At 69.5% G+C, this 55824-nt stretch carries 56 protein-coding genes and 4 pseudogenes (1 of these 60 only partly in view); 28 read left to right on the forward strand and 32 right to left on the reverse strand.

Annotated elements, in window-relative coordinates; translation table 11 throughout:
* Nucleotides 1-177: pseudogene (locus tag M2302_RS25160) on the reverse strand (IS701 family transposase); the annotation flags it as partial.
* Nucleotides 178-914: 737 nt separating this feature from the next.
* Here M2302_RS25160 and M2302_RS25165 point away from each other — a divergent pair.
* Nucleotides 915-1136 carry a hypothetical protein gene (locus M2302_RS25165; RefSeq protein ID WP_280840318.1) on the forward strand — a complete coding sequence of 74 codons (222 nt, stop codon included), beginning with the start codon at nt 915-917 and terminating at the stop codon, nt 1134-1136.
* 302 nt (nt 1137-1438) lie between these two features.
* On the opposite strand, the gene M2302_RS25170 is transcribed toward M2302_RS25165, so the two are convergent.
* A complete protein-coding gene (locus tag M2302_RS25170; RefSeq protein WP_280840319.1) occupies nt 1439-1702 on the reverse strand; it encodes a hypothetical protein in 264 nt (87 codons plus the stop codon).
* Nucleotides 1703-2229: 527 nt separating this feature from the next.
* Between M2302_RS25170 and M2302_RS25175 the strand changes: the two genes are divergently transcribed.
* Together M2302_RS25175 and M2302_RS25180 are read left to right on the forward strand one after the other, a co-directional pair.
* A complete protein-coding gene (locus tag M2302_RS25175; RefSeq protein ID WP_280840320.1) occupies nt 2230-2619 on the forward strand; it encodes a hypothetical protein in 390 nt (129 codons plus the stop codon).
* Nucleotides 2620-2842: 223 nt separating this feature from the next.
* On the forward strand, nt 2843-3235 hold the full coding sequence (locus tag M2302_RS25180) for a hypothetical protein (protein WP_280840321.1): 393 nt from the start codon (nt 2843-2845) through the stop codon (nt 3233-3235).
* A gap of 1106 nt (nt 3236-4341) precedes the next feature.
* Here M2302_RS25180 and M2302_RS25185 read toward each other — a convergent pair.
* Nucleotides 4342-4647: a hypothetical protein gene (locus M2302_RS25185; protein WP_280840322.1), complete on the reverse strand. Its 306-nt coding sequence runs from the start codon at nt 4645-4647 to the stop codon at nt 4342-4344.
* 176 nt (nt 4648-4823) lie between these two features.
* On the opposite strand from M2302_RS25185, the gene M2302_RS25190 reads away from it, so the two are divergent.
* Nucleotides 4824-5219, forward strand: a complete 396-nt coding sequence (locus M2302_RS25190; protein ID WP_280840323.1) for a hypothetical protein — start codon at nt 4824-4826, stop codon at nt 5217-5219.
* Nucleotides 5220-6038: 819 nt separating this feature from the next.
* Here the strand turns inward: M2302_RS25190 and M2302_RS25195 are convergent.
* Nucleotides 6039-6836 (reverse strand): hypothetical protein, encoded by a 798-nt coding sequence (locus M2302_RS25195; protein ID WP_280840324.1) that lies wholly within the window; start codon nt 6834-6836, stop codon nt 6039-6041.
* 144 nt (nt 6837-6980) lie between these two features.
* Between M2302_RS25195 and M2302_RS25200 the strand changes: the two genes are divergently transcribed.
* Both M2302_RS25200 and M2302_RS25205 read left to right on the forward strand, forming a co-directional pair.
* Nucleotides 6981-7343 carry a hypothetical protein gene (locus M2302_RS25200; protein ID WP_280840325.1) on the forward strand — a complete coding sequence of 121 codons (363 nt, stop codon included), beginning with the start codon at nt 6981-6983 and terminating at the stop codon, nt 7341-7343.
* A 231-nt stretch (nt 7344-7574) separates the two neighbouring features.
* Entirely contained in the window at nt 7575-8015 is a 441-nt protein-coding gene (locus M2302_RS25205; RefSeq protein ID WP_280840383.1) for a VOC family protein, read from the forward strand.
* Nucleotides 8016-8166: 151 nt separating this feature from the next.
* Here M2302_RS25205 and M2302_RS25210 read toward each other — a convergent pair whose 3' ends face one another.
* Nucleotides 8167-9333 (reverse strand): hypothetical protein, encoded by a 1167-nt coding sequence (locus M2302_RS25210; RefSeq protein ID WP_280840326.1) that lies wholly within the window; start codon nt 9331-9333, stop codon nt 8167-8169.
* Between the two features lie 146 nt (nt 9334-9479).
* Between M2302_RS25210 and M2302_RS25215 the strand changes: the two genes are divergently transcribed.
* A complete protein-coding gene (locus M2302_RS25215; RefSeq protein ID WP_280840327.1) occupies nt 9480-9686 on the forward strand; it encodes a hypothetical protein in 207 nt (68 codons plus the stop codon).
* 34 nt (nt 9687-9720) lie between these two features.
* Here the strand turns inward: M2302_RS25215 and M2302_RS25220 are convergent, their stop codons facing one another.
* Entirely contained in the window at nt 9721-10269 is a 549-nt protein-coding gene (locus M2302_RS25220; protein WP_280840328.1) for a GNAT family protein, read from the reverse strand.
* A gap of 136 nt (nt 10270-10405) precedes the next feature.
* Nucleotides 10406-11026 (reverse strand): pyridoxamine 5'-phosphate oxidase family protein, encoded by a 621-nt coding sequence (locus M2302_RS25225; protein WP_280840329.1) that lies wholly within the window; start codon nt 11024-11026, stop codon nt 10406-10408.
* A gap of 158 nt (nt 11027-11184) precedes the next feature.
* Between M2302_RS25225 and M2302_RS25230 the strand changes: the two genes are divergently transcribed.
* The 3 genes from M2302_RS25230 to M2302_RS25240 are packed head-to-tail and all read left to right on the forward strand — an operon-like array spanning nt 11185 to nt 13368.
* Nucleotides 11185-11691, forward strand: coding sequence for a DUF2231 domain-containing protein (locus M2302_RS25230; RefSeq protein WP_210776454.1), 507 nt, complete (start codon nt 11185-11187; stop codon nt 11689-11691).
* On the forward strand, nt 11688-12236 hold the full coding sequence (locus M2302_RS25235; RefSeq protein ID WP_280840330.1) for an Hsp20/alpha crystallin family protein: 549 nt from the start codon (nt 11688-11690) through the stop codon (nt 12234-12236). Before M2302_RS25230 ends, M2302_RS25235 begins: the two co-directional genes overlap by 4 nt.
* Nucleotides 12237-12243: 7 nt before the next feature.
* Nucleotides 12244-13368 carry a glycosyltransferase family 9 protein gene (locus M2302_RS25240; RefSeq protein ID WP_280840331.1) on the forward strand — a complete coding sequence of 375 codons (1125 nt, stop codon included), beginning with the start codon at nt 12244-12246 and terminating at the stop codon, nt 13366-13368.
* A 19-nt stretch (nt 13369-13387) separates the two neighbouring features.
* Here M2302_RS25240 and M2302_RS25245 read toward each other — a convergent pair whose 3' ends face one another.
* Nucleotides 13388-14266 carry a glycosyltransferase gene (locus tag M2302_RS25245; protein WP_280840332.1) on the reverse strand — a complete coding sequence of 293 codons (879 nt, stop codon included), beginning with the start codon at nt 14264-14266 and terminating at the stop codon, nt 13388-13390.
* On the reverse strand, nt 14263-16185 hold the full coding sequence (rfaE2, locus tag M2302_RS25250; protein ID WP_280840333.1) for a D-glycero-beta-D-manno-heptose 1-phosphate adenylyltransferase: 1923 nt from the start codon (nt 16183-16185) through the stop codon (nt 14263-14265). Before rfaE2 ends, M2302_RS25245 begins: the two co-directional genes overlap by 4 nt.
* A gap of 117 nt (nt 16186-16302) precedes the next feature.
* On the opposite strand from rfaE2, the gene M2302_RS25255 reads away from it, so the two are divergent.
* Nucleotides 16303-16848: a type 1 glutamine amidotransferase domain-containing protein gene (locus tag M2302_RS25255; RefSeq protein ID WP_280840334.1), complete on the forward strand. Its 546-nt coding sequence runs from the start codon at nt 16303-16305 to the stop codon at nt 16846-16848.
* 135 nt (nt 16849-16983) lie between these two features.
* Nucleotides 16984-18660, forward strand: coding sequence for an MDR family MFS transporter (locus M2302_RS25260; RefSeq protein ID WP_280840335.1), 1677 nt, complete (start codon nt 16984-16986; stop codon nt 18658-18660).
* Between the two features lie 9 nt (nt 18661-18669).
* Here M2302_RS25260 and M2302_RS25265 read toward each other — a convergent pair whose 3' ends face one another.
* Nucleotides 18670-19560 (reverse strand): LysR family transcriptional regulator, encoded by an 891-nt coding sequence (locus tag M2302_RS25265; RefSeq protein ID WP_280840336.1) that lies wholly within the window; start codon nt 19558-19560, stop codon nt 18670-18672.
* 83 nt (nt 19561-19643) lie between these two features.
* Between M2302_RS25265 and M2302_RS25270 the strand changes: the two genes are divergently transcribed.
* Nucleotides 19644-20525 carry an EamA family transporter gene (locus M2302_RS25270; protein WP_280840337.1) on the forward strand — a complete coding sequence of 294 codons (882 nt, stop codon included), beginning with the start codon at nt 19644-19646 and terminating at the stop codon, nt 20523-20525.
* On the opposite strand, the gene M2302_RS25275 is transcribed toward M2302_RS25270, so the two are convergent.
* A complete protein-coding gene (locus tag M2302_RS25275) occupies nt 20518-21009 on the reverse strand; it encodes an NUDIX domain-containing protein (protein WP_280840338.1) in 492 nt (163 codons plus the stop codon). The two genes, M2302_RS25270 and M2302_RS25275, sit on opposite strands and share 8 nt — an antisense overlap.
* 100 nt (nt 21010-21109) lie before the next feature.
* On the opposite strand from M2302_RS25275, the gene M2302_RS25280 reads away from it, so the two are divergent.
* Both M2302_RS25280 and M2302_RS25285 read left to right on the forward strand, forming a co-directional pair.
* Entirely contained in the window at nt 21110-22744 is a 1635-nt protein-coding gene (locus tag M2302_RS25280) for a fatty acid--CoA ligase (protein ID WP_280840384.1), read from the forward strand.
* 269 nt (nt 22745-23013) lie between these two features.
* Nucleotides 23014-23424: a DUF1801 domain-containing protein gene (locus M2302_RS25285; protein ID WP_280840339.1), complete on the forward strand. Its 411-nt coding sequence runs from the start codon at nt 23014-23016 to the stop codon at nt 23422-23424.
* A gap of 3 nt (nt 23425-23427) precedes the next feature.
* On the opposite strand, the gene M2302_RS25290 is transcribed toward M2302_RS25285, so the two are convergent.
* Nucleotides 23428-24441, reverse strand: a complete 1014-nt coding sequence (locus M2302_RS25290; RefSeq protein ID WP_280840340.1) for an NADPH:quinone reductase — start codon at nt 24439-24441, stop codon at nt 23428-23430.
* Nucleotides 24442-24674: 233 nt separating this feature from the next.
* Between M2302_RS25290 and M2302_RS25295 the strand changes: the two genes are divergently transcribed.
* Complete coding sequence (locus M2302_RS25295; protein WP_280840341.1) at nt 24675-24848, forward strand: hypothetical protein; 174 nt, start codon at nt 24675-24677, stop codon at nt 24846-24848.
* Nucleotides 24849-24877: 29 nt separating this feature from the next.
* Here the strand turns inward: M2302_RS25295 and M2302_RS25300 are convergent, their stop codons facing one another.
* The 3 genes from M2302_RS25300 to M2302_RS25310 form a co-directional block, all read right to left on the reverse strand.
* Entirely contained in the window at nt 24878-25528 is a 651-nt protein-coding gene (locus M2302_RS25300) for an HAD family phosphatase (RefSeq protein ID WP_280840385.1), read from the reverse strand.
* Nucleotides 25529-25570: 42 nt separating this feature from the next.
* Nucleotides 25571-26395, reverse strand: a complete 825-nt coding sequence (locus M2302_RS25305) for a hypothetical protein (RefSeq protein WP_280840386.1) — start codon at nt 26393-26395, stop codon at nt 25571-25573.
* 143 nt (nt 26396-26538) lie between these two features.
* The gene (locus M2302_RS25310) at nt 26539-27177 is read right to left on the reverse strand and encodes an FKBP-type peptidyl-prolyl cis-trans isomerase (protein WP_280840342.1); all 639 of its coding nucleotides are present in this window, start codon (nt 27175-27177) and stop codon (nt 26539-26541) included.
* Nucleotides 27178-27421: 244 nt separating this feature from the next.
* On the opposite strand from M2302_RS25310, the gene M2302_RS25315 reads away from it, so the two are divergent.
* The gene (locus M2302_RS25315; protein ID WP_280840343.1) at nt 27422-29860 is read left to right on the forward strand and encodes a choice-of-anchor D domain-containing protein; all 2439 of its coding nucleotides are present in this window, start codon (nt 27422-27424) and stop codon (nt 29858-29860) included.
* Nucleotides 29861-30009: 149 nt separating this feature from the next.
* Nucleotides 30010-30402, forward strand: coding sequence for a PPOX class F420-dependent oxidoreductase (locus M2302_RS25320; protein ID WP_280840344.1), 393 nt, complete (start codon nt 30010-30012; stop codon nt 30400-30402).
* Nucleotides 30403-30456: 54 nt separating this feature from the next.
* Here M2302_RS25320 and M2302_RS25325 read toward each other — a convergent pair whose 3' ends face one another.
* Both M2302_RS25325 and M2302_RS25330 read right to left on the reverse strand, forming a co-directional pair.
* Nucleotides 30457-31029 (reverse strand): PASTA domain-containing protein, encoded by a 573-nt coding sequence (locus M2302_RS25325; protein ID WP_280840345.1) that lies wholly within the window; start codon nt 31027-31029, stop codon nt 30457-30459.
* Between the two features lie 111 nt (nt 31030-31140).
* On the reverse strand, nt 31141-32163 hold the full coding sequence (locus tag M2302_RS25330; RefSeq protein ID WP_280840346.1) for a Ku protein: 1023 nt from the start codon (nt 32161-32163) through the stop codon (nt 31141-31143).
* A gap of 85 nt (nt 32164-32248) precedes the next feature.
* Between M2302_RS25330 and ligD (M2302_RS25335) the strand changes: the two genes are divergently transcribed.
* Genes ligD (M2302_RS25335) through M2302_RS25345 form a run of 3 tightly spaced genes read left to right on the forward strand, consistent with a single transcriptional unit; the run spans nt 32249 to nt 35300 of the window.
* Nucleotides 32249-33190, forward strand: a complete 942-nt coding sequence (gene ligD, locus M2302_RS25335; protein ID WP_280840347.1) for a non-homologous end-joining DNA ligase — start codon at nt 32249-32251, stop codon at nt 33188-33190.
* A complete protein-coding gene (gene ligD, locus M2302_RS25340; RefSeq protein ID WP_280840348.1) occupies nt 33180-34094 on the forward strand; it encodes a non-homologous end-joining DNA ligase in 915 nt (304 codons plus the stop codon). Before ligD (M2302_RS25335) ends, ligD (M2302_RS25340) begins: the two co-directional genes overlap by 11 nt.
* A gap of 39 nt (nt 34095-34133) precedes the next feature.
* Nucleotides 34134-35300: a hypothetical protein gene (locus tag M2302_RS25345; protein WP_280840349.1), complete on the forward strand. Its 1167-nt coding sequence runs from the start codon at nt 34134-34136 to the stop codon at nt 35298-35300.
* On the opposite strand, the gene M2302_RS25350 is transcribed toward M2302_RS25345, so the two are convergent.
* Nucleotides 35218-35955, reverse strand: a complete 738-nt coding sequence (locus tag M2302_RS25350; protein ID WP_280840350.1) for a hypothetical protein — start codon at nt 35953-35955, stop codon at nt 35218-35220. The genes M2302_RS25345 and M2302_RS25350 overlap by 83 nt on opposite strands.
* 134 nt (nt 35956-36089) lie before the next feature.
* On the opposite strand from M2302_RS25350, the gene M2302_RS25355 reads away from it, so the two are divergent.
* Nucleotides 36090-36836: a TIGR03089 family protein gene (locus M2302_RS25355; RefSeq protein WP_280840351.1), complete on the forward strand. Its 747-nt coding sequence runs from the start codon at nt 36090-36092 to the stop codon at nt 36834-36836.
* Between the two features lie 18 nt (nt 36837-36854).
* On the opposite strand, the gene M2302_RS25360 is transcribed toward M2302_RS25355, so the two are convergent.
* The gene (locus M2302_RS25360; protein WP_280840352.1) at nt 36855-37319 is read right to left on the reverse strand and encodes a hypothetical protein; all 465 of its coding nucleotides are present in this window, start codon (nt 37317-37319) and stop codon (nt 36855-36857) included.
* 374 nt (nt 37320-37693) lie between these two features.
* Here M2302_RS25360 and M2302_RS25365 point away from each other — a divergent pair, with 374 nt between their 5' ends.
* Nucleotides 37694-38500 carry a zinc metalloprotease gene (locus M2302_RS25365; protein WP_280840353.1) on the forward strand — a complete coding sequence of 269 codons (807 nt, stop codon included), beginning with the start codon at nt 37694-37696 and terminating at the stop codon, nt 38498-38500.
* A gap of 117 nt (nt 38501-38617) precedes the next feature.
* On the opposite strand, the gene M2302_RS25370 is transcribed toward M2302_RS25365, so the two are convergent.
* The 3 genes and pseudogenes from M2302_RS25370 to M2302_RS25380 form a co-directional block, all read right to left on the reverse strand.
* A complete protein-coding gene (locus M2302_RS25370) occupies nt 38618-39061 on the reverse strand; it encodes a hypothetical protein (RefSeq protein WP_280840354.1) in 444 nt (147 codons plus the stop codon).
* 158 nt (nt 39062-39219) lie between these two features.
* Nucleotides 39220-39486: a hypothetical protein gene (locus M2302_RS25375; RefSeq protein WP_280840355.1), complete on the reverse strand. Its 267-nt coding sequence runs from the start codon at nt 39484-39486 to the stop codon at nt 39220-39222.
* Nucleotides 39483-39695: pseudogene (locus M2302_RS25380) on the reverse strand (DivIVA domain-containing protein); the annotation flags it as partial. The gene M2302_RS25375 and the pseudogene M2302_RS25380, both read right to left, overlap by 4 nt.
* A 477-nt stretch (nt 39696-40172) precedes the next feature.
* Between M2302_RS25380 and M2302_RS25385 the strand changes: the two are divergent.
* On the forward strand, nt 40173-40382 hold the full coding sequence (locus tag M2302_RS25385) for a winged helix-turn-helix domain-containing protein (protein ID WP_210776427.1): 210 nt from the start codon (nt 40173-40175) through the stop codon (nt 40380-40382).
* Between the two features lie 474 nt (nt 40383-40856).
* On the opposite strand, the gene M2302_RS25390 is transcribed toward M2302_RS25385, so the two are convergent.
* The 8 genes and pseudogenes from M2302_RS25390 to M2302_RS25425 all read right to left on the reverse strand — a co-directional run.
* A complete protein-coding gene (locus M2302_RS25390; protein ID WP_280840356.1) occupies nt 40857-41780 on the reverse strand; it encodes a pentapeptide repeat-containing protein in 924 nt (307 codons plus the stop codon).
* 530 nt (nt 41781-42310) lie between these two features.
* Nucleotides 42311-43069, reverse strand: a complete 759-nt coding sequence (locus M2302_RS25395; protein ID WP_348529450.1) for a maleylpyruvate isomerase N-terminal domain-containing protein — start codon at nt 43067-43069, stop codon at nt 42311-42313.
* A gap of 137 nt (nt 43070-43206) precedes the next feature.
* Nucleotides 43207-45225, reverse strand: coding sequence for a hypothetical protein (locus M2302_RS25400; RefSeq protein WP_280840357.1), 2019 nt, complete (start codon nt 45223-45225; stop codon nt 43207-43209).
* A gap of 475 nt (nt 45226-45700) precedes the next feature.
* On the reverse strand, nt 45701-46663 hold the full coding sequence (locus M2302_RS25405; RefSeq protein ID WP_280840358.1) for a hypothetical protein: 963 nt from the start codon (nt 46661-46663) through the stop codon (nt 45701-45703).
* 402 nt (nt 46664-47065) lie between these two features.
* Nucleotides 47066-47353, reverse strand: a pseudogene (locus tag M2302_RS25410) (IS3 family transposase); the annotation flags it as partial.
* A 4-nt stretch (nt 47354-47357) separates the two neighbouring features.
* Entirely contained in the window at nt 47358-48557 is a 1200-nt protein-coding gene (locus M2302_RS25415) for an IS30 family transposase (RefSeq protein WP_280840359.1), read from the reverse strand.
* A gap of 74 nt (nt 48558-48631) precedes the next feature.
* Nucleotides 48632-49701 (reverse strand): IS3 family transposase gene (locus M2302_RS25420; protein WP_348529449.1). Its coding sequence is split into 2 segments (ribosomal slippage): nt 48632-49428 and nt 49428-49701, totalling 1071 coding nucleotides; the frame shifts between segments, so codons are not numbered across the junction.
* Between the two features lie 180 nt (nt 49702-49881).
* Nucleotides 49882-50625: pseudogene (locus M2302_RS25425) on the reverse strand (DEAD/DEAH box helicase); the annotation flags it as partial.
* A gap of 127 nt (nt 50626-50752) precedes the next feature.
* Here M2302_RS25425 and M2302_RS25430 point away from each other — a divergent pair.
* Nucleotides 50753-51112, forward strand: coding sequence for a hypothetical protein (locus M2302_RS25430; protein ID WP_280840360.1), 360 nt, complete (start codon nt 50753-50755; stop codon nt 51110-51112).
* A 199-nt stretch (nt 51113-51311) separates the two neighbouring features.
* Here the strand turns inward: M2302_RS25430 and M2302_RS25435 are convergent, their stop codons facing one another.
* Nucleotides 51312-51440 (reverse strand): hypothetical protein, encoded by a 129-nt coding sequence (locus tag M2302_RS25435; RefSeq protein ID WP_280840361.1) that lies wholly within the window; start codon nt 51438-51440, stop codon nt 51312-51314.
* Nucleotides 51441-51592: 152 nt separating this feature from the next.
* Here M2302_RS25435 and M2302_RS25440 point away from each other — a divergent pair, with 152 nt between their 5' ends.
* The 3 genes from M2302_RS25440 to M2302_RS25450 all read left to right on the forward strand — a co-directional run bounded on the left by M2302_RS25440 (nt 51593) and on the right by M2302_RS25450 (nt 55216).
* Nucleotides 51593-54499, forward strand: a complete 2907-nt coding sequence (locus M2302_RS25440; RefSeq protein WP_280840362.1) for a hypothetical protein — start codon at nt 51593-51595, stop codon at nt 54497-54499.
* Between the two features lie 127 nt (nt 54500-54626).
* On the forward strand, nt 54627-54872 hold the full coding sequence (locus M2302_RS25445; RefSeq protein WP_280840363.1) for a toxin HicA: 246 nt from the start codon (nt 54627-54629) through the stop codon (nt 54870-54872).
* A complete protein-coding gene (locus M2302_RS25450) occupies nt 54872-55216 on the forward strand; it encodes a type II toxin-antitoxin system HicB family antitoxin (RefSeq protein ID WP_280840364.1) in 345 nt (114 codons plus the stop codon). The genes M2302_RS25445 and M2302_RS25450 overlap by 1 nt, the downstream gene beginning before the upstream one ends.
* A 10-nt stretch (nt 55217-55226) precedes the next feature.
* Here M2302_RS25450 and M2302_RS25455 read toward each other — a convergent pair whose 3' ends face one another.
* Nucleotides 55227-55824: the 3' end of a DNA repair helicase XPB gene (locus tag M2302_RS25455; protein WP_280840365.1), read on the reverse strand. The gene runs 1082 nt beyond the window's last position; 598 of the gene's 1680 nt are visible here — the last part of the coding sequence; the start codon falls outside the window, past its right edge; the stop codon is at nt 55227-55229.

A 55824-nucleotide genomic window follows, 5' to 3' on the forward strand; every position in this document is an offset into this window, starting at 1 on the left:
CGCCCGATACAACAGTCGCTGTATCGCATCAGGCCGGGCATGCCCTGCCTGCTCCGCCAACTGCCAGCACGTCTTGACCTCGATGTCGGCAAGCAGCCCGGTCACGAACGCCGCCGCCGTGCGACGCGGCTCGACCCGCCCGAAGCGTCCCGCGAACGCATCGCACACCCCGGCCAGGACCTGCCGCCACCGGGCAGGGTTTACGCTGTGACACGCGGCCACCGCCAGATCTGAAGTTATGTCCACAGCAGACAGACGATCACCCGGTGGCCGCACCTCGTCTACCCGGCCCCCACCAGCGACATCTCAAACGGCGGCTGCCGTACTAGCGGCCCTCTTCCTAGTCCTTTACTTTCCCAGCACCGACCCCACCCGAGTCGGGACGGACATTAATCCCCTTCCGGTTTTCCCCTGGCTTGCTCTGTCAGCGCTCGGCCTCCCTTGGTCCCTCGACCCGTTCTATTTCGACGGCGACGCGGCCGGGATCGTCGGGCACGGGCGAGCAGTCCGGCTACTCCAACCGCTGTTGGCGGTGATCTGGCCGGCGCTGATCAATGTCGTCATCCACGCCCTGATCCGCTTGGGCTGGATCGGGATTAGGGGGCGGATGCGCGTCCCTGAGGGTGCCGCGTGACGTGCTCCGTAAGTTGCTGCCTACGGCTAAGGCTGGCGGACAGCCAAGCGACCAGCCATCCCCTGATCTTCTTCTAAGCCGAAGGCCGCCGCGGGCCATCCACGGGCCAGTAACCGGGGGGCGCAGCGGTTGCGAGAGGGCACGAGGCGCAGCCGCGCCGGCAGTCGGCCGCAGGCGTTTCGGGCATCACGACCAGTCGATCGCGCTCTTCCAAACTGACGGTGCGGGTTCGATTCCGTCACCGCTCTTCACGCTAGGTGTGACACGGCACTATGTGGTCATGGCAGACCGGCAGGGCCCCCAGCGAGGCGATGACCCGCTTGAGTACATGACCAGCGACCACCCCAGCCCTTACCTCTTCGAGTCCCAGATGGGGATGCTCGGCCGGATGGGTCGCGGCGGGACACCCAGGCGTCGCTTTTTCGTCCGCCTGTTCGCTGCGCTGGCGCTGCTCCCGATTCTGGTCGGCATCGTCGCGGGCGTCATCCGAATGCTGCACTGATCCTCACCGCGGTGCCGCTTGGCTGTACGGGCCACAAGCGGGTGCCACCAGGGGCCAAGCCAGGCCGCCCAGGACCGGACCGACCAGCGGCTACCCAGCACGACGACCGATCTTGTCCAATTCCGAAGCTGACAGTCTGGGAGCCACGCATGGGAGCCATCGGGGCGGACGGGACCGGACGGGGCGGGGACCAATCGAGTTGCCGAGCGCTTGAGGACCAGGACCAGGCGGACGGAATCGGACGGCCTCGACATGGTCTTGGGAATCTACGGATCAGATGGCCGTACAAGTGGCCTCCTACATCAACCTGCGGCTGGACCAGGCTCGTCCTCACCTGCGATCAGCCGAGCCGCATCGTCTGCTACCTCCTTCCAGACTGTCAGGCCTTCGGCCTCGAACGCCTCGGCGAGAGCCTCCCGCACCTCTTCCACCGACCCACTATGGGTCAGGCGGACCTTCGCAAGAGCTGCCTCATACTTCTTCACCCGCGCCTGAATATCTGGCATGGCCTGTTCATATCCGGCCGGCTCCGGCGTCCCGTTCCTCTGGACCATAAGCATCAGCATGCCGGAGCCCCTGCGGTACGGAACCTCGTCCGCCGGGCGCCGGTGGCTCTCGGTCCCGGCCGCGAAGCAGTCCAGGGGCCCTCAGTCCTCATCCAGTCCCTAATAGGTTGGCCCTCGACCGCCGACGCTGAGAGATACCGAGAGGGGTTTCCGCAGGCCAAGCCGGGTTCGGGCAGGTAGACCGAGGTGGGCAGTTTGATCTCGTAATGCGTAGGTCGACGGTTCGATTCCGTCAGGCGGCCCCATAAGAAGGCCCAGGTCACCGACTTGATTGCCGATCATGACCTGGGCCTTCTGCTTGCCATCGGAAGGCCGAGCAGCCAAGCGAGAGTCAACCTACTCACCCGACCACAGCGCCCCCTCCAACCGCGGTAGCCGCTTCCCGCGCGATCTCTGGGGCCACGTGCGCGTGATGTTGAGAGTCACGCTCTGTCCAAAGCATTGATCGAACAGCTAGCGTGTCCCGCATGCAGGAGCCAACGCCCAGCGTCGCGGTCCGACGTGTGTGGCGAGGACTAGCCGCTTGCATGGTGGCAGTCGCTTGGGGGGCGCTGGGCTACGGCCTGATCTTCTCGACACACGATCAGCAGGCATGGGGCGACCTAGAGGCTGGTGGGCGATTTGCCGTCAACTTTTCGGTCTATATGCCCTATTACGCTCTGACGCTGCCCATAGCTGTCGTGGTCACACTTGGGCTGCTGCGCGCGCCCGACCTGCTATCTCCACTTGCAACAACGACAGTTGGCATCGCGCTTTTCGTGTGGTGGGTGACCGTCCAAGGCTTATTGTTCGATCCTCAGCCCGAGCTCTCAGCCGCCCTCATGGGGTGCGTGATTGCTGACGCCGCCGCTGTCGGAGCACTGGCCGGTGCATGGGTGATGGCAGCACGGCCGGAGAGCGCTGCTTCTCCACGCTGATCTTTCGTCGGAGGCTCGCCTGCCTCGGTGCGGGCCTCGATCTCGTGGTCGCTCAGGAATCGAGCGGTACCGAAGGTGCCCTCGGGGCCAACCGGATCGAACGGCCTGGCGAAGCACGCCACCTCCTGGTTGGCTTCCTGGCTCCTCAGTCCGGCCCGTGACCGGATCCGTGGAGCATCGACGCCCGTCATGAACGCCGGGTAGTGCAGCAGGAGCACCCTCTTTGGTTGAGAAGGTGGTCAATCACATAGAGGACTATCAGGTTCACCCGGTCGGAAAGTTCCGGGGCTGCCGATTGTGGGATGCACAGAACGGAGACAAGTCGGAGATGTCGGGTGCCCGTGTGCGCAAAGCGTGGTTGATAGCGGCTGTCCCCGTTGCCCTGTATTTCGTGTCGCTTTTTACCCCCTTTATGGCACCCTATTCCAGATATCCGCTCTACATGGTTAAATGTGGCGGACAGCCCATAGTGGCGTGGGACTTCGCGGCGTCCTACACCTACAAGCGACCGGGCGACGACGGATATGGGGTGGACATTCTGACGTCAGACTTCTTCTGTACGGAAGCCGAAGCCGAGAGGGCGGGATTTAGACGAAGTGAGTTACCAGGTGGGTGACGACCACGTCCGGTCGTCTACGTTCTCCTTCGAACAGCGGATGAGTGACTATCTGGGGACGGGCTCCGCCCGCGGTGCGTCGCGGCAGACCTGACCTGTCGCGCCGACGCCCTCGACCTGCATGCCACTGCGCCCACGCCGATACCGACGGAAGGCGCTTGATGGGCGCCTCGGCAGGCCGGGTGGCCGTCTTCCCGACGACACCCTGCGGCTGGCGTGGTGCCCCTTCTGACCGTTCGATCGGGCACGACCTCATGCCCGCCTGTTCCCGAGCCGCCCGCGATGCAGCAGCAGAGGTGACCTAGGCACTGCGGCGGAGGTGCCTGGCGACGCACACCAGCCCAAACGGCGGCGACTCGGGCGAGCCGCATAAGATTCCCAAGCTGACAGTGTCAAGGGCAGAGCTGTCGGCGGACATGACATTGGCCGTGCTTGCCGTGCAATTTACGTAGTGGAAGATCAACGCCAGACAGGTTGGCCGGCGGGCGCTAAGGATGCAGCTTGTCGGGATCATCGAGAACGGCTTCTGCCAGCCGCCCCGGAAACATGCGCTTCACGCTCGCGGCGTATTCACTTCCGTCGAGAGGCTGCGTTACGCGGTCGCCGTCTATCCGCACGGGCATGGAGACAGCAGAGGCAACCCCCGGCTCCGGTGCACCTTGGCACCGGGCCCAGGCAAACGACGAGGAACCTTCCTGCCCGAGCAGTCGGACCTTGCACGTACCCGGTCCGCTGATCAACTCGCCGGGGAGGAGTGCGGCGAGACGCTCCTCCTCAGCCTGGACGGCAGCCGTGCTCCGATCAGGTAGCGCGTACTGCGGCTCGGAACAACCAGCGAGTAGCCCGACCGCCAACCCGAGCCAGACGACGTATCGACCGGTCACCCACCGAGCATCCCACCTCGGTGAGCTGGATAGTGCCCCGGACGTAGCCAACCGAGCAGCCAAGCCAGCGAGCGGGGGGAACGCACGGCAGGCGGGCCGACCGAGCCGTACATCCGCGCGGTGCAGGCCATCGAGCCCGAGCCTGTCGCCGTTCGGATCAGCCACGTCGACCTGATCGAGATGCACCGCGACCAGGCGGATGTACGAGTGGTCCGACGGGTTTCACCTAGGCCACAGCACGGCGGCACCCAGCAGAAGCGAAGAAACGAGCAGGCCCAGCCCGGCCGCGAGGAAGGCGTCCAACCGAGGCTTGAACCAGGGGCTGCGGTGGGTCATGGCAAGGGTGAGCCACGCCACAGGTGCGGCTCCCAGGAAGACCGGCAGCACGTAGATCGACATGTAGAGCCCGCTGAGCCAGTTCGAGTTGAGCGCCAACACCACAACGACGACCGCATGAGCGGCGAGAAGGTATCCCGGCACGCACAGGCAGGTCCACCACGGCCGAGACGATGTCGGCTGCGCTTGCATCGCAGCACCCCCCGGGGTCGCAACCTCAGCGCCGTGCACGGTGCGACCACTGATCGTGCACTGATCTCCGGGACATGGCGAAAATGCCATCATCCCACGCGCGGACCGTCGACCGTGATCCCACGTGCGACGTTGCCCTGCGGGCCGACCGGAGGTGCCAGCCGTAGCCTGGACGTATGCCGGATGCCGACGACCACGACGAGCTGGTGCTCGGTGGGCTGGAGTCTTACGAGCGCGCCGTGCGCCGGGTGGCGCAGGACTTTGCCCGGCGCGGCGCCGTCGTGCGGCCGCTGGGCGTGGACCTGGACGCCCTCGACGCCCTACACGTGCGCTTCGGCCGGCGGGGGCGAGCGCGGGAGAGCATCCTGGGAACGCTGCGTCCGACCCGCGACCTGGAGCATGCCGTCGTCGAGCTGGCCGACCTGTTGCAGGAAAAGGAGTTCGACGAGGGCAACACCACCTGGCCCGGATGTCTATCCGGCCACGCCCATCCCCCTACCGCGGCTCTCGTCGACGGCGTTGCCTGCTGGCAATGCCCGCGCAGCCACGAAACCCTCTTTCCGATCGGATAGTCAACCGGGTGCCGGTCCGCGTTGGCGCCCGCCGCCACCGCCAGACTCGCCGCCGTGTCTTGCTGGTTGTGCGGAGTGAGTTCTGGCCAGCCCGACCGAGGCCGCCGCCGGCCCGAAGACCGTAGCCTGGTCTGGCTAGCCGGGGCAGCCGATGCGGAAGGAGCTGTCCCCGAAGCCGGCCAGGCCATCGCGCTCTGGGAGCACGAGTCCCCGAAGAGCCGGTCACCGACGACGAGCCGGGCAGATCACCCGCGCCCGGCTCGGCAGGTGGCGGGCTCAGCCACCCCTGCGGTCACCTGGGCTGGTTCCCGACTCCGAGGCGGTCGGAGACGTGTTGGAAGTGGTACTTGCCGTCGCCTCGATCGGCCACGACACAACGGGCTCGGGAGCCGCAAGGTCTGGCTGCGCTCGCGCGAATAGGAGGAGTAGGGCGACAGCCGTCGCCAAGGGGGTCAGGACGCACGCGACAGTCACCACCACCGCGATCCGAGTGCCGTTGCGAGAAGGCTTCAGTGTCTCGGTCCCCGCTTCAGCACTCAGGTCAGGAGATCCGGTGGCGGGGTCGGTCCGGTGCTGTCGCCTCGGGAGGACGTACACGCCCACCGGCAGGAGCACGAGCCACAGCGGCACCAGCACGGGAGCGAGCGCCGGCCAGATGGGCCACACCGGCTCGGTGACGGCGAGGAACTTGTCGGGCGCGGCCGGTGCGACGGTCAGCCTCGACCCGCTCGCCGAGTAGGCGAGCGTGACCGCCAGCGCAGCCCCTCAGGACGCAAGGGTCCCGGTCCGCGCCCGGCTCGACGGGCGGCTCGCCGCCGGTCAGCCGCCCCTGCTGGCACTTGGGCTGGCTCCCTGCGCGCCAGCCCTCGCGTCGGTGACGGGGGCGGTCGAGCGCTGTCGCCTCGCGAGGACGATCAATCCCACCAGTAGGAGCACAAACGACAGCGGCACCAGCAGGGGAGCGAGCGACCGCCAGATCGGCCACACCGGCTCGGCTAGCCCGTCCGTGAACAGGTCCGCCCAGGTGAGAGCGACGCCCGGGAGCAGGGCGACCGTCACCAGCGTGCCGACCAGTCGGGGTACGGGCGGACGGCGTCGCGCCGCCAGCCAGAACAGCGCCGCGCCGGCGGCGGCGCCGAGGAAGGTGCCAATGACCGTGGCGGCGAGGAACCCGCCCGGTGCGGCCGGTGCGACGCTCAGCGCCGACCCGGACGTCCGGTGGGTGAGCGTGACTGTCAGTCCCTCCCGCTCGGCCTGCCAGCCGTCGCACGGGTCGCCCGGCACCCGACGCAGGCCCTGCCACCCCTGCGCTGCGGCGTTGCGCCGTAGCTGATCGGAGAGCCCGCAGTCGGCGCGGCTGCCGTACCAGAATTCCGCGCGACTGGAACCGAAATCGTCGGGAGCCAGGAAGACGCCGTACCGATAGCCGCGTACGTATGTTGAGCCGGCTGGCTCGGCCCCAGGGAGCAGCTCCGCCGCCACGCCCTGAGCCCGGTCGGGGGTGCTGAGCGGTAGGGTGCCGCGACCGCCGTACCAGGAGCCGACGCTCAGGCCGACCGTGCCCAGCAGCACCGCGCCGAGCAGCACCATCGCGACGCGCCGCAGCTGAGGCCCCATCGACCCACCCCCCTGTCGCAGTGCGGCACAGCGTAGCCCCCGCAATCCATCCCTGGTGCCGGCGAGCCGGCCGTGCCCATTCATCCGGTAGGGCGGAGTGCGGGGCGTCAGTACAGTCACGGCGACTCCGGGGAGGTCGCCGACATGGCAGAGGTCGACAAGGCGGTCGAGCGGATCCGAGCGACGTGGGCGTATCGGCTGTTGGTCGTCGCTTACCGCTGCCTTCTCCTCGGGCCGCTCATGATCGGTCTGACCATCGGTGCGATAGCCCTCTGGTCCCTGAAGCCACCGATGGTCTGGGTACCGATCGCCCTTACGTTCGGGACAGTGCTTGTCGGGGTGGCCGGGGTCTGGGTGGGGCTGGCGACTCTGTACGCCCGTCGGCTCATGCCACGGGGCGGCACCGATCGACACGCGGCCCTGATGGGGGCCGCGCGACGGGACGTGATGCCGCGGGCACCGCAGCCAGTCCGCAGGAGGTCGGCGGACGGCAAGGAAGTGGTGTGAGGTGTCGGACCAGCGTCGGGCTGGGCTCTCACGCAGGCCCGGCGCCGCGCTGGGCGCCTGTCCAACATGCCATCGGCGCTGTCACATTGGCGTACCCTCGTCGTTTTTGTTGATTCCTGGGCTTTTTGGGCGAGGACTGGTTGAGGATGGGCGCAGGGCCAGCCAAGGGCACAGGAACCAGGGCGTTGAACGTCGCCTGCCAGCGCAGGAAGAGGAGCCGACAGCGTGGACATGAAGCTGGAATTTGTCGTGCTGCCCGTCGCCGACGTGGGACGGGCCAAGGACTTCTACAAGGCGCTGGGTTGGCGGGAGGATATCGACGTCGGCGAGGGGGAGGGCCGGGTGGCGCAGATGACGCCGCCCAGGTCGGACTGCTCGATCATGTTGGGCCCCAGCCTCACCACGGCCGCGCCCGGCTCCATGCAGGGCCTGTGCCTGGTCGTGGACGACATCGAGGCGGCCCGCGCCGAGATGGTCGGCCGGGGCGTCGACGTGAGCGAGGTCTTCCACGCCGCAGGCGGTGGCTTGCCCCTTGCGAACGGCCAAGGACGGGCCCCCGGGCTGGCTCCGGACCGGGCGAGCTATTTCTCGTTCGCCTCGTTCAACGACCCGGACGGCAATGGCTGGCTCCTCCAGGAGGTCACCACGCGCTTCCCCGGCCGGCTGTGGTGAGTGCCGGGCCGGCGCTTCTCCAGGGTGAACGAGCAGGCCGGGCGCACCGGCCCAGCCGGGCCGGGAGCGAGCGCCGGCAGTAGCCAGCGCGGAGCGATCTTGCGGGGCCGTGCGGTCCGGGGGCCGAAACGGTCCCCGGACCGCCTTGACGTCAGAGCGTGAGCTGGCTCCACGTGTGACCGCCGTCGGTGGTGCGGTACACCGCGGCTCCCGGCCATGCTGGTCCACCCCAGACCACCACGCCGTGCGTGGCGTCCTGGAAGTCCAGGTCGAGCATCGGGAGCTGCACGTCGGGGATCGCCAGGGGCGTCTCCCACGTGGCGCCGTTGTCGAAGCTGGCGTGCAGCCAGCTCGCGCCCGCACCGACGCCGGCCACGACCGTGCTACCGGCCGAGGTCGTCGCGAACCCGGTGGTGATACCCGTGGTGGGCGCGTACCCCAGCACGACGGGGGCCGAGCCGCCTACCGACTCGACCAGCTGCTTGTGCATGTAGCCGCGCTCCGGTCCGAAGCTGCACATGCCCTCGACGTCATCGGGCTCAGTGCTGCTGAGCCGTACCGCGTCGTACGCCGAGCAGACCGGCTGGACCTCGGTCCAGGCACTGCCGTCGGCCGCCGACCACATCCGGATGGACGTGTGGATCACGCCGAGGGCGACGTAGGCGGCCGAACCGTGGGTGGCGATGTCCCACCCGCCGCTGCCAGGCACCGCGACGCCGGCCACCGGCTGCCAGTTGTCCGCGCCGAGGGGCGACGAGTAGAGCTGGGTGGTCCTGGTGCTTCCGACTCCGTAGGTGACGATCGCGTAGGCGTACCGGTCGGTCGACGCCAGCTTGGCGATGCTGACCGAGCCGACAGCGCCGGACAGCCGCACGCGCCGCCACGTGCCGGCACCGTCGTGGGTGGCCATGAGAACCTGGCCGTCGGTGGTCCACCCGTCGAGCTTGTTGGCGAAGTAGATCTTGGTCTGGTCAGGTGTGGACGACACCCGTGGGGCGGTGTGCTGCTGCCAGGTCTGCGCGCCGTCCGCCGTGCTGACCAGGGTCGGGCATGAACCGGCCCGGCACGGCGCGAAGCCCAGCACCCAGCCGTCGGCGGCGCTGGTCCACGAGGTGGACGTGGGAGCGAAGCCGGCCGGTACGCCGGCGGTGGACACCGTGCTCGGGGTCGCCGCCGGTGCCCGGTCGGTCGTGCTCGCCGAGGCGACGGAGGGAACCACCAGCACGGCGAGGGTGGTCGCCGTGCCGATGGACGCGGACAGCCGGGAGTACCACGATCTGCTGGTCGGGGGTGTGCCAGCGATGGCGGTGCGTTTCACGCTATCTCCAACCTTGTTGATCAAGTCGGTAAGGGACACAGTGGTGAGTGAAGGGAACTGGTCACCTTTGACTTGGGCAATGGTTGGCGGCCGGCACGTTGGCGCCATGGCGCATACCGGCCACGATCCCGGCTGGGGCATCCAAGATGAACGCCCCTGGCGAGGCGTATCTGGCGAGCCGGACACTCATCCGGGCCGAGGTAGAGCACGGATTGTCGACGATGCGCTCCCGCTGGGCGGTGCAGGCTGACCACTTCGCCCGCCGGCTGACCGGCGGCGACCTGACCGGAATCAGCGGCAACAAGGAGAACGAGAAGGGATTGGACGGCGCCCGCCGGTGGCTGGCGGGTTAGCCGGGATCAGGCGACATGACGCAGCCCGGCCTGGCTAACCCTGCCATTGCTCGGCGAGCAGGCCGTAGATCAGCGTGTCCGTCCACTCGCCCTTGGTCCAGTGGTCCCGGCGCAGGTGTGCCTCCCGGACCATGCCCACCCGCTCGCACAGCCGCGCCGACGCCTCGTTCCGGGCATCGACATGAGCGATCACGCGGTGCATGCCGAAGTGCGCGAAGGCCACGTCGATGACCGCGCGAACCGCCTCGGTGGCGAACCCGCGGCCGGAGACCGCCGGGTGGAAGGCCCACCCCATCTCGCCGCGGGACAGTGTCTCGTCGGCCGGCCACAGGATCACATCGCCGACGACCGCGCCCTCGTGCTCCACCACCACGGCGAGACGGGACTCCGGCCCGGTGATCCCTGTGCTGGTGAGCCGCTTGGTGACCACCGTGGTGGCGAACTCGCGCGTCCACGGCTCCCACGGGATGTAGCGGGCGACGCGCGGGTCGCTGTAGTACGCGAGCAGGGCATCCACGTCGTCGGCCCGGTACCGGCGGAGGACCAGTCGCTCGGTACGGATCGGCAGTGCCAGCTCAGACATGCTGCCCAGTATCGACTCTGCCGACTGACGGCGTGGTTCCGGGACGAGCCCGACGACTGGCCCGAGCTGACCGACGGTCAGCGACGGTTCCGCATCGGCCTGCCGCCCCACTGACGACCCGGTGGAACGGCCGCTCCTACCCCACGTACAACGAGTTGAGGTATTCCGGGCCGTAGCGGCGCTCCAGCTCGGCCAGGCTCTCCGCGGTGTTCTCGACCTCCTTGATCAGCCTGGCCCGGGTCGGCAGCATGTCCGGCTGCCAGGTCTCCGGCTTCCACAGCTCCGAGCGGAGGAACGCCTTGGAACAGTGGTAGAAGATCTGCTCGACCTGGACCTCGATCGCGAGGATCGGCCGGTGCCCCTTGACCACCATGTCGTCGAAGTACGGGGCGTCCCGCAGCAGCCGTGCCCGGCCGTTGATCCGCAGGGTGTCGGACCGGCCCGGGATCAGGAAGATCAGGCCGACGTGCGGGTTGTCCAGGATGTTGCGGTAGCCGTCGGCCCGCCGGTTGCCCGGCCGTTCCGGGATGGCCAGGGTCGTCTCGTCCAGCACCTTGGCGAAGCCGGCCGGGTCGCCCTTGGGCGAGACGTCGCAGCTGCCGTCCGCCCCCGCCGTCGCGATCAGGCAGAACGGCGAGGCGGCGAGCCACTGCCGGTCCCGTTCGTGCAGTACGACGCGCTCCTTGGCGACCGCCCGGGGCATCGCCGCCCCCAGCAGGTCGCGCAGCTCCTCGTGCGAGGTGATCTCCACCGTCACGTCCGCCTCCCCCGTGCGTTGAACCCCGGTGGCGGCCCGGCCGGACGCCGACCGCCGTCCGTCAGCCTAGGCGGGCGTGACGAGCGCGAGGTTTGCCCACCGGAGCGGCGGGTACCGGCTCACACAGCGCCCCCCGAGCCGAGCAGTGGAGGCCCAGCATGGAGAGCCGTCTGAAGGTGCTCGGGCACCCCGTGCACCCGATGCTGGTGATGTTCCCGGTGGCGCTCCTGGTCGTCGGCACGCTCTTCGACATCGTCGACACCGTCGGCGGCCCCGACTTCCTCGGCGAGGTGGCGTACTGGAACATCACGGTCGGCCTGGTCGGCGGCCTGCTGGCCGCCGCGGCCGGGACGTTCGACCTGCTTGCCATCCCGGCCGGCACCCGTGCGAAGCGGGTGGCGCTCACCCACGCCGCCGCGAACGTGGCGGTCATCCTGCTCTTCGCCGCCGTCTGGGCGGTCCGGCTCAACGCCGACTCCCGGGCGGCCGGCGGCGCGCTGATCGCCATCGAGGTGGTCGGTATGGCCATCCTCGGCGTCAGCGCCTGGCTCGGTGGCGAGCTGGTCGACCGGCTCGGCGTCGGAGTCGACCGGGAGGCCGGCCTCGACGCCCCCAGCTCACTGCGGCCCCCGGCGGCCACCCAGCGGATCGGAGACGTGCGATGACGGAACAGCCCGGCGGTTTCGGCCGCGTCTGGCGGGGTCGGCAGCAGGGCTGGGACCCGATGGGGGAGCTCCAGTCGCTGCGGTCGGAGCTGAGCCGGCTGGTCGGCGGCCGGGGTGGCACGTCGGACGTCCAGCTGACCGAGACCGCCGACGGTTGGGAGGCGGTCGTCCGGCTGCCCGGCGTGGCGCCGGAGGAGGTCGCCGTCGAGCTGGACGAGCGGGAGCTGTGCGTGCGCGCCCGCTCCGAGGCGGAGGTCAACGCCGACCACGGCATCCCGGGCGGCTTCGAGACCCGCGGCTTCGAGTATCGGATCGACCTGCCGTCCCGGGTGGACCCGGACGCCATCGACGCGGTGATGGACCACGGCCTGCTGCGGGTCCGCCTGCCGCGGGCGAAGCGGGCCGCGCCGCGCACCATCACCGTCGGCCGCGCCGGCCACCGCGGCGGTCCGGCCGCCGTTGGTACGGGCAGGCTCGCCGATCCGGCGGCGGACCGGGAGATGCACCACCCGGACACCACCGCCGAAGAGATCGACCGCCTGTAGCGTTCGGGTGGCCACCTCGTCCCTGCTCGGCCCGGTCGGTGAGCGCGTGCCCGACGTGCGGCGCATCGCCGTGCTGCGCGCCAACGCGCTCGGCGACTTCATCTTCGCGCTGCCCGCGCTGGAGTCGCTGCGGGCCGCGTACCCGGAGGCGGAGATCGTGCTGCTCGGCGCGCCGTGGCACGCGAAGCTCTGGCGCGACCGGCCCGGCCCGGTGGACCGGGTGCTGGTCGTCCCGCCGGCCCCCGGCATCCGCGACCCCGGCCCGGACGAGCCGCCCGCCTCCATGGACGACTTCCTGGAGCGGACCGCCAAGGAGGGCATCGACCTGGCGGTGCAGGTCCACGGCGGCGGGGCGAACTCGAACCCGCTGATGAGCCGGCTCGGCGCCCGGGTCACCGCCGGGCTGCGCGCCGAGGACGCGCCGCCGCTGGACCGGTGGATCCGGTACGTCTACTACCAGCACGAGGTGATCCGCTACCTGGAGGTGGTCGCCCTGGTCGGCGCGCCGGCCACCACCGTCATCCCCGCGCTGGCCGTCACCGACGCGGACCGGGCCGAGGCGCTGGCGGTGCTCGGCGAGCCGGACCGGCCCCGGGTGGCGCTGCACCCCGGGGCCACCGACAGCCGCCGGCGCTGGCCCGCCGATCGCTTCGGCGAGGTGGCCCGGGCGCTGCACGGCGATGGGTACGAGGTGCTGGTCACCGGCACCCCCGCCGAGCGGGAACTGGTCGACGCGGTGGTCGTGGCGGCCGGCGTGCCGGTCCGCCCGCAGGTCGGCACGCTCAGCCTCGGCGGTCTGGCCGCCGCGTACGCCGGGTGTGAGCTGGTCGTCTCCAACGACACCGGCCCGCTGCACCTGGCCGGCGCGGTCGGCACCTCGACGGTCGGCATCTACTGGCTGGGCAACCTGATCAACGGGGCGACGCCGCTGCGCGCCCGGCACCGGCCGATCGCCTCCTGGACCACGCACTGCCCGGTCTGCGGCGTGGACTGCACCCCGGGCATCTACCCGCACCGGCCGGGCGACGGCGAGTGCCCGCACCGGGACTCGTTCGTCACCGACGTGCCGGTGGTGGAGGTGCTGGAGGCGGCCGCCGAGCTGCTCCGCCCGGAACCGGGCGCACCGCGCTGACCTGCCCCGACGGCCCGGCTCAGGCCGGTTGCGGGGTGTCGGAGTCGGCGAGCACGACCTCCCAGGCCTCCACCTCCCGCTCGGTCACCGTGGTCGGCGACTCCAGGTGGTACGCCCCGCTGGGCAGCACGCCGGCGCCGCCGTGGCGCGCCATCACGGCGAGCTGCGCGGCGACGTCCTCGCCCTGGTGGCGCTCGTGCACCCGCCGCCAGAAGTCGAAGCCCCCGGACTCGACCAGCGCCGCCCGGTCGTAGAGCACGCAACCGCCGATCCAGGAGACCTTGTACGCCCGCCACGCGCCTGGCGGCAGGTCCAGCTTGCGCGTCACGTGCAGCAGGTTCGCCGCCGGGTGGATCGCCGCCCGCTGCCACTGCGGGGTGTCCGGCCGGATCCGCTCGGGCACCACGGGGCCGTCCCACTCCTCGTAGTGGGCGTGGGTCTCCGGGCGCACGTCGTCGGCGTACGACAGGCCGTGCACCGCGTTGCCGACGAAGCCGCAGCCCAGCTCGCCGATCGCGGTGACCAGCCGGTGCAGGGTGCCCGGCTCCAGCCAGACGTCGTCGTCGAGACAGAGCACGTACCGCGCCGCCGACCGCCCCAGCAGGTACGCGCGGTGCTCGGCCAGCCCGCGCCGGGGCAGCCGGCGGGTCAGCAGCACCGGGTGCCCCCGGTGGCGCAGGGCCCGGGCCATGGTGGCCGCCGCCGGGTGGGTGTACGCCGGCTCGCCGTCGGACTGGTCGCTGACCACCACCCCGAACCCGGGTACGCCCTCCTGGGCGGCCAGCCCGGAGAGGGTGACCGCCAGTTCGGCGGGGCGGTTGCGGGTCGGGATCAGCACGTCGAGCTGCCGGGGCCGGCGGAACTCCTCGGCGCTGCCGAGGTCGAGCGGTCGGTTCACGCCGACCTGCCCATCCGCTGCGGGGCTCCGGACTGCGGCGACCGGGTGGACTGCGGTGACCGGGTGGGCTGCGTTGACGGGGTGGACTGGGGCGACCGGGTCGACTGCGGCGGCTGCGGCGACGGGGTCGCCTGGGCGCGGATCCGTTCGATGATCGCCGAGGTGGAGCGGTCCGGCACGTACCCGAGGGTGCGGACCTGACCACCGAGCCGGCGGACCAGCGGCGCCTCCGGCACCATCTCCGGCGGGTAGTCGCCGCCCTTGACGTACACGTCGGGCCGGACGGTCTCGATCAGCGCGGCCGGCGAGTCCTCCTCGAAGACCACCACGTGGTCCACACAGGACAGCGCGGCGAGCAGGGCGATCCGGTCCTCGACCGGGTTGACCGGCCGGTCCGGGCCCTTGAGCCGGCGGACGCTGCCGTCGGAGTTGACCGCCACCACCAGCAGGTCGCCCAGCGCGCGGGCCTGCTCCAGGTAGCGCACGTGCCCCGGGTGCAGCACGTCGAAGCAGCCGTTGGTGAAGACGATCGAGCGGCCGGCGCGCCGGTGGTCGCCGACGATCGCGGCCAGCTCGGCCGAGTCCACCAACGTCGGGTGGGCCGTACCGTCCGCAGTGGTGCCCAGCGCGGCGAGCAGGTCCTCCCGCCGGCAGACGCAGGTGCCGGTGTCCGACACGGTGATGGTCGCGGCGAGCTGGGCCAGCTGGGCCGCGGTCGGCAGCGGCGCGTCGGCCGCCAGGGCCAGCGTCATCGCCGCCAGGTACGCGTCCCCGGCGCCGACCGCATGGCTGGCCGGGACGGGCGTGCTGTGGCTGCGCCGGGGCTCGCCGTCGGCCCCGCCGACCACCGCCCCCTCGGTGTCCAGGGTCACCGCCACCACGTCCGCGCCGGTGTGCTCGCGCAGTTCCTCCAGCCGCGACTCGGCCAGCACCGCCCGGTCGACGCCGTCGCCGGCGGCGGTGTTCAGGGTGACCCCGGTGCCGGTGACGCTCAGCCCGTCGCCGGTCATCGCCACCCGGTCCTCGCCGGGCGTGGGCTCCCCGGTCGGCCCGGTGCCGACCACACCGGACCGGTCGCCGGTGGCGGAGAGGCGTACGCCGGCCCCGCCCGGGGCCGCGCCGACGCTCAGCTCGGACGGGCCGTCGGCCGGGTCGACCGGCGGGTGGTCCAGGTGCAGGTCCGGGCCGGCGGCGGTCCGTCCGGCGGGACGCGGCGCGGCGCCGAAGCCGGCGGCGGCGCGGGCCAGCAGCCGGGTCGCCTCGGCGAAGCTCGGGGTCACCACGGTCGGGGCGAGGCCCCGCCAGTCGGCCAGGTCGTGCGCGTCCAGGGCGACGGTGGTGTAGCGCTCGCGGTTGGCGACCAGCCAGGCGCGCACCGGCGCGGGCAGCGCGCCCAGGCCGTAGTCGCAGACGACCAGGGTGGGCGTGGCGCCACCGGCGGCCGCCTTCAGCTCCTCGGTCGCGCAGTCCAGCGCGGTGAGCAGGTCCCGCACCCCGTCGTCGTCGAGCGCGTCCTCCGGGTCGCCGGAGTCCTCCCGGAGCAGGATCTGGTTGCCGGCGAGCATCCGCCGCTTCACCGGCGTCGGCCGGTGCGGCTGGCTGACCGTACGGTCCCAGACCCCGGCCCGGTCCAGGCAGTCGTGCAGTTCGTCGCCGGCCACGTCGGCGCCGACCGGGGCGACCAGCAGCGCCCGGCCGCCGAGGGTGGCGATGTTGACCGCCGTGTTGGCGGCGCCGCCGGCGGCGGAGATGCGCCGGCGCAGGGTGAGGACGGGGGCGGGCGCCTCGCGGCAGAGCCGGTCGGACTCGGCGAACCGCCACTCGTCCAGCATGGCGTCCCCGACGACCAGGACCGGGCGCCCGAGCCAGCTCTCCACGACGGTGGCGAGCCGGCGCTGTTCCGCTGCTGCTCCTGCCATGCCTTCCCGACTCCCCCGAGGGCCCCGGGCCAAACATCCCCGCCGACCGGGCGCCACGTTTCGGGCATTCGGGTCCGGGAACCGGCAAGGGACACCCCGGAGAGGAGAAAACACGACATGGCAGCGACGACACTGCAGGGCCGGCGGATCGCCTTCCTCGCCACGGATGGCGTGGAGGAGGCCGAGTACGTGAAGCCGCGGCAGGCGGTCGAGCGGGCGGGCGCGACGGTGGAGCTGGTCTCGCTCAAGCCTGGCTTGATCCAGTCCTTCAACCACCTCGACCACGGCAGGACGTACGGCGTCGACGTGACCGTGGCCGACGCGGACGCCGGTGGCTACGACGCGCTGGTGCTGCCCGGCGGCGTGGCGAACCCGGACTTCCTGCGAACCGATGCGGACGCGGTCCGGTTCGTGAAGGCGTTCTTCGACGCCGGCAAGCCGGTCGGGGTGATCTGCCACGGCCCGTGGACGCTCATCGAGGCGGACGTGGTGCGCGGCCGACGGATCACGTCGTGGCCCAGCCTCCGCACCGACCTCACCAACGCCGGCGCCACCTGGCTGGACGAGCCGGTCGTCACGGACAACAACCTGGTCAGCAGCCGCAAACCCGGCGACCTCCCCGCCTTCTGCACCGCGATCATCGAAGAGTTCGGCCCCCGTTGATCATGAAGTTGTTGTCGACCGTCCCGGCGTGTCGGGACAACAACTTCATGATCAACGCGCCCCGGTCGGCAGGCCTGTCGACGGGTTTTCCGGCCTGGGGGCGCATGTTCCGCACGGTCCGGGATAGAAGGCGGGATGACGACGGAAGCCCAGGGCGGCCCGGTCCTGCACGCCCGCCAGATCCGCCTGCTGATGTTCGGCCTGATGACCGGGATGCTGCTGGCCGCGCTCGACCAGACCATCGTCGGTACGGCGCTGCCCACCATCGTCGGCGAGCTGGGCGGCATCAACCACTACTCCTGGGTGGTGACCGCGTACCTGCTGGCCTCCACCGCCTCCACCCCGCTGTACGGCAAGATGGCCGACCTGTACGGCCGCCGACCGGTCTTCCTCTTCTCGATCGGCACGTTCCTGCTCGGCTCGCTGCTGGCCGGCCTGTCGCAGGACATGACCCAGCTGATCGTCACGCGGGGCATCCAGGGCATCGGCGCGGGCGGCCTGCTGACGCTGGCGTTCACCATCATCTCGGACGTGGTCTCACCCCGGGATCGGGGCCGCTACCAGGGACTCTTCGGCGCGGTCTTCGGGCTGTCGTCGGTGGCCGGGCCGCTGGTCGGCGGGTACTTCGCCGAGACGAACTGGCGGTGGATCTTCTACATCAACGTGCCGCTGGCGATCCTGGCGATCGTGGTCTGCTACCACGTCATGCGGCTGATCCCATTCGAGCGGCGGGAGCACGCGATCGACTGGCTCGGCGCCGGGCTGCTGGTGGCCGGGGTGAGCGCCCTGCTGCTGGCGCTGAGCTGGGGCGGCAACGAGTACGCCTGGGACTCCGGGGTGATCATCGGACTCTTCGTCGCCGGGGTGGTCCTCGGGGTGCTCTTCGTGGTGCAGGAGGCCCGGGTCGCCGAGCCGATCCTGCCGCTGCGACTGTTCCGCAGCGCCACCTTCGCGCTGGCCAACTCGGCGGGCTTCGTGCTCGGTCTGGTGATGTTCGGGTCGATCATCTTCATCCCGCTCTACCTCCAGATCGTCAAGGGCGCCTCGCCGACCCGCAGTGGTCTGCTGATGCTGCCGATGATGGCCGGGATCATCGTCACCTCGGTCCTCACCGGCCGGGCGATGAGCCGGATCGGCCGGTACAAGTGGTTCCCGGTGGTCGGCTCGGTGGTGCTGCTGGTCGGCATGCTGCTCTTCACCCGGCTGCGGGTGGAGACCTCGCTCTGGGTGGCGTTCGGTTTCATGGTGGTGATCGGCGTCGGGCTGGGCCTGTGCATGCAGTCGCTGATCCTCGCGGTGCAGAACGCGGTCGACGTCCGTGACCTGGGCGCGGGGACCTCGTCGGCGACGTTCTTCCGGTCGCTGGGCGGCTCGTTCGGGGTGGCGATCCTCGGCGCGGTGCTCTCCTCCCAGCTGACCGCGCAGCTCGCCGACCGGCTGCCGGCCGCGATCGCCCAGCTTCCGCCGGAGCAGCGCGCCGCCGTCGCGGCCAGCGGCGGAGCCGACATCTCGATCAACGACCCGGCGACCATCCTGGCCCTGCCGGGGCCGGTGCGGGCCGCCATCCAGGGTGCCTTCGTCGACTCGCTGGACATGGTCTTCCTGACCGCCGGCCTGATCGCCATTCTGGCGGTGCTGGTCACCCTGGCCCTGCCGGACGACCAGCTGCGCGGGACCGGCCCGCAGGGCGCGACCGGCGGCGCCGACCCGCTCGGCGGCAAGGCGCCCGCCGCCGGCGGGAAGCCGATCACAAAGGAGTCGAAGGAGGAGGCCGCCGCCGACATGGAGGCGAAGTCGCAGACCATGCTCTGACGTCGGCAGCTATGACGGTACGGCCGCGAGCAGGTCGAGGATCAGGGCCAGCGGGGGCCAGGCGGCCCGGCCCCGGCGGGTGACCGCGTACGAGCGCAGCCGGGCCTCCGGGCCGGTGAGCGGGAGCAGGCGTACGCCGGGAACGGTTGGCTGGTCGGCGGGGAGCAGCCCGACGCCGAGGCCGGCGACGATCAGGTCCTGGACGAGTTCCAGGCTGTCCGCGCGGTGCTCGATCCGGGGTTCGAAGTCCGCCATCGAGGCGATGGTCCGGACGACCACCTCGTCGGCGGTGTAGCGGGAGTTGACGATCCAGCCGCGGTCCCGGAAGCGGTCGAAGACGGCAGCGGCGTTGTCCGGGACGTCCCCGACGGCGTCGGCCGGCACACCGAGGCTCCACGGCGCCGACCAGAGCGGGATCGCCTCCAGCGTGCGATCGACGGGCGCCGGCGCGAGGTTGTAGTCGTACGTCAGGGCGAGGTCGACGTCGTCGGTCGCCAGCAGCGCGAACGCCTCGGCCGGTTCGTGTTCGTGGATGCGCAGCCGGACCTGCGGGTGGCGCGCCGCGAGGTCGGCGGTGACCGGGAGCAGCGAGCGGCGGACGGCGGTCGCGAAGCCGGCGACCCGGACGGTGCCGGCCGGCTCGGCGCGCGGGTCGAGGTCGAGCCGGGCCACCTCGACGGCGGCGAGGATGGTCACCGCGTGCTCGGCCAGCCGCCGCCCGGCGGGGGTGAGCCGGACCCGGCGGCCCTGCGGCTCGATCAGCGTCGCGCCGACCTCGCGGGAGAGCGCGGCGAGCTGCTGCGACACGGTGGACGTGGTGACGCCCAGCTCGTCGGCGACCTCGCGCATCGAGCCGAGCCGAGCCAGCTCACGCAGCAGTCGCAGGCGGCGCAGGTCCACCCCACCATTGTTCATCATCAGCGAACGGATCGTCCAGCAAAGACACGTGGACGTGAACGGTAGGTAGCGGCTGTACTGGGGGCATGGCTCCCACCCGTACCGGCGCGTCGATGGCCCTCGCGTCGATGTTCTTCGTCCAGCTCGGCCTGGCCGCCTCGGTCGCCCTCTTCGACGAGGTGGGGCCCGACGGGGCGGCCTGGCTGCGGCTGGCCTGGGCCGGCCTGCTGCTGGTCGTCCTGGTCCGCCCCCGCCCGTCCGGCTTCACCCGGCGCGCCCTGCTGGCCTGTGTCGCGCTCGGCGTGGTGACCGCCGGGGTGACCATCCTGTTCATGGCCGCGGTGGCCCGCCTGCCGCTGGGCACGGCGAGCGCGCTGGAGTTCCTCGGCCCGCTCGGGGTGGCGGTGGCCCGGGGCCGGGGCGGGACGAAGCTCTGGCCGGCGCTCGCCGCGGTGGGGGTGCTGCTGCTCACCGAGCCGTGGCGCGGCGGTGCGGACCTGGTGGGTGTGGGCTTCGCGCTGGCGGCGGGCGCCTGCTGGGCGGCGTACATCCTGCTCACCCAGCGGGTCGGCGACGAGGTCTCCGGCATCCGCGGCCTGGCGGTGTCGATGCCGGTGGCCGCGGTCGTCGCCACCGTGGTGGTCGGGCCGGGCGTCCTCGGCGACCTCACCTGGCCGGTGCTGCTGGCCGGGCTGGGGCTGGCGGTGCTGCTGCCTGTGGTGCCGTTCGTGCTGGAACTGCTCGCCCTGCGCCGGCTCACCACCGCCGCCTTCGGCACGCTGATGAGCCTGGAACCGGCGATCGCGCTGGTCATCGGCCTGGTCGCGCTGCACCAGGTGCCGGGCGTCGGGGCGGTGGTCGGGATCGCCTTCGTGGTGGCCGCCGGTATCGGCGCCGAACGCACCGGCGCGCGGGCCGAGGTGGTCGCGCCCAGCCGACCCGAGCCGGCCGTGGTCGGGACTACTTGAGGAGGAGCCGGTTGGTCTGCTCGAAGACGTCGAGGTCGGCGAGGGTCTCCGGCACCGAGGCCGACAGCGGCGAGGGGAACGCGTCGCGGGGGAAGAAGCCGGCGTCGGTCGTCTCGTCGGTGACCCGGGCCAGGTCGCCGTCCCAGTCCTCGACCCGGAACGCGGCGGTGAAGATCTGGTAGGTGTGGCCGTACATGTTGGTGTGGGTGCGGTCCGGCCCGGTGTAGAGGGCGAACGCGCTGACCCGCAGCGCGCGCAGCCCGGTCTCCTCGCGGACCTCGCGTACCGCGCAGTCGGCGATCGACTCGCCCAGCTCCATCGCGCCCGCCGGCAGGGACCAGTGGCCGTTGTCGGAGCGCTGGATCAGCAGCACCCGGCTCGCGTTGTCGCGGACCACGGCGCGGGCCCCGACGAACATCAGCGTCCGGTCACCGGCCAGGGCACGCAGCTGCCCCACGTACGAGTCCGCCCACGAGATGCTCACCCGGACAATTTACGCAGCTTCCCGGGGGTGCCTCCGGCGTTCCAGGGGTTCCCAACCTGTGACCGGCGACACTAGCTTGTTACCCATGCGTAGCACGATGATGGACGCCCCCCTCCAGGTCGCCCGGATCCTCGAACACGGCTCCACCGTGCACGGCACGGCCGAGGTCGTCACGTGGACCGGCGCCGAGCCCCGCCGGATGTCGTACGCCGAGGTCGGCCGCGCCGCCGCCCGGCTGGCCCACGCCCTGCGCGACGAGTGCGGGGTGACCGGCGACGAACGGGTCGCCACCTTCATGTGGAACAACAACGAGCACCTGGTGGCGTACTTCGCCGTGCCCAGCATGGGCGCGGTGCTGCATACCCTGAACATCCGGCTCTTCCCGGACCAGGTCGCCTACATCGCCAACCATGCCGAGGACCGGGTGGTGCTGGTCGACTCGACGCTGATCCCGCTGCTGGCCCGGGTGATCGGTGAGATGACCACGGTGCGACACGTGGTGGTGGTCGGCGGCGGCGACCCCGCCCCGCTGGTCGCGGCGACCGGCGACCGGATCACCGTGCACCACTGGGACGAGCTGCTGGCCGGCCGCCCCGACAGCTACCAGTGGCCCGAGGTGGACGAGCGGGACGCCGCCGCCCTCTGCTACACCTCCGGCACCACCGGCAACCCCAAGGGCGTGGCCTACTCGCACCGCTCGATCTACCTGCACTCGTTGCAGGTCTGCATGCCGGAGGGCTTCGGCCTCGGTCCGGTCGACCGGGAGCTGGCCATCGTGCCGATGTTCCACGCGATGTCGTGGGGCCTGCCGTACGCGGCCTTCCTCTCCGGCGCGTCGCTGATCATGCCGGACCGGTTCCTCCAGGCCGCGCCGATCGCCGAGATGATCGCCGCCGAGCGGCCCACCCTGGCCGGCGCGGTGCCGACCATCTGGAACGACCTGCTGTCCTACCTGGACAGCCACGACGTGGACACCTCCTCGCTGACGGAGGTGATCGTCGGCGGTTCGGCCTGCCCGCCCGCGCTGATGCACGCGTTCGCCGAGCGGCACGGCATCGAGGTCATCCACGCCTGGGGGATGACCGAGATGTCCCCGCTGGGCTCGGTGTCCCGGCCGCCGGCCGGCGCCAGCGGCGACGAGGCCTGGCGCTACCGCTACACCCAGGGCCGGGTGCCGGCCGGGGTGGCCGCCCGGATCGTCGGCCCGCTGGGCGAGCCGCTGCCCGCCGACGGGACGTCCGTCGGCGAGCTGGAGGTCCGGGGCCCGTGGGTGACCGCCCGGTACGTCGGCGACGACACCCCGGACGAGGAGAAGTTCCGCGACGGCTGGCTGCGTACCGGTGACGTGGGCACTCTCTCGCCGGACGGCTACATCACCCTCACCGACCGGGCCAAGGACGTGATCAAGTCGGGCGGGGAGTGGATCTCCTCGGTGGAGCTGGAGAACGCGCTGATGGCTCACCCCGACGTGCAGGAGGCCTGCGTGGTGGGGGTGCCCGATCAGCGGTGGGACGAGCGTCCGCTGGCCACCGTGGTGATCCGCGAGGGCGCTTTGGTGACCGCGGAGGAACTGCGGGCGTTCCTGGCGAAGTCGGTGGCGCACTGGCAGCTGCCGGAGCGGTGGGCGTTCATCGACGCGGTGCCGAAGACGAGCGTCGGCAAGTTCGACAAGAAGGTGGTCCGGTCCCGCTACGCCGACGGCGGGCTGGAGGTGCGGGAACTGACCGGGCCGTAACGTTTTCCGGCGGCTCGTCGCCGTTAGGGGCAGGGACGTACTCCTGAATGCATCCCTCCCCAGGGGCGGCCCCGGCGTTCGCACCGCGCCGGGGCCGCCCGCTTTTTGCGGGGCGACCCGCACACGTCATTCTTGCGAAACATGTTCGCCTCTGTCCCGCTGACGAGGAAATCCGCCCAGCTCACGGTGTCGGTGTCGGTGCCGGCTCGTAGGCTCGGGCTGAACCGGCCGCCCCCGGGGCCGGCCCGCCGTCGAGTACCGGAGACGTCATGGCAACCCTGAAGACCGCCCCGACCACCGCCAGCGTGGACGACTTCCTCGCCGCCGTGCCGGACGAGACCCGCCGCCGCGACGCCATCGCCGTCCGCGACCTGATGCGGCAGGTCACCGGCGAGCCGCCGACCATGTGGGGCGACGCCATCGTCGGCTTCGGGCAGCGGCACCTGCGCTACGCCAGCGGTCGCGAGCTGGACTGGTTCCTGGTCGGGTTCTCGCCGCGCAAGGCGGCCACCACCCTCTACCTCGGCGAGGGATTCCCCGAGAAGGAGCAGTTGCTGGGCCGGCTGGGCCGGCACACCGTCGGCAAGGGCTGCCTCTACGTCAAGCGGCTCGCCGACGTCGACCTCGACGTGCTGACCGAGCTGGTCCGCGCCTCCGTCGCCCAGGCCCGCGCCGAGTGACCGTCACTGCGCGCTGGTGGTGATCAGCACCTTGCCGACCACCGAATCCTCCACCGCCTGGTGCGCGGCGGCCGTGTCGGCCAGCGGGTAGTAATGCAGGGGCAGGCCGACCTCCCCGCCCACCCGTGCGCCGCCCTGGGCCACCGCCGCGGCCACGTCGGTGACCGCCCGCGCCTTGGCCGCCGCCGGCTCGGTGTAGACCAGCACGAACTGCCAGCGGGCGTTGGGCACCATGAGCGGCCGGATCGGCAGGGTGACCTCGGCGCCCCCGTCGTCGGCGTACACGCAGACCGCGCCGCCGGGGCGGAGCAGCTGGACGTCGGTGGCGGCGTTGCGGGCGGCGGAGACCTCGACGATCGTGTGCACCCCGTCGGGGGCGATCTTGCGGACCTCCTCGACCACGTCCTGTTCCCGATAGTTGATCACGAAGGACGCGCCGGCCGCCGCCGCGAACTGCGCCTTCTCCGGGCTGCTGACGGTGGTGATCACGCAGGCGTCCGCCCAGCGCGCGAGCTGGATCGCGGCGTTGCCCACCGCGCCCGCGCCGCCCTGCACCAGCACCACGTGGTCGCTGAGCGCGCCGGCGTGCAGCTTGGTCGGCATGTACTCCCCGGCGGTGAGGCAGCGGTGCGCGGTGAGGAACGGGATGCCGAGGCAGGCGCCCAGGTCGAAGTCGGCGGAGCCGAGGCTCACCGCGTGGCGGACCGGGACCACGGTGTACTCGGCGGCGGTGCCCCAGGGGCGCTGCCAGGCGGCCTCCCAGAGCCACACCCGCTGGCCGATCAGGATCTGGTCGACGCCCTCGCCGACCGCCTCGACGACCCCGGCGCCGTCCTGGCCGGGGGTCTGCCAGCCGGCCGGCAGTGGCCACTGCCGGCGACCCTTCCAGTCGGTCGGGTTCACCCCGGAGACGGCCACCCGGACCAGCACCTCGCCGCGCCCGGGTTCCGGCACCGGCCGGTCCACCAGCTTCAGCACCGAGGGGTCGCCGGTCTCCTCGTAGACGATCGCCTTCATCCCCGTCTCCCTCCGACAGTCGCGTCCCCATCTTCGCCGAAACCGCGCGGATCGGGGTGACGTCGCCGGTCGCGATCCCCTCGGGGTGGCGGCCCGCGTACCCGCACCTCACCGGGGCGACCGCCGACCTCACGCTGCGTGATGTCGCCGGGACGGAGTGCGGGTCCGGTGCCGCCGGCCGATCCCGCCGGGTCCGCCGTCCGTATCACCGGGTAGCCGGTGGAGGAGGGGTCATGCGGGACGTACCAGAGGCGACGCCACCCGTGACGCTCGGTGTCGGAGATGGTCGGACCGACGCCGGGCGGCCTGCTCCGGCGGAGGCTGCCGACGATCCGGGCCCGACGCCGGTCGGCTATCGCCGCGACACCCCGTTCCTGCCCCGGTCCAGCCGCAGCCGCCGGATCTGACGCCGATCGCTCCGCCGGGCGGAGGCGGGTCAGCCGAGCCCGGCCACCAGGTCCGGAGTGAGGTCGTGCACCGACGACAGCACCACGGCGGCGAGGGCCGCCGCGTCCGGGTCCAGCGGGTACGACCCGTGCGGGATCGCCACCACCCGCATGCCGGCGGCGGCCGCGGAGCGTACCCCGTTGGAGGAGTCCTCCACCGCGACGCAGCGGGCCGGGTCGATGCCGAGCCGGTCGGCGACGGCCAGGTAGACGTCCGGCGCCGGCTTGCCCCGCGCGGTCTCCTCGGTGGAGAGCGTCACCCGGAAGGCGTCGGTCAGGTCCATGGCGGTCAGCGCCGCGGCGATCAGCCGGGTCGGCGACGAGCTGGCCAGCCCCAGCGGCCACCGCGCGGCCACCCCGCGCACGACCCGGTCGGCGTCGCCGATCAGGGGTACGTGCCGCGCGTACCGTCGGGTCATCTCCTCGACCACCTCGGTGGCGACCTGCCCGGCGTCGCGGTCGACGCCCAGCTCGCCGCTGAGGTAGTCGGCCCACTCGCCGGTGCTCATCCCCATCAGCCGGCGCTGGGTGTCCGGCTGCCAGGTGCCGCTGTGCGCGGCCACGTACGCCCGACGGACCTCCTCCCAGACCGGCTCGGAGTCCACGATCACGCCGTCGAGGTCGAACACCACCGCATCCATCGTCACCCGCCCATCCTCCCCGACCGGGGCCGGGGCGGGGCGTCAGCTCTGCAGGGCGGGCAGGCCGATCGGGCTGTTCTCCGGGATCACCGTGTGGCAGGCGCGGGCCATCGGTTCGAGCAGTTCCCGCAGGCGGTCGGTGCGGTCCGCCCCGAGTGTGCGCCAGGGGCGGGCGGCGGCGAGGTCGGTGGCGTCCTCGACGGCCTGGAACCGGGTCCGCCCGACGTCGGTCGCCTCGCCGTCCGGGCCGAGCCAGCCGCGCTCGGCCAGCCGGCCCCGCGCCGCCTGCCACTGCTCCTCGGACCAGCCCCGGCCGAGCAGGTTCTGCAGCGGTTGGTCCACCGCGACCCGCCAGGCCAGCGTCTCCACCGGATCGAGGTCGGCGGCGACCAGGGCGGCGATGTGCCCGTCGCCCCGGTGCTCGCGCAGCGTGGTGGCCGCCTGCCAGAGCCGGGCCAGCGGATATTCACCGCGCGGCAGGGCGGCGTTGGCCGCGCCGAGCACCCGGCCGGCGGGCTCCACTGCCGCGGCCGCCTCCTCCAGCAGGTCGGCGGCCTCGGCCAGGTGCGCCTCGGGCAGCTCGTAGGTCAGCTCGGCGAGGGCCTGCACGGCGCCGGTGAGCCGGGCCCGCAGCGCCTCCTGCGGGGTCGCCAGCCGCCAGATCGCCGGCAGCGCCCGGCTCACCATCGGCGGGGCGAAGTTGAAGAACGCGGCGATCACCGGGGCGGCCTCGGTGGGCCCGAGCGGGGCGGCCCGGCCGGCGAAGTACCCGCGCCAGTAGCCGCGCAGCCCGACCGCCTCGTACGCGGCGCGGGCGCGCGGGTGGAAGTAGGTGACCGCGTGGACCGGTTCGAAGTGCGTCCACATGAGCCGGGCGGTCCGCCCGGGATCGTCCAGCGCCGGCACGCGTACCTCCACGATGGTGAGGGGTCACCGTGACGCGGTGCGGACCGCCCACGGTGACCCCGAACCTACTGCGGGTAGGTGACAGCCGGGAAGACCTCTGTGGGCTACTGCACCGCCAGCACGTCGACGACGAAGCGCAGCGGGCCGGACGGCGCGCCCGGGCGCTGCGGCTTGTCGCCGTACGCGAGGTCGGCCGGGATGTCCAGCTGCACCCGGCTGCCCACGGTCTGCCCCTGCAGGCCCTGGTCCCAGCCCGGGATCACGTTGCCCTGGCCGAGCATGAAGGAGAACGGCTCCGAGCGCTTCCAGGAGGCGTCGAACTCCTCGCCCGTCCGGTACGACACCCCGACGTAGTTCACGGTGATCTGCTGGCCGCTCTGGGCGGCGGCGCCGGTGCCCCGGATCAGCGGGGTGGCCTTCAGGCCGCTGAGCTCGCCCTCGCCCTTGCCGGCCGGCGGCTTGGTGCAGAGCGCCCGGTCGGCGCCGTCGGGCAGGGTCGGGAAGCCGCCCGGGCAGCCGGCGGGCGACGCGGCCGGCTTCGGGTCCTCGTCACCGCCCCGGGTCACCACGAACACCCCGATGATTACCGCGATCACCGCGAGGCCGGCGAGCGCCCCCAGCCAGGCCTGCCGGCGCTTCTTCGCCTCGGCGGCCTTCTGCGCCGCAAGCTGGGCGGCCAGCCGCCGCTGCGCCTTCGACTCCGGGCCCTGGCCCGCCGACCGGTTCTGCGTACGCTCGCTCACGTCCTCGACTCCCTGCTGGTGTGGGTGGACCGGCCCGACGACCCGCGGCCAGCGCACACGGTACCCGGATCGATGCCGCCGGTGTCCCGTCGCCCGCCCGCTCTCCCACGCCCTGTCCGGCGACGACACGACCGGACGAGTCTGATGATCTTTTCGGTCAGTTGTCCGGTTACGGTGTTGCCTGTCGATGGATCCCGCCCCTATGGTCCGCTGGCATTCTCTCTTTCAAAGACGGGGGTCTTTCTTGCCCAACATCCGTGGCGTCCTCTCGGGCGTCATCGCCACGGTGGTCGGGATGACGGCGGTGTCCGGTCCCGCCATCGCTACCGCTCCGCACACCGCTCTCTTTGTCGACGGCACCCCCAACTCCTGGTGGTACCAGGGAACCCAGGTGTTCGACCAGGCCGACGGTGCCACCGTCACCGTCGGCGCGGCCGCCGGCGGCGAGCTCAACCTCCGCGCCGACCAGGGCGGCGACAACTGGACGTGGCGACTGGCCCCGCCGACCGGCGCGTCCTGGACCGCCGGCACCACGTACCAGCTGGCCGGTTATCCCAGCGCCGACTACGCCCTCGCCGACGTGCAGCACGCCGGGGCGACCTGTGACGAGGCCCCCGGCACGCTCGCCGTCCGGGAAGCCGCCACCGACCCGGAGACGGGTGCATTGACCGCCTTCGCGGCGTCGTACGTCATCTCCTGCTACTCCAGCTACAACGACCTGCACGGCGAGATCCGGTGGAACTCGTCCGTCGACTACGCCGCCGCCGCGACGGACGTCACGTCGCACAACTTCGGTGACCGGCTGGTGGGCAGCCCAGCGGTGACCCGGACGATCACGGTGACGTCGACCGGGTCGGCGGCCACCGTGTTCGGCACGGCCGGCTTCTGGTCCCCGACGACCGCCTTCTCGATCACCGGCGACACCTGCTCGGGCACCACCCGGGCCCGGGGCGAGACCTGCACCATCACGATCAGCGCCGCGCCGACCAGGCTGGGCGGCGACTGGACGTGGCTCCAGCTCCCCGACAACACGACGCTCGGCAATCGGTACGTGCAGCTCGGCGTCAACGGCCTGGACCCGCGTACGGTCGGCGTCTCCCCGGCCTCGCTCTCCTTCGGCGACCAGTACATCGCCGACCGGGGCCCGGCGAACACCGTCACCGTGACCGGCACCAGCGCGGAGCCGACCACCTTCGGGGCGGCCACCATCACCGGCACCGACCGCTCGTCGTTCGTCGTCACCGCCGACACCTGCAAGGGCGCGACCCTGCCCAAGGGTCAGACCTGCCGGGTGGACGTCGCGCCGACGCCGGCCGGCGGGGGCATCCGCACCGCGGTCCTGGAACTGCCGAACAACAGCCTCAGCAACCCGCGCACGGTGCCGTTGACCGTGAACGGCGTGATCGGCTCCCGGGGCACCTACTACCCGCTGTCCCCGGCGCGGATCATGGACACCCGTACCGGCAACGGTGCCGCGAAGGCGAAGCTGGGCCCGAACGGCACGGCCAACCTCCAGGTCACCGGGCGCGGCGGCGTCCCGTCCAGCGGCGTGTCCGCGGTGGTGCTCAACGTGACCGTCACCGAGCCGACGGCGTCGGGTTTCCTGACGGTGTACCCGTCGGGGAAGGCGAAGCCGAACGCCTCGTCGCTGAACTTCAAGCGGGGTTGGACCCGGTCCAACTCGGTGACGGTGGCCCTCGGCTCGGGCGGCAAGGTGGCGGTCAACAACAGCTCCGGCTACACCCACGCGATCGTCGACGTGGTCGGCTTCTACGCCAGCGACAACAGCTTCATGTTCACCAACCGTGGCGTCGGTGGGCAGTTCCTGCCGGTGGCCCCGCGACGGCTCTTCGACAGCCGCAGCGACTGGGGGCAGAAGCTGCCGGCCGACAACCAGGTGCGGCTGGCGCTGGACTACGGCTACGACGCCAACTGGCGGATGCGGGCGGTGGTCGTCAACATCACCGCGGTGTCGCCGACGTCCAACGGCTTCCTGACCGCATGGAACGGCGAATGGCCGGAGCCGAAGACGTCCACCGTCAACTACGGCGCCAAGTCGATCACCCCCAACCTGGCGGTCGTGCCGGTCCGGCACTGCTACGACTGCCCGTGGGGTTCGGAGTTGCCGACCTTCGGCGTCTACACGCTGAAGGACACCCACGTGGTCGTGGACATCGTCGGCTTCATCGACGACTCCGGCCTGCGCAACGGTCTGCGCTTCAACGCGCGGACGCCGACCCGGATCGTGGACAGCCGGGTGGGCCAGGGCCTGCCCGCCAACCTCGGTGCCGGCAAGAGCGGCGTGGTCACCACGCCCGCCGCGGTGGCGACGCCGGACACCCGTGCGCTGGCGCTCAACGTCACCGCGGTGGCCCCCACCGCCAGCACCGTCCTGAAGGTGTGGCCGAACGGCATCGACGGCATCAACCGGCCGGACGCCAGCAACCTGAACGCCGCGGCCGGACAGACGGTGGCCAACGCGGTCGTCACTTTGATCGGCCCGACCGACCGGTTCAACGTCTACAACCTCTCGGGGACCACCGGCGTGGTCGCCGACGTCGTCGGCACCTTCTGGCTCTACCCGGGCACCTCCGGCACCACCGTACGTGGCCTCACCACGGGCGCTCCGCCCGCGGAGCCCACCCCGGGCGACATGCCGAAGCCGGACGTCGCGCGACGATGAACGGCTGAACGAGGAGACACGAACGGGCGGTGGCCGGCGACGGCCACCGCCCGTTCCGCGTGGTCGTGCCGGTCAGCTCGCCGAGCACGAGTGGGGCCCTGTGCCGAGGAGCCGCCGCAGTGGACCGTCCGGCGGTAGGTTCTACGACCATGGCGATCCTCACCGACGAAGACCTGGCCCTGCTCTCCGAGCCCCAGCTGGCCCACGTGGCCACCGTCGAGGCCGACGGCACCCCGCACGTCACCCCGGTCTGGGTGGACACCGACGGCGAGCACATCCTTTTCAACACCGCCCTCGGGCGGCAGAAGTCCATCAACATCGAGCGCAACCCGGTGGTGGCGGTCTCGGTGGCGGACAAGGCCGACGACTTCCGCACCCTCTGGGTGAAGGGCACCGCCGAGCTGGTCACCGAGGGTGCCGACGAGCACATCGACCGGATGGCGAAGAAGTACCTCGGGCAGGACACCTACCCGTTCCGGCAGCCGGGCGAGCAGCGGGTGATCGTCCGGATCACCCCCACCCAGAAGCTCGGCCGCGGCTGACCCGCCGGCCACCGGCTGACCGCCGGCCATCGGGCCGGCGGTCAGTGGCCGCTGTCAGCGCTGCTTGGTGCAGGTCAGTACGACCAGCTCGTCGAGTGCGACCTTGGTGCCCTTGCGGTGGGACTGCTTGGTCACCGTCCAGTTCGCCGCCAGCAGCACGACCGTGTCGTTCTCGTCCTGGCTGCCGAGCTGGATCTTCGTCAGGCCGAGCTGCTGGAGCTTGTCCTGAGCGACGGCGGCGTTCATCCCGACGAGATTCGGCATGACAACCGTGGTGGGAGCGGGCGGTGGGGCCGGCGCCGTGGTGACGACCGCGCTGGGGGACGGGGCTGCCGTGGTCGGCGCGGCCGTCGTCGGGACGATCGAGGGAACGACACGTTCGGCCACCGCTGCGGCGGAGGGGCTGGTCTGCGCGGCAGGCTTGTCGTCGTCACCGAAGACGGCGCCGATGCCGCCCAGGCCGCAGCAGCACAACACGACGGCGCCGACGGCGATGCCCACGATCGCTCCCTTGCCGAGCTTGCGCTTGGCCGGAGGGGGCGGGGTCGCCAGGAACGCCGGGCCCGGGGGTGCGGCGGGTGGTGGTTGGTGGGCAGGCCAGGGAGTGGTGGGTGGTTCGTTTGTCACGAGGCGAATTGTGCTGCCTCAAACAACTATCTACACCGGCCACTCGGCTAATCAAGATCAGCTAGGGCGTCAGGTCGCGGCTCACACAACCGGCCAGAACCGCGCCGCAGCTCAGGCGGTCTTGCGGGGCGCAGCCTTCTTCTCCGCCGCCTTCTTCGCCGGCGCCTTGGCGGCCTTCTTCTCCGCGGTCTTCTTGGCGGCGGCCTTCTTCGCCGGCTCCGCCTTCTTGGCGGCGGCCTTCTTCTCCGCCGCCTTCTTCGCCGGGGCCGCCTTCTTCGCCGCCTTCGCCGCCTTCTGCGCGGAACGGGCCGACGAGATCGGCGTCGGCTCACCCGCGCCAGCGGCCGGCTGCTCGCCCCGGGCGGACCGGGCCCGCTCGACCGAGGCCTTCAGCGCCGCCATCAGGTCCACCGCGGCGGCCGGCGCGGCCTCTACCTCCTCCGGCTGCACCACCTCCCGCCCCTCGACCTTGGCGTCGATGACCTCCTGCAACGCCGCCCGGTAGTCGTCGGTGAAGGCGTCCGGCTCGAACGTGCCGGCCATCGAGTCGATCAGGGAGCTGGCCATCGCCAGCTCCGGGGGACGGACCTTCAGGTCCTCGTCCAGGAAGCCGAAGTCGGGGGTACGCACCTCGTCCGGCCAGAGCATCGTGTTGAGCAGCAGCACGCCCTCGCGGACCCGCAGGGTGGCCAGCTGTTCGCGCTGGCGCAGCGCCACCTTGACGATCGCCACCCGCTCCGAGTCGGCGAGCGCGTCCCGCAGCAGCACGTACGGCTTGGTCGCCGAGCCCTCCGGCTCCAGGAAGTACGCCTTGTTGTAGAGGATCGGGTCGACCTGCTCGGCGGGGACGAACTCCAGCACGTCGATCGCGCGTGAGCTGGTCAGCGGCAGTTCCGCGAAGTCCTCGTCGGTCAGGATCACCATCTCGCCGCCGCCCAGGTCGTAGCCCTTGGCGATGTCGTCGTAGGTGACCTCCTCGCCGCAGACCTGGCAGGTGCGCTTGTAGCGGATCCGGCCGCCGTCGGCCCGGTGCACCTGGTGGAATCGGATGTCCTTCTCCTCGGTGGCCGAGTAGAGCTTCACGCCGATCGACACCAGCCCGAAGGACACGGCCCCCTTCCAGATCGCCCGCATGCCGCGCTCCTCTCCCCGGTTCTGCCCAGGATCGCAAACGATCGAACGGGGCGCACGCTCTTCGCTGCGCAACTACCATCGAAAGGTGCCCGGCGCGCCGCTGAAGCCGATGCTCGCGATGACCGGGCCGCTCCCGGTGGATGACGGCTGGGCGTACGAGTTCAAGTGGGACGGGGTCCGGGCGCTGGCCGACATCACCGGCGGCCGGCAGCACATGTACGCCCGCAGCGGCGTGGAGATCACCGCCGCGTACCCCGAGCTGATCACCCTGGCCGAGCAGGTCGACGACGCGCTGCTCGACGGCGAGGTGGTGCTGCTCAACCAGACCGGGCAGCCCTCGTTCACCGCGCTGGCCGAGCGGATGCACGTCCGCGATCCGGCGAAGGCGGCCCGGCTCGCGGCGGCGGCCCCGGTGACGTACATGATCTTCGACCTGCTCCGGTTGGGCGGCGAGGACCTGACCGGACGCTCCTACCTTCAGCGGCGGGAGGCGCTGGAGGGGCTCGGGCTCGGCGCGGCCCGGTGGGCGGTTCCCCCGACCTTCTCCGACGGCGCGGCCACCTACGAGGCGGCCGGCGAGCACGGGCTGGAGGGGGTGATGGCCAAGCGGGTCGACTCGGTCTACCGGGCCGGCGTGCGCTCACCCGACTGGCTCAAGGTCAAGCTGGAGGTGACCGGCGACTTCGTGATCGGCGGCTGGCGGCCCGGCGCGCGGAAGATCGGCGGGCTGCTGGTGGGGGTGCCCGGGCCGGACGGGCGGCTCATCTACCGGGGGCGGGTCGGCGGCGGGATCGGCGCGGCGCTGGAGCGAGAGCTGCTGCGCGAGCTGGAGCCGCTGCGCGCGGCGGCGTCGCCGTTCTCCGGCGACGTGCCACGCGAGGATGCCCGGGGCGCGATCTGGGTAACACCCCGGGTCGTGGTGGAGGTCAAGTACGGCCAGCGCACGCCCGACGGGCGGCTGCGGTTCCCCCGGGTGCTGCGGCTGCGGCCGGACAAGCCACCGGAGGAGGTCGACGATGCCGGCTGAGCGGTTCCGGGTCGAGGTCGAGGGGCGGACGCTGGAGCTGTCCAACCTGGACAAGGTGCTCTATCCCGAAGCCGGGTTCACCAAGGGCGAGGTGATCGACTACTACACCCGGATCGCCCCGGTCCTGCTGCCGCACCTGGCCGACCGCGCGCTGACCCGGATCCGCTTCCCCAACGGGGTCACCGGCGGCTCGTTCTTCGAGAAGAACGCCCCGGCCGCGACCCCCGACTGGGTACGCACCGAGACGCTGCCCGCGCCCGGGTCGAGCAAGGGACGGGAGACCATCGACTACGTGGTCGCCGACGACCTGCCCACCCTGGTCTGGCTGGCCAACCTCGCCGCGCTCGAGCTGCACACACCGCAGTGGAAGGTCGGCGAGCACCCGGACATGATGGTCGTCGACCTGGACCCGGGCGCGCCGGCGGCGCTACGGCAGTGCTGCCAGGTGGCGCTGCTGATGCGGGACCGGCTGGCAGACGACGGCATCGACAGCTACCCGAAGACGTCGGGGAAGAAGGGCATGCAGCTCTGCTGCCCAATCGCCGGTACGCAGGATGCCGACGAGGTGTCGGCGTATGCCCGGCGGATTGCCCAGGAGTTGGAGAAGGCGCAGCCCAAGCTGATCGTGTCGAAGATGGCGAAGAACCTGCGGCCGGGGAAGGTCTTCATCGACTGGAGCCAGAACAACGCGGCCAAGACGACGGTGGCGCCGTACTCGCTACGGGCCCAGTCGGTGCCGTCGGCGTCGACCCCGCTGACCTGGGACGAGGTCGAGGCGGGGGCGGCCGGGAAGCGGCCGGCGACGAAGCCGTACACGGCGACCGAGGTGCTCAAGCGGGTGGAGAAGCAGGGCGACCTGCTCGCGCCGTTGCTGGAGGGCGGCCCGGAGCTGCCCGCGCCGTGAGGGACATCCTCGCGGGTCGATGTCCCGATACAGTTGCGCATGGACAGCGGTGAACTCGTCAGCGCCCTGCGCACTCTGCCGGCGCTCCAGGTCCGGGCGGACGGAGCCGAGCTGCGCGTGGCCGTGCCGGCCATTGACGACGGCGTACGGCTGCATCCGGAGTCGGTGCTCCGGGCCCGGAAGATCTTCTCCCCGCGCGGAGATCCGGCCCTGGAGCTGGTGGTGCGGCAGGACGACGCGCTGCTGCCACTGATCGTCCTGAACGACGACGTGGTGTGGGCGCCGGCCGACCCCGCCTCCCAGCTCGACAGCGTCATCCCGGTGCGGATCGCGAACGCGCCGCCGCTCGTCGCGTACACGGAAATCGAACGCGACGCTGTCGGCGCGGCGCGCGCCATGGACGGGCCGATGGTCGATGTCGATGCCGTCAGTGCCACCCTCGTGCTGCACCGCTGCTTCATCGTGGGCGCCATGCGCTTCGGGCTGCGGCCGGTACGCGCGGCGGCCTGGTGGCAGCACCTCGCCGCCGCTCTCGGCGACGACTTCTGCCTCGGGCGGTTCCGATCCGACCGGGACTGGGACGGGCTGTTGGTGGAGGCCGGCGGGGTACGACTGCTCCACCCGGCGCCACCCCCGGCCCGGGATCTCCGGGCCGAGATCGACGCCATGACGATCGCCGACCTGACGGCGTTGGAGCCGGTGATGACGGTGGCCTGGGCGGACGAGGAGTTCATCGCATCGTGGCGGCGCTGGGTGCCGATCCCGCCGCGCCGGTTCCGCGAGCTGATCTCGGCGGGTCTGCCGGACGCGCGGTTCGAGGTCTCGCTCTACCCCGACGGCGGCTGCGCCGTCGACCTGCGGATCGCGCCGGCCGGCACCCTGCACGCCCTGCTCGGACTGCGGTTCTCCTTCCCGGAGCGGCGCGCGTCGCTCGACGAGATCCGACTCAGCGACCAGGCGAGGGGCAGCGGGCTGTTCCAACGACTGATGTTCAACGCTGAGGAACTCAGCCGGGAACTCGGCATGGCCTCGCTCAGCCTCCTGGCCACGGGCGTCGGCTCGTACGCGCTGGCCCGGTACGGCGGCTATCCCCGGGACCCCGAGCTGGGCCGGTCGGGCCGGCTCAGCGGCGAAGCTCCCGACCCGCCAGGTTCCGCCGCAACTCGGCGAACGCCTCCGGCCCGACGGTCTCCCGAGTCGCCGTGAGCAACCCGGCGCAGAGCTGCGTCGCGGTCTCCAGCCCGGCCCGGGCCTGTTCGATGTCCCGCAGCACCCGGTCGCGCTCGGCGTCGGTGGCCGCGCGGATGTCCCGTACCTCCCGCCGGCGCACGCCGCGCACCTCGTCGGCCACCACCAGCACGAAATCCGTCCGGTCCAGGTCGAGCGCGGTGGCGTCCGGGCGGGGCCGGCTCGCCGCCACGGCCCGGGTGACGCTCTCGGCGGGCAGGAAGAGCAGGGTGGTGGTGGAGAACTGACTCATGGCCGCCTGCTGCTGCCAGCGGGTCAGCAGCCCCGACTTCGCGTCGAGGAACGGTGCCACGCTGAGCGCGAACTCCACCTCGACGGTGGCGAGCAGGGGGCGCGCGGTCTCCATCCTGCTTCTGAGCTGGTCCACCAGGGCGGACTGCCGGCGGAGCGCGGCGGCGAACTCGGTCACGTCGTCGGGTCGCGCGCTGCCCGAGACGATCGTGCCGGCGAGGGCGAGGATCCGGTGCCCGGTGAGGCACACCTCCTGGAGGGCCAGGACGACGGCCATCAGTTCGGCGGCGACCTTCGCGTCCCGGGACACCGCCCGCCGGTCTAGCATCCTGGTGAAATACGAGCTGACGATCTGCACGACTGTCGACAACAGCTCGCCCATTCGACTGCCCCATTCCCGAGCCGGATGTGGCCGCGAGTGTAGTCGGCCCGGCGTGGCGGCCGGGGCCGTCGACGTTCTCGCCGGTCCCGCTGGATCGGTAGGGTGAGGCGTCGTCGTCACGAGGAGGACGCCCGATGGACACCGTCCAGGACCCGGTCGTGTGGGGGCGAGCCGTGGCGGACGAGGCCGGCCCGCCGCTGCTGACGTACCTGGACGGGGCGACCGGCGAGCGGACCGCGCTGACCGCGCAACAGCTCGGCGACTGGGCGGCGCGCTGCGCCGGACTGCTCCGTGACGGCTGCGGGCTGGGCCCCGGCAGCCGGGTCGCGGTGCTGCTGCCGCCGCACTGGCGTACCGCCGCGGTGCTGCTGGGGGCCTGGTCGGTCGGGCTGGCGGTGTCGTTCCGGCCGCGCGCCACGGCCGGGCTGCCGGTTCTCGAACCAGGCGGCGACCGGCCGTACGACGCGGTGTTCGTGACCCCGGAACGCCTCGACGACTGGCTGGAGGACGTACCCGACGGGACGCACCGCTACCTGGTCGGCACCGGGCCGGGTTCGCTGACCGACGTGCCGGTGGGCTGGCTGGACTGGTCGGCCGAGGTGCTCCGGCACCCGGCCACCCCGCCCGACCACCGCGCCATCCACCCCGGCGACCCGGCCACCCCGGACGGCACCAGCTACGGCGCGTGGGGCGCGCTGGCGCACGAGGTCGCCGCCCAGCTCGGCCTGCGGGCCGGCGACAGCCTCCTGGTCGACGCCGCCGAGCACGAACAACCGCTGAAGTGGCTGCTCGCCCCGCTGTCGGTCGGCGCATCCGTGGTCATCCATAGCAACGTGGAGGCGGAACGGCTCGCCGCCGAGCGGGTCAGCCACGTCCTCTGAACCCCGCACCGCGCCCGGTCAGGCGCGGCGTACCTCCATGACCATCACCGGGTACGGCCCGGCGGCCATCGCGGCCGTGGCCTGGTCGGCGGGGATCACGTTGTCCATCCGCATCCGCAGGGTCGCGGTGTCGGCGGCGTCGAACACGATGCGCCAGCGCCAACCGCCGCCGTAGTCGCCCTCGAACTGGAACGTGTCGCCCGCCCCCGGCCCGCCGGGCAGCGACATCGGCACCGGCTTCTGATGCCAGGAGTCGCCCCAGACGGCCATGAGCGAGCCGTCCTCGCCGGCAGCGGCGATGACGAGCAGGCCGTCCTGGGGTCCGTCGTCCGGGTGCTGCCAGGAATAGGCGACCGAGGTCAGGTGACCGCCGGCGGCCGTCGCCACGGTCATCGTGGCAGGGAACTCGGCGAGCGGATGATCGGGCATCAGCCGGAAGCCGTTGCTGCCCACCCAGGACCCGGCGAACTCGGAAAGGACCATCCGTCGACCGTAGGCCGCCGCGGGCGAGCCGGGAAGCGTCGTCGGTCCGACCGTTGCGAAACCGGCCCTTGCCATCCGGCAATCGACCCGCTCGTGGTCTGTTGTTAACGCCGCTGACGTGTTGTTATGGCGGAACGACGATGTCGGTCCCATATCCCGGTGACCCTCGTCCCTGCCGCTGACGTGGCTCATCCCCCGTATGTGAAAGGGCAACGATGCGCAGAAGAAGATCGGCTTTCCAACTGGCGGTCCTGACCGCCACCGCTGCCACCTTCCTGGGGGCCGGCGGAGCCTCCGGGGCGGTCGCCTCGGCAGCTCCCGCGACCACCTCGCCGGGTGCTGCGGCCTGTGCGCCCGGAGCTGAGGCGCACAGCGTGGCCCGGGTCGCCGAGGGCGCCACCGCCCAGGAGCCGGAGCTGTACTCGAAGAACGAGGCGAACGCCTACGGCGTAATCAAGGATTCCCCGCGCCTGGCCAACGGCAGCGTCACCGTGCCCACGGTCTTCCACATGGTCTCCGACCACCCGCTGAGCGCGGCCGAGACGACCCGGTGGAACAGCCTGATCGCCGCGCAGATGAAGGTGCTCAACGACTCGTTCGCCGGCAGCACCGCCGCGAACGCCGCCGACACGCCGTTCCGGTTCGACCTCGTCGACACGACGTGGACGGTGAACAGCGACTGGTACACGGTCGTGCCGGGCAAGAACGAGCGGGACATGAAGAAGGCCCTGTACACCGGCGACTCCCGCACCCTGAACGTGTACGCGGGGAACATCGGCGGCGGGCTGCTCGGCTGGGCGTACTTCCCGAAGGGCTACAACAACGGCCGCGACTACATCGACGGCGTGGTGATCCTCGACGAGTCGATGCCGGGCGGCACGGCCGGCAAGTACGCGCTGGGTGACACGCTGACGCACGAGGTCGGGCACTGGCTGATGCTGGAGCACACCTTCGCGCACGGGTGCTCCGCTTCCGGCGACTTCGTCGCGGACACCCCGCGTGAAGCGCACCCGCAGTTCAACTGCCCGGTGGGCGCGGACACCTGCACCGCACCCGGGCTGGACCCGATCCACAACTTCATGGACTACACGCAGGACTCCTGCATGGACATGTTCACCGCGGGACAGGCGGACCGGATGAGCGACGCCTGGGTCGCGTTCCGGGCCGGTGGCCTCGGCTAACGCAAGCCGTGTGAGGGGCTGGCGGGCCGCACTGAGCGGCCCGCCAACTCCCCGACATTCCTGCCGCCGGCGCCAGACCACACCCGAATACCGAGCGCAGGAAGACGGTCCACAGCGTCACTCTGCAAGTGGGGCGATCCCGGTTCGCTTCGATATCTCCTGAACGATGTGGGGGTCGATGGATCCCGGAGCGCACACCACGAGATCCTCGGGCGCATACACGCCGACACTGGTCTCGGGATGGCATACAAGTACGCCGCCAACCGGCAGGAACCCGACTACCTGACCATAGGGATGCGTCGGTGCCTCGCCTGAATCATCAGGTGTGGAAATCGGTCGTGCAATCATGCCTTCTCGTAGCCATGGCGGTCGGTCGACGAGGAGAGCGACGTCGACCGGCTCGGATCCGTACACGCGGGCGACGGCTTCCTGTGCCATCCTGCCGAGTTCCACCGAGTGCCGGGTGAATCCAGCGTCGATCCGGCCGTCCGGCCCGGACAGAACAAGATGCATGGAACGATCCGGCTTGAAATGAACGCGTCCCGTGATGCTGCGTGACATCGCTCGCCTCTCCTCGCTACCGGTTTGACCCTACCCGGCTCGACGCCGGCGGTGATCAGCCCAGGCTGCTTCCGCCGGTGACGATGAAGCAGGGCAAGATGGCGAGGTGTGCAGGTGGCGCGAGCGGCCCGTCAGCCCTTCCATCACCGCCCGGCCGCTTATCGCTGGTTCACCCAGCGCTCGCGCCGCGAGCAAGGCGCGGTGTGGTCGACCGGCAGCGCACACCGCGCCCCGCCGGGTAGTCGCCGGTCGCAGAAGACCCAGTGGCGTACGCCCTGCTGGTCCTCGGCCGACACGGTCACCCCGCCTGGCTCGACGCGGGCGCTGAGCCGGGCCAGCACGCGGGCGGCGGTCCGGGCGAGGATCCGGGCCCGGAGCAGGTCGGGTGCGGTGACCGGCAGGTGGATCACCCAGCGCTCGGTCATCGGTAGCGGTGGTTCGCCGACTGGGCGCTCTGCCAGGCGCGCAGCGCGTTCTTGATCCGTACGTTCTCCTCCTGCACCGCGACCAGGGCGGTCTGCGCGGCGGTGAGTTCGTCGGCCACGCGGTGCAGGAAGGTGCGGATCTCGACGGGGTCGAGGCCGCGCCGGCGCACGTTGAAGCACCGCTCGCGGATCTGCCAGGGCCGGAGAGGCTGTTTCTGGCTGGCTGCTGTCATCGGTGGTCTTTCCTCGCGTCGGCTCACCAGCCGGCGGATCAGGTCGCGCACGGGGACAGCCCTTCGTCGGGTCGCGTCGAAGTGGAGGGGGCGGCCTCCGCCGGTTGCGGTCAGCGGAGGCCGCCCCGCCCTGCCACCGCAGCCTCAATCGGCGGTACGGCAGCAGGGCCGCGCCGGGGGAGCGCGGAGGGTGGGGTCTCGGCGGCGATGCGAGACCGGTACGAGAGGCGCCAACCGACCGCAGCAGCACCGCATCACCGAGAGCGACGCTACCGACGCAGCATCACCTACGTCAAGTACCGCGCCGTCCTCTTCTGCTGAACCATCATCACTATCAGCTATGTCACCACCGTCACCTCTTTCAGCGGATGCATTGCCTACGTCGAGGGCGTGGATCAATACTGGGTGGGCCAACCGACTGCAAGGGGCCGCATCGTGCCTATTCCACCCACTATGGACGAACTGCTGGACGACCTACGGAGCAAGATCAAGGACGGGACCTATCCGCCGGGCAGTCAGTTGCCCTCGGGTCGCGCGCTTGCCGACTCCTACGACGTCTCGCACTCGACCATTCAGCGAGCGATCGCCACGTTGCGGGAGCAGGGTGTGCTGGTCGGGCGCCCGGGCCGTGGCGTCTTCGTTGCGGAGTCCACTCGGCGCTGACCAGCCTCACACGCGGCTGGCTGCCCGCCGCTCGGTGTGCAGCAGCTTCTACTTTCCGGGCAGAGACAGGCCCGTACTTTTCAGTCCCAAACGCGTTGCGGGCGCATCGTCTGGTGTGATCGATTGTCATCCCGCGTGCTGTCGTGGCGTGCCGCCTGCGGGCGGCACATCTGGTGCTTCCTGCCTGCTCCCTGGAGTGGGCTGCACGCAAGGTGCCTCTGCTGTGTTCGTAGTTGCTACAACTGCCCGCAACCTCGCAGCAGGGATCATGCCAGTATGTGTGGTCGTAGCCAGCGGATTCGCCAACAAGCCCGGGAAACAGATAGCGCTGATTCGTGCTGGAGCCGATGCAATCGCAGAAGGCGCAAGTGGAATGGCTGAGGTTGCCACGGCACTTATCGGTGAGGGATAGTCTCGTCGGGACTAACGTTTGGCGAAGCTTCCCGGCGCTCTGCGCGTGAATACTTTAGGCCCTCAATCGTCGCGCCAGGAGGAGGGCAGGACAGTGTTGTCGTCCTTAATCGCTCGGTCTAACTGCTCTCGCGTTAGACCGCGGACGGTCGATAGATCCACTCCGCGAAAGTCTGTATCCGTGAGCGTCGCATCAGTGAAGTCTGCATTGGCGAGGAGGGCTGGCGGTCCGGGCGGATCGCCATCCTCTGCATAGCGGCGCCCGAAGTCCGAACCGCTCAAATCGCAGCCTGTAAAGTCTGCCCCCGTCAAGTCGGCACCCATGAACCAACTGGTTACGAACTTCGAGTGGACGAAATCAGCGTATCGGGCCGAAGAATAGCTGAACGCCGCCACCTTTGCCGTACAAAACGAGAGCCCGGCACCGTCCAACTTTGCGCTTGAAAGCGAGATGTAGTCCAACCGGCTGTAGTAGAACATCGCCCCTTCGAAATTGGAACTCGTGAGCTTTGCATGGTTAAGACCGCAAACGTATAGGTCCAGCCGCCGTTTATCCTCGGCAGGTCGCGGCCTCCGGCCGAGGACTGAGAGGGCAGCTTGAACGTCTTGCGTTACTGGCTCCGCACTGGGCGTGTTTGGGAATGCCTCGTGTGAGTCAGGGTCCTGCAATCTGGTGCGCTGCTTCACATAGGCTGTAAGAACCTCCAACACTGTCTCTCGATCCGACCCAGAGTCCCTTGCAATGCGCTCCAGAGCAAAGATCCCACCAAGCCGGACATCTATCGATGCGTGGCCCAGCTGCTCCACCGCCTTCGTCAAGCGGTCCGTTATGTGCCCTTCGCGCGTCAGGCGGAAGTTGCGAGCAGTGAAGTAGATGCCGACCAGCAGTGCAGCCCCGCCGATTAGCTGGACGATCGAAGTTCGGATTGCGGCCTCTGCATCAAGGCGATCCTTCGGAGATAGCGGCAAATGCCGCGACTCGATCATATAGGGGGGAGCGAAGAGAGCCGCCCAAATAGCAGCCAACGCGACTGCGATTGCCGCGATGATTCCCGCCGCGCGCAAGGCCCTCCAGAGCTTGGGCCGAGCGCGGGCAACCTGCCTACCCGCCGTCGCCCATCCGTCCCTCATGCGGCTGGGTACGCGCCGCAGCTTGCCGCGCCAGGCCACATCGACCACCGTCCCTTAGATCACCAGCCGCAGAGTTGGACCAGATTGCCGAATCTGCCTCTTCAATATCAAGGCGGCCCGCAAGCGGGCCGCGCCGGCCGGCCACCTGACGGACGACCAGGACCCGAAGACCTCGGGGCTCCGCCCCGAACCCCGGCCCTCCTCAGAGATGCCGCTGCGGATCCCCTCGCCGGGCACCACAAGGGCTACCAGCCTCCCCGGACGGGGCCAAGGTCGTTCGTCCGGTAGGGCGCTCCACCTTGTTCCCGTCCGGGGAGGCTGGACGGTCTACGACTGCCCGACGAGGAGATCCGCCGACCTTGCGGCTAATGACTTCATCCAAGGTGTTACACGGACGGGTCCCAGGCGATGAGCTGGTCGAAGATGTGGCGGTCGCCTTTTAGCTTCAGGGAATCCAGCGGTATGCGGTTGTAGAACATCAGGACCAGGTCACTGGCCGTGCCCTGGGCGGAGGCGTCGGGGGTGTCCGGGTCCTCGCTGGCGGCGGGCCTGGGGAGGCGGGCGGCCCGTGCGCCGTCGTGGGAAAGCCAAAGGCGCCAGGAGGCGCCCTCGGTGGCGTGGTAATCGACGACGGCGGGTTTGTGCGGCCAGGCGACCGTTGTTGAGCAGAGGGTGAACTGGCAGTCGTCGAAACCGTCGAGGGCGACCTCGTCCGGTAGCGGCTGCGGTGCACCCACGGTGAGCTGGGCGTCGTAGGTGTGGACCGCGATCTCGTGAATTTGGCGCCGCGCCCAGGCGCCAGAGGTTTGCGGTGACTGCGAGTCATCCCACCACGTCCAACAATCGCGATCCGGGCCGGCCTCGCGCAGCGCGCTCGCTAGCTGTTCGATGGACTCGGTCCACCAGGCCAGTAGAGCGTCGCGTTCCCGAGGCGCACCCGGGCCGCCCTCCCATGCAGACTTCTCTGGGGGACCGTCTGCAGGCCCTGCGGCGACGACGGCGGCTGCTTTGCGGCGGCCCATGCCCACGTGTTGCACGAGATCGAATAGCGTCCGCTCGGGATGGGTCGGAACCTGCATGTCGAAGGTGGGCGCCGCGGCTACTGCGGCGCGGAAGGCGGTCGACCGTTCGTCAATGAGCCGCAGCTAATCAGTGAACGCCAAAGTCTTTTGCACTCCGGCTTTCTACCAGTGTGCTCCGACAACCGGACAGCGATTTTCGCAGCCGACGCGGCGGGCGCCGCAGCACTGGCACGCACCCTCGGATGACGCTCGCATTGGCCTCACGGCAGTGGCCGTACGACCCGTCTCCCCGGCGCAAACGGAATGAGGTGATGCGGTAGCCCCACCAAGCTTTCTTCCAGTGAGCCAGGGTCAGCGCTAGTAGCGAAGATGATTTGTGCCCCTTGCTCGCCGTCCTGTGCGGCCCGTCTCAGAAGAGCGGAAAAGCTGAGCTGATTAGTTTCCTGCTGTCGCGGCTCATCGAGGATGAGCAGCCCAGGGTGATTGGTGCGATACTTTGCCCCTGTCTCTAGGAAAGCCAGTAGGTATGCCCAGATAACTCGGATCATGTCGCTTGCCGACAGATCGAACCCAAGGTCGAAGCCCTCATGCACAGGGCGATACGTCTCGGGGGAGATTTCTATGGACTCGGGAGTGAGCGATTCGAAGCCGTAGAGCCGCAGTTGGTCCACGAGTGATCTCCGCAAGAAGTCGAGCTTCGCGACATCGTCGCCACTCAGATTCTGCTCGCTGAGCGCGGCCAGCTCACTCCTGTTCGCAACCCATCGCCTGCTTAGCTCGGCGAATCGCTCAAGCATTCCTACGAGGCCCACCGATACGCGCTCTAAAGCCTCGATTTGATCCTCAAGTCGAATCTTTTGCGCAACAGCAGCAATAGACGGCGTGGTCGACGGCGAAGCAAGGCTGTCCTTCAAGGAGCGTATCTGAGCTCGTACGCCCGCACCCCGCTCCTGCATTCGTCCAAGCTTAGCCTGCGTTGCGCTGACCAGTCGTTCGGCATCTGCTCGCATGCCGCGGAAGGCATCTAGTTGTTGCTCGATGAACTGAACGCTTTCGTCGATGGACATCGGGACGGCGGTGATGTCGTAACCGTCTCGTAGCACCTGGTCGCAGGTCGGGCACCGTGATTCGTCATGCAGAAGGGGCGTGTGAGTGGCGCCGAGTCTCTGAAGCAGTCGTGTATCCCGATGCTTCTGTAGGTCTTCTTCGAGCGCCGATACCCGCAATTCCAGGGCGTTATGACGTGCCCGAGCTTCCTCTAGGGCGGCAGCAGTGTGGAGGATGGATTGGTTGTTCTCTACTAGCTCGGCCTGCAACGAATCCAGCTCGGCCGCGAGCTGTCCTGAGTGTTCTCCGACGGTCGGAACGCCTTCGATCCGGATACCAGCGGCAACCGAACGAAGCCGTGAAATTTCTTCGGCCAGCGAGACCCAATCTGTTCCCCTTGAGACAAGTGGCTCGATGGGCGGAAGGTTGTCCAGAGCGACTGGTCGGTCCGGAACATCTGGCACGACTACGGCGGCCGACTGAGCGAGTGCCCGAGTGGTTGCTGCTATCTGGCGCCAATCACTCTGTATGATGGTCCCTGCGGACTCTAGCCTTTGCCGCCGCAGAATTAACGCATACGCATCCAGCGCGAGTATGAACTCCGCTGATCTGCGGCTCACATCCCTAATCCCGAGGTATGTAGGTATTCGAGCCTGTACGCCCGACCAGCCATGCTTTTGCTCTACGAAGAAGTAGGGGAAGAGGCATTCTAGATAGAGTGGCCCTTCTGAGCCGTCTTGCCGAGACACTTGAGGCAGTGTCCAGCCAAGGAATGCGGCTAGCTGAAAGTGGAACCCCGCCTCACGCTGGGCTGCACCCTTACGCCGCACAAAGAAGTCCCGGCGACCCGTTGCTTGTCCCGTCGTGAGTGCTGCGCCCCTCCATGTGGTAATAAGAGTGTTATCGGCCCCGCCTGCTACCGGGCGCGTAATTGTGAGGATCTCGCCTTTGTGGTTTTCGACCTCCAGCGAAACCCATGACTTTCGGACTCTCAGGCTCGCGCCATCGACATCGATCGTATCGGTCATCACGTGAGGCAAGGGAACTTCCCGACGTGCGCTCAGCATCCCCTCCAGCCCCAGCGCATAGATGATGGACTGCATGCACGTCGATTTGCCGCTTGAGTTATCTGCCCGCAGCACGTTTAAGCCACGCTCGAATCGGACGTCAGCACCACAATCTGGTCCGTTGGTCTCAGCTCTGAGTTGGAGCGCTCGAATAATCAGGGTCATCGCCACTCCGTCAGTTCTCGTATGGACCGTTGCGTGATGCTTCGAGGTAACTCCCTAAGGAACTCTTTCTCGTCAACCATCAGATCCGGGTTGTCATATATGGCTTGTGCTAGCTCGACTCCTTCGGGGCGTAGAGCAATTCGGTGCTGAGGTCGCTTCTCCACGAGGCTGCTGCCTATGGCCAGGGAAATCGTCCTCGATAAGGTGGGGTCGTAACGGACGATCACTTCATCGGGTTGCTTGTGCCCCTGAAACCAGCGTTCTAGCAGTGCGCGGCCCTCCACAGAACGCACTGCCCACGTCAGAAGGTGTACTTGTTCGAGGTTTGCTGTCTTGTTGCGACAGCGGTCCAGCACTAGGCACAAGGCGGCTAGCCGCCACCCAATCCGTAAATCTCCCGGTATCTGGCTGGGACGTACATTGAAGCGCGCTCGCAGGTCTTCGCGTGCGAATGCCTCCTCTAGCTGATCAATGTTCACAGCGCCCTCCCAGCGACAGGCCGCGGGTCGAGGGGGCAGCGCATTAGCCAGTCCGCAATCGTTCCCCAGGCGATGCGGCGGGCCATCTTCGTATCTATGATTGGGACATCATACTCAATTTCTTTCTGCAGATCCTTCGCGATCGTTAGGATCGATAGCGAGTCACTTTCGTTGGCAGGGTACTCCAGCGCTAACAGGCGCTCCTTATCGTTAATGCATCGCAGGGTATCCTGCCAATGTTCCGGATACTTGAGATGCATTCCGTCTAGGCCGTTCTGACCGTCAATGTACTGTATAATCAGGGACTCGACGTATCTGCGGCGCTCCGTTGGGTCGGGGACTTTTAGTGCCAGCTTTTCGGAAACAATTCCGATTAGCTCGCCATTGTCCTGCATCCACGCCTCGATTGAGGCTCGCTCGGCAAGCGGCGAATCGACCAGGGGACGCATTCTTCCGGCTACCGCAGCTTTAGCCGCAGCAAACGCATCGTCGGTGCAAACAACTATCTGAAACGTATCCGTCAGTACGGAAAGTCCCAGGGCGCGATATTCGTTGGTCTTCGTAGAGGCGTGTTGGACGATGCGGAAACTCTCAAACTTCGGCACCATAAACATGTATCTGTCGATGAGAACCGGGCCGAGTAGTTGCGCTAACTGGGCCTCTTTGCGGCGGATCTTCCCAAGGTCTACGGTCAATTTGTCGCGCTGCTTCTCGTACAGGTCATTCGTGGAGTAGCAGTCTTGCGCTGCATAGCACTGGAAGGCCGTGCCGCTGTAAGTGAAGGCTTCTATTCCAAGGTCGCCGCCGTCTGTGGCTGGAATCTCCTGGACTTGGTCAGCGCCGTAGTGTTGGCGCATCAGCGCCAGGCACCACTCTTCCCAGTCGTCCCCTGACCATGTAATCAAGGAAGCCTCCCCACCAGGCAACCTAGGCGCCAGCGAGGCGCTACGTATGGTCATCGCACCATACGATTGGGTGAACCTAAGCGCCATTGATCGACGAGGAAGGTCAGCTACCTGACAAAGGTCTTGACATCTCCCGCATGTAGTTGGCGCTGCTGCGGGTGGAAGAGGCTGAGGTTTCTTTATCGGTGCTCTTCCTGTTGTGCGAGACCTGGACCCGTTCGCGAGAGTGGGGCGGGGTGTTGACAACGGGCGAAACGCGGGCGTTTCCGCAGGTGAGGGTGAGTGTCGGAGTGTCAACCCTGAGCATTGGCACACCCCTCGACACGCTCAGGGCGGCGGGACTGTCACGGCCTGGCAGCGGCGGCTGTCAACGCGCCCGGTTGACACCCTCCCAGCCGTCATGAGCTGCGAGAACGGGACTGCCCCGGGTTTGGTTGACTCGCGGGGTTGAGTGGTTCAGGCCGCGTGTGCGGGCCTGTTGATTGTCTCAAACTCGATCGGGGTGAGCTTGCCGAGGCGTCGTTGCCGTCGGCGGCGGTGGTAAGTCCGTTCGATCCAGGTCACCATTGCCAAGCGCAGGTCCTGGCGGGTCTGCCAGCGTTGCCGGTCTAGGACGTTGCGTTGCAGCAGGGCGAAGAACGATTCCATCGCGGCGTTGTCGCCGCAGGCGCCGACGCGGCCCATCGAGCCCGCCAATCCGTTGCGCCGCAATGCCTTGATGAACTTTTTCGACCGGAACTGGGCGAGTTCAATCGGTCGTTGCAACACCGGGCTGTTGTAGTGAGCGTAGCTGCTCGGCGAAGACCTCGGCCGGGGTCTTCCAGCCAAGGCTCTTGCGGGGCCGGTTGTTGACCGCGAGGGCGACGGCTTCGAGGTCCTCGTCGGACCACCTCGACAGGTCGGTGCCCTTCGGAAAGTACTGACGCAGCAGCCCGTTCGTGTTCTCGTTCGTCGGCCGCTGCCAGGGCGAGTGCGGATCGGCGAAGAACACCTTCGTGCCGGTATCGAGGGCGAACTGCGCGTGACCGGAGAGTTCTTTCCCGCGGTCCCAGGTGAGGGTCTTGCGCAGTTGCTGGGGCAACTTCGTCATCGATGTCGTAAGCGCGGTGTTCATCGCGACGGCGCCGTAGCCGCCGAGCGAGGGACCGTTCTTCACGGGTGGTTTCTCGCCCCAGCCCTCCAACCGAGGCAGATGCACGAGGAGCATGGAGCGGCTGGAGCGCTCAACGAGCGTGCCGATCGCGGAGCGGCCCGTCCCGATGATCAGATCCCCTTCCCAGTGCCCGGGGACCGCGCGGTCCGCGGCTTCGGCGGGGCGCTCGGAGAGGACGACATCGGCAGTGACATGCCCTTGCGTCTTGTTCTGGGACCGCGCTCTAGGAACCCGCAGCGCCCGGCCGGTGCGCAGACACGCGACCAGCTCACGCTTGAGCGCTCCACGCCCCTGAATGAACAGCGACTGGTAGATCGCCTCGTGGCTGATGCGCATGGATTCATCATCGGGGAAGTCGACACGGAGCCGGTGCGAGATCTGCTCCGGGCTCCACGCCGTCGCCCAGCGGCGGTCCTGCCGATGCGGCTTGTTCAGCCCCTTCCACGTGGGCGTCTCAGGCCCGGTGACGATCGTGCCGTCGGGTCGGCGGACGCTGCTTGCGAGCCGGTCCTGTATGTACTCACGTAACCTGCCATTGCTCACGAGCTTCGCGGTCTTCGGGCGCTTCGCGGCCTGCTGCGCCTTCCACTGCGCCACCAGAGCCCGGTAGACCGGCTTACCGCCCCTGGTCGCCGAGTTACGGCGCAGCTCGCGTGAGATTGTTCCCGGGTCGCGTCCGATCCTGCGGGCGATCTCGCGCACGCCGATCCCCTGAGCGCGCAGCAGCGCGATCTCCTCGCGCTCGACGAATGACAGGTAACGGCCCGTGGGCTCGTCCAGACTGATCGGCGGCATGCCGCCAGCGTGACGGAACCACCGGGAGCCGACCGGCCACGACACACCCACAGCCTCCGCGGCCTCTACCGTCGTTACTCCCGACGCGATCCGCCGCCAGAAGTCCCGCTGCACCGCACGAGACGGCTCCGGCCGTCCCGGTGAACGCATCGGCGGTCGCAATGCCCGATCCGACGCCCACTGGCGTCGCGCACCAGCCGGCACCTCACGTATCTGCTTCTTGCCACGCCCCATCGCAAACCTCCGTGATCAAGGTGTTGCGACGACCAGTTGAATCCGCCCTGGCTGCCCCTGTCGGAGTGGACCACGGTGCCGGCCGGATCGCGTAGTCGGACCGCGTTATACAGCGCCGCCACGGCCAAGGAGGCCTTCATGCGGGTGTCGATGGAGTAGCCGACGATCCGATTGGAGTACACGTCCTTGATCGCGCAGAGGTAGAGCTTACCCTCGGCGGTGGGGTGTTCGGTGATGTCGGTCAGCCACAGCCGGTCCGGGGCGTCGGCGGTGAAGCGGCGTCGCACCAGGTCGTCGTGCACCGGCGGCCCGGCCCGCCTGGTCAGGCCCCTGCGCTTGGCGAACACCGACCAGATGCGCTGCTGTGAGCAGAGCCTGGCCACCCTGTTCGGGCTGGCGGTGATGCCGTGGGCGGGCAGTTCGTCGGCGATGAACCGGTACCCGAACGCCGGATCGTCGGCGTGGATGTCCAGTGCGGCGTTGATCAGGTGGGCGTCGTCGAAGTCCCGCTGCGAGACCGGTTCGGCGCGCCACGCGTAGTAGGCCTGCTTGCTGAACCCCAACACCCGGCAGGTCACCGCGACGGGGATCCCGTCCGCGGCCAGGTCACCGACCAGCGGGTACGTCATTTTGGGGAGATCTCCTTGGCGAAGTAGGCGGCGGCCCGGCGCAGGATCTCGTTCTCCTGCTCCAGGACCTTGTTGCGCCTGCGCAACTCCCGCAGCTCCGCGGACTCGGAACTGGTGGTCCCAGAGCGAACGCCGTCCTCGACGTCGGCGAGCTTGAGCCAGCGGTGCAGGCACGCCTCGGAGATCCCGAAGTCCTTCGCGATCTGCGCGATGGGGGCCTCGCCCTTGCGGGCGACCGCGACGACGTCACGGCGGAACTCCAGGGGGAACGCTTTCGGCATGACAGACATCCTTCCAGCGAGGAACACATCCTCACAGGTCAGGAGTCAACCGAACCGAGGGCAGTCCCAACGTTGCAGCCGGGGCGCTGTCAGCGTGTCAGGTCACGCCGTATCGGCTCTGTGGTGGTGTCAGGGTGTGCCCTTGACCCGCCACATCGCCGACTTGGGCGTCGACCAAGATCAGTCGATCGTGGGCAGCTTCGGGCCGAGGACGTCGTCCGCGTCCACGATCGTGTACGCGTACCCCTGCTCGGCCAGGAACCGCTGCCGGTGCGCCGCGTACTCGGTGTCGATCGTGTCCCGGGACACCACGGTGTAGAAGTGCGCCTGCCGCCCGTCGGCCTTCGGCCGTAGCACCCGTCCCAGCCGCTGCGCCTCTTCCTGCCGTGACCCGAACGTCCCCGACACCTGGATCGCCACCGCCGCCTCCGGCAGGTCGATGGAGAAGTTCCCCACCTTCGAGATCACCAGCGTGCGCAGCTCGCCGGAGCGGAACGCGTCGAAGAGCCGTTCCCGCTCCTTGTTGGTGGTCGAGCCTTGAATGATGGGCGCGTCGAGGTACTCGCCGAGCTGGTGCAGCTGGTCGATGTACGCACCGATCACCAGGGTCTGCTCGTCCGGGTGCCGGTCGACCAGCGCCTTCACCACCGGCAGCTTCGTCCGGGCGGTCGCCGCCATCCGGTAGCGCTCCTCGGCTTCCGCCGTCGCGTAGGACATCCGCTCGGCGTCGGTCAGGGTCACCCGTACCTCGGTGCACTGGGCCGGGGCGATCCAGCCCTGCGACTCGATGTCCTTCCACGGTGCGTCGTACCGCTTGGGGCCGATCAGGCTGAACACGTCGCCCTCCCGGCCGTCCTCGCGTACCAGCGTCGCCGTGAGGCCCAGCCGACGACGGGCCCGGAGGCCCGCGGTGAACGGAAAGATTGTCTCGGTCGTGGAGACCACCCTCGATCAGTGGGGGCACTACGGTGGAACACTGGACCAGGAGGTGGATGGTCGGCTGCTTCGCAAGTGACAGTTAATCAGGAGGCAGGCTCTGGGGACTCTGACCATGCTCCGGTGGCACATCAGCAGGAGACACGTAGCGGCTGGCCTCGCGCTGGTTGCGTCCCTCGCCTCGGTGCTGTCGGCGCTCGCGATTCCCGTACGCAGCACCATCACGTCCACCGGCCCGCAGGGCGTCGAACTCGTGCAGCACGACTGGTCTCCGACCATGTCGATCATCGTCATTCTGCAGGTCATCGCTGCCGTGTTGGCCCTCGCCGCGGCATTGTGCGTCTTCCAGGACCGGGCGGTGTGGGCAAAGCGTCTTCTGCTCGCCGCCGCAGTCGTGGGTCTCCTTCCGATACCCGTGACCAGCTCTCTGGCCCTGGTCTCGTACTACCTGGTTCGGACATCGCCAAGGGTGTGACACCACACGGCTCGTAGGACAGAGCCGGCCGGCACCCCCGGAGAGCGGTATGAAGAAGGGCGCTTCCCCACCTCGGCGAAGCGCCCTTTTCATGCCCGCATCGGCGGGACCGAGGTCGACGCGGCGGGGCGTTGCCGCCGCACTGGCGTACCGCCGCCGGTCTGCTCGTGCAACCCACCCGGGGATCGGGCGATCGGGGTCAGTCGACCGTGGGCAGCTTTGGGCCTAGGACGTCGTCGGCATCCACGATCGTGTACGCGTACCCCTGCTCCGCGAGGAACCGCTGCCGGTGCGCCGCGTACTCGGTGTCGATCGTGTCCCGATCCACTCGCGACGAACGTTTCGTCGCCGCCCGCAAACCGGCCGATTGACGGTCGTACGCAATCCGAATCGGTCACGCGGAACCTAGCCGTACCTCGCTATGCTCGCGCACCTCGATGGCGATGCGCGCCATCGCCAACGGGGGGAGATGCATTGTTCGTGCGCGCACGAAGACTGCTGGCCGCATCACTCGGGATCGTGCTTGGTGCGGGCCTGTTCAGCGTCACCGCCTCACCGGCGCAGGCTTACGAGCACTGGGACGTGAGCAAGTCCAACTGGGCCTACACGGACTCTCACCTGCCGAACAAGTCGTTCGTCAACCCCTCCGGAGACGCGCCGATCGGCGCTTGGGCAGACGCGGGCGGCAACAAGCACAAGTCGCGGTCCTACTTCACCTTCGACATCTCGCGCTTCCGCGGGGCCGTCATCCACAAGGCGGATCTGGTCATCGCGGAGCGATCGGCGGCTGACTGCGCGTCGGCCCAGCCGGTCGAGCTCTGGCGCACCGACCCGATCAAGGCGACCACGAGCTGGGAGTCAACGCCTCGCCACCGTGAGCTGCTCGGCACCGTCCAGGCCGGCGGCGAGGCCACCTGCCCCGGCTATCTGGTGTGGGACATCATGCCCGCGTTGCAGAAGCTGGCGAACCAGGACGAGCGAACCCTCACCGTCGAGATCCGCGTGCCGCACGGCGACGAAGGCAAGCTCTCTCACGGCCGCAAGCTCAAGCCGTTCCCGGCGCTCCGCAGTGTGGCCAACCACGCACCGACGGTGGCGCAGATTGGGCTCGAGTTTCCGTCGTGGTCCTGCGCTTCCAAGGAGAACCCGCAGCCGGTGGGCGCGCGCTACTACAGCCTGATGGTCCGTGGCGACGACGCCGACCCCCACGATCACAACTTCAACGGGCAGTTCGCGGCCTGGCCGGTCGGCCAGGAGGACCAGCGTTCCGAGCGGTTCGGATCCGACTACGGAGGCACTCTCGCCAAGGTCGGCTGGGACATGTCGCAGTACTCGCACGGGACCGTGGTGGCCTGGACCGCCCGTGCCTACGACGGTCACGACTACTCCGAGTGGGCCGAGCCGTGCTACGTGAAGGTGGACGCGCAGCGGCCGGCCGCACCCGTGGTGACCTCTGCCAAGTACCCGGACGACGGCGAGCCGCACGGGGGTGCGGGAGTTCCGGGCACTATCACGTTCAAGGCGAACGGGTCGCCGGACGTCGTCGGCTACTACTGGGGACGCTTTGGCGACACGTACAACTACGTCCCTGCGCCGGCGCCGGGCGCGGACGCCACGCTTGAATACACCCCGACCTCGTTCTTCGAGTCGCTGAGCGTCCGTAGTGTGGACAGCGCCTCGAACTCCTCCGAGGTGACCGAGTACCAATTCTTCGTGCGGTCCACGGCACCGGGAGTGCGGGTGACGGTGGGTGGTGTCGGCCTGCCGAGCCAACTGGCGATCTCCAACAGTGTTGAGGGGGTCACCGAGTTCGGTTACAAGGTCGGTGACGCCGCCGAGGTCCGGGTCCCGGCGGACGCCGATGGCACGACCGACGTGTCGGTGGTGTTCGCGCAGACCGGTCTGACCAAGGTCCAGGTGCGCAGCTACGTCGGCACCGAGCTCGTCGGCGCATACACCGAGGATGTCTGGGTCCGCGACACCCCGTTTGTCGAGTCGGCCGACTTCGCCTTCCCGGACCACGACGGCGTGGTCGATCGTCCGGGCAGCTTCACCTTCCGGCCCGGCCGCACCGGGGTGGTCGCGTACGAGTACGCGTTCCTCTACGACGGAATGCAACGCATCGACGCGGCAGCGGACGGCACTGCGGTGCTGCGCTGGACGCCGACGGAGCCGAACTGGTACACGCTGAACGTACGGAGCATCAGTGCCGACGGCACCGTCTCAGAGGTCCAGCAGTACGAGTTCAGCGTCATCGACATCAAGCCGACCGTCTACTCCAGCACCTATTACGAGTACGGCGCGTGGGGCGGCGTGGGCATCCCCGGCGAGTTCAACTTCGACACCGCGATGCCGGACGTGGACGCCTTCCTCTACCGGCTCAACGACGGGCCTGAGCAGATCGTCGACCCGGAGTACAACTGGGGTCGGGTGACGCTGACGCCCGAGCGCGCCGGCAGCAACACGCTCACGGTGCGTACGCGTTTCCTGGACGGGTCCTTCTCGCCATCGCGCACCTACACCTTCGAGGTCAGCGACGCGCCGGTGGTGACGTCCAGCGATTACCCCGAGAACGACGACGCCGGCCAGCCCGGCCAGCCGGGTCGGTTCACCTTCAACCCCGGGCGCTCCGACGTGGCGGAGTACCGCTACGTGCTGGAGTACAGCGGGGAAGAGCAGGTGGTGGCCGCTGGAGCGGACGGCAAGGCGACGATCGAGATCACGCCGACGCATCCCGGGTACACCCTGTTGACGGTCACCAGCCGAGCGGCGGATGGCACGGCCAGCGCGGAGCGGCGGTACTACTTCCGGGTACGGGACCCCCGCGTGAACGTGTACAGCGCGTACGACGAGTACACCCCCCGTGGCGGGATCGGCGCGATCGGCAGGTTCAGTGTCTACACCGAGATCAGCGAGGTGACGACCTTCGAGTACCAGGTCAACGGCGGCGCGTGGCAGAGCCTGCCGAAGACTCCCGACTCGTCGATGACCGACATCTCGGTGACCATGGATCGCAACGGCGCGAACGTCTTCTCGGTACGGGGCCGAACCGCGGCGGGCGAGTACACGCCGCAGACGGACTACCCATTCCTGGTCGGCACGGCGCCGCTGGTCTCGTCGAGCACCTACCCGGCCAACCAGTGGTCCGGTGGGGTGGGCGTGCCCGGTGAGTTCACCTTCACCCAGGGCAGTCCGGGCGTCGTGGAGTTCGAGTACATGGTCGATGGCGGGCAGCCGGTGATGGTGGCGGCGAATGCCGCCGGGGTTGCCACCACGACCTACACGCCGACCTCGGCGAGCTCGCACACCATGAGGGTGCGCGGACGTACGGCCGACGGGGTATGGACCGACCCGACGAACTACTACTTCCTGGTTGACTTCTCCTGACCAGGCGATGACACGGTGGGCCGTCCCGAGTGGGGCGGCCCACCGCACTCAGTCCCCGGTCAGAGTGGCGGTCAGGCACTGGGGCGAAATGTTGTGACGATGGTACCGCGCGCAGTACCATGAACGTGTGCCGTCCATAGACAAGCTCGTTGAAGCGATGCGGAAGAACCAGCAGAACATCGCCTACAACGATCTCTACGGGGTGTGCGAGCACTATTTCGGGAAGCCGCGGCAGGCCGGCACCTCCCATGCCGTGTTCAAGATGCCTTGGGCGGGCGACCCACGCGTCAACATCCAGAACGACAAGGGCAAGGCCAAGGCGTACCAGGTACGGCAAGTGCTCAAGGCGATCGACAAGAAGGAGGCCATGTGATGCAGACCGATCCCCATCCTGAGGTGTCCCACTACACCTACCGCGTTACGTGGTCGGTCCAGGACCGCGAGTTCGTCGCCACCTGCGCCGAGTTCCCGTCCCTGTCCTGGCTGGCCCCTTCGCAGATCGAGGCTCTGCAGGGGCTCCAGGACCTACTGCGTGAAGTGATCGCGGACATGGAGGAGCAGGGCGAGCAGGTGCCGCAGCCGTTCGCTGAGCGCAGCTACTCCGGCAAGTTCAACCTCCGCGTCGGAGAGACTCTGCACCGCGAGCTTGCCATCCACGCCGCCGAGGATGGCATGAGCCTCAACCAGTACGTCCTACGGAAGCTCAGCGCCGCCTGATCAACGCGGGTCAGTCGACGCTCGGGAGCTTGGGACCCAGCACGTCGTCGGCGTCCACGATCGTGTACGCGTACCCCTGCTCGGCCAGGAACCGCTGCCGGTGCGCCGCGTACTCCGTGTCGATCGTGTCCCGGGACACCACGGTGTAGAAGTGCGCCTGCCGCCCGTCGGCCTTCGGCCGTAGCACCCGTCCCAGCCGCTGCGCCTCCTCCTGCCGTGACCCGAACGTCCCCGACACCTGGATCGCCACCGCCGCCTCCGGCAGGTCGATGGAGAAGTTCCCCACCTTCGAAATCACCAGCGTCCGCAGCTCGCCGGAGCGGAACGCGTCGAAGAGCCGTTCCCGCTCCTTGTTGGTGGTCGAGCCTTGAATGATGGGCGCGTCGAGGTACTCGCCGAGCTGGTGCAGCTGGTCGATGTACGCACCGATCACCAGGGTCTGCTCGTCCGGGTGCCGGTCGACCAGCGCCTTCACCACCGGCAGCTTCGTCCGGGCGGTCGCCGCCATCCGGTAGCGCTCCTCGGCTTCCGCCGTCGCGTAGGACATCCGCTCGGCGTCGGTCAGGGTCACCCGTACCTCGGTGCACTGGGCCGGGGCGATCCAGCCC

The organism is Micromonospora sp. A200, from assembly GCF_029893845.1.
Classification (GTDB): domain Bacteria; phylum Actinomycetota; class Actinomycetes; order Mycobacteriales; family Micromonosporaceae; genus Micromonospora; species Micromonospora purpureochromogenes.

Coding starts and splice junctions, on each gene's coding strand:
- M2302_RS25375 (WP_280840355.1), bottom strand. CDS start 39,486: ATGACCGAGCGCTGGGTGATCCACCTGCCGGTCACCGCACCCGACCTG.
- M2302_RS25385 (WP_210776427.1), top strand. CDS start 40,173: ATGGACGAACTGCTGGACGACCTACGGAGCAAGATCAAGGACGGGACC.
- M2302_RS25170 (WP_280840319.1), bottom strand. CDS start 1,702: ATGCTGATGCTTATGGTCCAGAGGAACGGGACGCCGGAGCCGGCCGGA.
- M2302_RS25175 (WP_280840320.1), top strand. CDS start 2,230: ATGGTGGCAGTCGCTTGGGGGGCGCTGGGCTACGGCCTGATCTTCTCG.
- M2302_RS25305 (WP_280840386.1), bottom strand. CDS start 26,395: ATGTGGACGCACTTCGAACCGGTCCACGCGGTCACCTACTTCCACCCG.
- M2302_RS25295 (WP_280840341.1), top strand. CDS start 24,675: ATGCGGGACGTACCAGAGGCGACGCCACCCGTGACGCTCGGTGTCGGA.
- M2302_RS25290 (WP_280840340.1), bottom strand. CDS start 24,441: ATGAAGGCGATCGTCTACGAGGAGACCGGCGACCCCTCGGTGCTGAAG.
- M2302_RS25200 (WP_280840325.1), top strand. CDS start 6,981: ATGGCAGAGGTCGACAAGGCGGTCGAGCGGATCCGAGCGACGTGGGCG.
- M2302_RS25190 (WP_280840323.1), top strand. CDS start 4,824: ATGCCGGATGCCGACGACCACGACGAGCTGGTGCTCGGTGGGCTGGAG.
- rfaE2 (WP_280840333.1), bottom strand. CDS start 16,185: ATGGCAGGAGCAGCAGCGGAACAGCGCCGGCTCGCCACCGTCGTGGAG.
- M2302_RS25300 (WP_280840385.1), bottom strand. CDS start 25,528: ATGGATGCGGTGGTGTTCGACCTCGACGGCGTGATCGTGGACTCCGAG.
- M2302_RS25280 (WP_280840384.1), top strand. CDS start 21,110: ATGGACGCCCCCCTCCAGGTCGCCCGGATCCTCGAACACGGCTCCACC.
- M2302_RS25450 (WP_280840364.1), top strand. CDS start 54,872: ATGCAGACCGATCCCCATCCTGAGGTGTCCCACTACACCTACCGCGTT.
- M2302_RS25405 (WP_280840358.1), bottom strand. CDS start 46,663: ATGACCATACGTAGCGCCTCGCTGGCGCCTAGGTTGCCTGGTGGGGAG.
- M2302_RS25390 (WP_280840356.1), bottom strand. CDS start 41,780: ATGATCGAGTCGCGGCATTTGCCGCTATCTCCGAAGGATCGCCTTGAT.
- M2302_RS25220 (WP_280840328.1), bottom strand. CDS start 10,269: ATGTCTGAGCTGGCACTGCCGATCCGTACCGAGCGACTGGTCCTCCGC.
- M2302_RS25350 (WP_280840350.1), bottom strand. CDS start 35,955: ATGGGCGAGCTGTTGTCGACAGTCGTGCAGATCGTCAGCTCGTATTTC.
- M2302_RS25255 (WP_280840334.1), top strand. CDS start 16,303: ATGGCAGCGACGACACTGCAGGGCCGGCGGATCGCCTTCCTCGCCACG.
- M2302_RS25415 (WP_280840359.1), bottom strand. CDS start 48,557: ATGCCGCCGATCAGTCTGGACGAGCCCACGGGCCGTTACCTGTCATTC.
- M2302_RS25430 (WP_280840360.1), top strand. CDS start 50,753: ATGCTCCGGTGGCACATCAGCAGGAGACACGTAGCGGCTGGCCTCGCG.
- M2302_RS25270 (WP_280840337.1), top strand. CDS start 19,644: ATGGCTCCCACCCGTACCGGCGCGTCGATGGCCCTCGCGTCGATGTTC.
- M2302_RS25195 (WP_280840324.1), bottom strand. CDS start 6,836: ATGGGGCCTCAGCTGCGGCGCGTCGCGATGGTGCTGCTCGGCGCGGTG.
- M2302_RS25360 (WP_280840352.1), bottom strand. CDS start 37,319: ATGGTCCTTTCCGAGTTCGCCGGGTCCTGGGTGGGCAGCAACGGCTTC.
- M2302_RS25235 (WP_280840330.1), top strand. CDS start 11,688: ATGACGGAACAGCCCGGCGGTTTCGGCCGCGTCTGGCGGGGTCGGCAG.
- M2302_RS25230 (WP_210776454.1), top strand. CDS start 11,185: ATGGAGAGCCGTCTGAAGGTGCTCGGGCACCCCGTGCACCCGATGCTG.
- M2302_RS25320 (WP_280840344.1), top strand. CDS start 30,010: ATGGCGATCCTCACCGACGAAGACCTGGCCCTGCTCTCCGAGCCCCAG.
- M2302_RS25165 (WP_280840318.1), top strand. CDS start 915: ATGGCAGACCGGCAGGGCCCCCAGCGAGGCGATGACCCGCTTGAGTAC.
- M2302_RS25185 (WP_280840322.1), bottom strand. CDS start 4,647: ATGCAAGCGCAGCCGACATCGTCTCGGCCGTGGTGGACCTGCCTGTGC.
- M2302_RS25260 (WP_280840335.1), top strand. CDS start 16,984: ATGACGACGGAAGCCCAGGGCGGCCCGGTCCTGCACGCCCGCCAGATC.
- ligD (WP_280840348.1), top strand. CDS start 33,180: ATGCCGGCTGAGCGGTTCCGGGTCGAGGTCGAGGGGCGGACGCTGGAG.
- M2302_RS25205 (WP_280840383.1), top strand. CDS start 7,575: ATGAAGCTGGAATTTGTCGTGCTGCCCGTCGCCGACGTGGGACGGGCC.
- M2302_RS25370 (WP_280840354.1), bottom strand. CDS start 39,061: ATGTCACGCAGCATCACGGGACGCGTTCATTTCAAGCCGGATCGTTCC.
- M2302_RS25285 (WP_280840339.1), top strand. CDS start 23,014: ATGGCAACCCTGAAGACCGCCCCGACCACCGCCAGCGTGGACGACTTC.
- M2302_RS25215 (WP_280840327.1), top strand. CDS start 9,480: ATGAACGCCCCTGGCGAGGCGTATCTGGCGAGCCGGACACTCATCCGG.
- M2302_RS25330 (WP_280840346.1), bottom strand. CDS start 32,163: ATGCGGGCGATCTGGAAGGGGGCCGTGTCCTTCGGGCTGGTGTCGATC.
- M2302_RS25400 (WP_280840357.1), bottom strand. CDS start 45,225: ATGACCCTGATTATTCGAGCGCTCCAACTCAGAGCTGAGACCAACGGA.
- M2302_RS25355 (WP_280840351.1), top strand. CDS start 36,090: ATGGACACCGTCCAGGACCCGGTCGTGTGGGGGCGAGCCGTGGCGGAC.
- M2302_RS25345 (WP_280840349.1), top strand. CDS start 34,134: ATGGACAGCGGTGAACTCGTCAGCGCCCTGCGCACTCTGCCGGCGCTC.